53 protein-coding genes (2 of these 53 running past the window's edge) are annotated in these 57,671 nt (G+C 52.7%); 36 read left to right on the top strand and 17 right to left on the bottom strand.

Annotated features, from left to right (window positions below):
• The 5 genes from NXT09_RS11175 to NXT09_RS11155 all read right to left on the bottom strand — a co-directional run.
• Positions 1–605, bottom strand: partial view of a Csu type fimbrial protein gene (locus NXT09_RS11175; protein ID WP_240583405.1) — the 5' portion only. The gene continues 406 nt to the left of window position 1, outside the view; the window shows 605 of its 1,011 coding nt (coding positions 1–605); it begins with the start codon at positions 603–605; the stop codon falls past the left edge of the window.
• Positions 606–609: 4 nt separating this feature from the next.
• Entirely contained in the window at positions 610–2,976 is a 2,367-nt protein-coding gene (locus NXT09_RS11170; protein WP_268579710.1) for a fimbria/pilus outer membrane usher protein, read from the bottom strand.
• 58 nt (positions 2,977–3,034) lie between these two features.
• Positions 3,035–3,808 carry a fimbrial biogenesis chaperone gene (locus NXT09_RS11165; RefSeq protein WP_205549927.1) on the bottom strand — a complete coding sequence of 258 codons (774 nt, stop codon included), beginning with the start codon at positions 3,806–3,808 and terminating at the stop codon, positions 3,035–3,037.
• 35 nt (positions 3,809–3,843) lie between these two features.
• Entirely contained in the window at positions 3,844–4,380 is a 537-nt protein-coding gene (locus NXT09_RS11160) for a Csu type fimbrial protein (RefSeq protein WP_240583403.1), read from the bottom strand.
• 183 nt (positions 4,381–4,563) lie between these two features.
• On the bottom strand, positions 4,564–5,112 hold the full coding sequence (locus NXT09_RS11155; RefSeq protein ID WP_268579709.1) for a Csu type fimbrial protein: 549 nt from the start codon (positions 5,110–5,112) through the stop codon (positions 4,564–4,566).
• 1,172 nt (positions 5,113–6,284) lie between these two features.
• On the opposite strand from NXT09_RS11155, the gene sixA reads away from it, so the two are divergent.
• Positions 6,285–6,767 carry a phosphohistidine phosphatase SixA gene (gene sixA / locus NXT09_RS11150; protein ID WP_109411407.1) on the top strand — a complete coding sequence of 161 codons (483 nt, stop codon included), beginning with the start codon at positions 6,285–6,287 and terminating at the stop codon, positions 6,765–6,767.
• An 87-nt stretch (positions 6,768–6,854) separates the two neighbouring features.
• On the opposite strand, the gene smrB is transcribed toward sixA, so the two are convergent.
• On the bottom strand, positions 6,855–7,397 hold the full coding sequence (gene smrB, locus NXT09_RS11145; protein ID WP_010298564.1) for an endonuclease SmrB: 543 nt from the start codon (positions 7,395–7,397) through the stop codon (positions 6,855–6,857).
• Positions 7,398–7,568: 171 nt separating this feature from the next.
• Here smrB and prmB point away from each other — a divergent pair, with 171 nt between their 5' ends.
• From prmB to NXT09_RS11115, 6 genes are all read left to right on the top strand, one after another.
• Entirely contained in the window at positions 7,569–8,501 is a 933-nt protein-coding gene (prmB, locus tag NXT09_RS11140) for a 50S ribosomal protein L3 N(5)-glutamine methyltransferase (protein ID WP_268579708.1), read from the top strand.
• Between the two features lie 75 nt (positions 8,502–8,576).
• The gene (gene aroC, locus NXT09_RS11135) at positions 8,577–9,662 is read left to right on the top strand and encodes a chorismate synthase (protein ID WP_205549919.1); all 1,086 of its coding nucleotides are present in this window, start codon (positions 8,577–8,579) and stop codon (positions 9,660–9,662) included.
• Positions 9,663–9,669: 7 nt separating this feature from the next.
• Positions 9,670–10,515: a penicillin-insensitive murein endopeptidase gene (gene mepA / locus NXT09_RS11130; protein WP_268579707.1), complete on the top strand. Its 846-nt coding sequence runs from the start codon at positions 9,670–9,672 to the stop codon at positions 10,513–10,515.
• 52 nt (positions 10,516–10,567) lie between these two features.
• Positions 10,568–11,368, top strand: coding sequence for a sulfite exporter TauE/SafE family protein (locus tag NXT09_RS11125; protein ID WP_268579706.1), 801 nt, complete (start codon positions 10,568–10,570; stop codon positions 11,366–11,368).
• A gap of 27 nt (positions 11,369–11,395) precedes the next feature.
• On the top strand, positions 11,396–11,941 hold the full coding sequence (locus NXT09_RS11120; RefSeq protein ID WP_010285076.1) for an elongation factor P hydroxylase: 546 nt from the start codon (positions 11,396–11,398) through the stop codon (positions 11,939–11,941).
• 34 nt (positions 11,942–11,975) lie between these two features.
• Positions 11,976–12,260 carry a YfcL family protein gene (locus NXT09_RS11115; RefSeq protein WP_014916053.1) on the top strand — a complete coding sequence of 95 codons (285 nt, stop codon included), beginning with the start codon at positions 11,976–11,978 and terminating at the stop codon, positions 12,258–12,260.
• A 409-nt stretch (positions 12,261–12,669) separates the two neighbouring features.
• Here the strand turns inward: NXT09_RS11115 and mnmC are convergent, their stop codons facing one another.
• Positions 12,670–14,697 carry a bifunctional tRNA (5-methylaminomethyl-2-thiouridine)(34)-methyltransferase MnmC2/FAD-dependent 5-carboxymethylaminomethyl-2-thiouridine(34) oxidoreductase MnmC1 gene (gene mnmC / locus NXT09_RS11110; RefSeq protein ID WP_268579705.1) on the bottom strand — a complete coding sequence of 676 codons (2,028 nt, stop codon included), beginning with the start codon at positions 14,695–14,697 and terminating at the stop codon, positions 12,670–12,672.
• 173 nt (positions 14,698–14,870) lie between these two features.
• Here mnmC and fabB point away from each other — a divergent pair, with 173 nt between their 5' ends.
• Positions 14,871–16,088, top strand: coding sequence for a beta-ketoacyl-ACP synthase I (gene fabB / locus NXT09_RS11105; protein ID WP_039284831.1), 1,218 nt, complete (start codon positions 14,871–14,873; stop codon positions 16,086–16,088).
• 141 nt (positions 16,089–16,229) lie between these two features.
• On the opposite strand, the gene flk is transcribed toward fabB, so the two are convergent.
• Both flk and NXT09_RS11095 read right to left on the bottom strand, forming a co-directional pair.
• Positions 16,230–17,480, bottom strand: a complete 1,251-nt coding sequence (flk, locus tag NXT09_RS11100; protein ID WP_268579704.1) for a flagella biosynthesis regulator Flk — start codon at positions 17,478–17,480, stop codon at positions 16,230–16,232.
• Between the two features lie 103 nt (positions 17,481–17,583).
• Complete coding sequence (locus NXT09_RS11095) at positions 17,584–18,555, bottom strand: DMT family transporter (RefSeq protein ID WP_268579703.1); 972 nt, start codon at positions 18,553–18,555, stop codon at positions 17,584–17,586.
• Between the two features lie 190 nt (positions 18,556–18,745).
• Between NXT09_RS11095 and pdxB the strand changes: the two genes are divergently transcribed.
• The 14 genes from pdxB (at position 18,746) to hisP (ending at position 32,822) form a co-directional block, all read left to right on the top strand.
• Positions 18,746–19,882, top strand: coding sequence for a 4-phosphoerythronate dehydrogenase PdxB (gene pdxB, locus NXT09_RS11090; RefSeq protein WP_268579702.1), 1,137 nt, complete (start codon positions 18,746–18,748; stop codon positions 19,880–19,882).
• 157 nt (positions 19,883–20,039) lie between these two features.
• On the top strand, positions 20,040–21,050 hold the full coding sequence (locus NXT09_RS11085) for an aspartate-semialdehyde dehydrogenase (protein ID WP_014916047.1): 1,011 nt from the start codon (positions 20,040–20,042) through the stop codon (positions 21,048–21,050).
• Entirely contained in the window at positions 21,050–21,901 is an 852-nt protein-coding gene (gene truA, locus NXT09_RS11080; RefSeq protein ID WP_080753810.1) for a tRNA pseudouridine(38-40) synthase TruA, read from the top strand. The genes NXT09_RS11085 and truA overlap by 1 nt, the downstream gene beginning before the upstream one ends.
• A gap of 186 nt (positions 21,902–22,087) precedes the next feature.
• Positions 22,088–22,750, top strand: a complete 663-nt coding sequence (locus tag NXT09_RS11075) for a DedA family protein (protein ID WP_010285058.1) — start codon at positions 22,088–22,090, stop codon at positions 22,748–22,750.
• 224 nt (positions 22,751–22,974) lie between these two features.
• Positions 22,975–23,892, top strand: a complete 918-nt coding sequence (gene accD, locus NXT09_RS11070; protein WP_205549903.1) for an acetyl-CoA carboxylase, carboxyltransferase subunit beta — start codon at positions 22,975–22,977, stop codon at positions 23,890–23,892.
• Between the two features lie 103 nt (positions 23,893–23,995).
• Complete coding sequence (folC, locus tag NXT09_RS11065) at positions 23,996–25,264, top strand: bifunctional tetrahydrofolate synthase/dihydrofolate synthase (protein WP_268579701.1); 1,269 nt, start codon at positions 23,996–23,998, stop codon at positions 25,262–25,264.
• A complete protein-coding gene (gene dedD, locus NXT09_RS11060; RefSeq protein ID WP_268579700.1) occupies positions 25,254–26,018 on the top strand; it encodes a cell division protein DedD in 765 nt (254 codons plus the stop codon). The genes folC and dedD overlap by 11 nt, the downstream gene beginning before the upstream one ends.
• Positions 26,019–26,333: 315 nt before the next feature.
• Positions 26,334–26,834: a colicin V production protein gene (cvpA, locus tag NXT09_RS11055; RefSeq protein WP_010298532.1), complete on the top strand. Its 501-nt coding sequence runs from the start codon at positions 26,334–26,336 to the stop codon at positions 26,832–26,834.
• 21 nt (positions 26,835–26,855) lie between these two features.
• Positions 26,856–28,373 carry an amidophosphoribosyltransferase gene (gene purF, locus NXT09_RS11050; RefSeq protein ID WP_010285044.1) on the top strand — a complete coding sequence of 506 codons (1,518 nt, stop codon included), beginning with the start codon at positions 26,856–26,858 and terminating at the stop codon, positions 28,371–28,373.
• Positions 28,374–28,606: 233 nt separating this feature from the next.
• A complete protein-coding gene (locus NXT09_RS11045) occupies positions 28,607–29,179 on the top strand; it encodes a UbiX family flavin prenyltransferase (RefSeq protein WP_010285043.1) in 573 nt (190 codons plus the stop codon).
• A gap of 532 nt (positions 29,180–29,711) precedes the next feature.
• Positions 29,712–30,491 (top strand): lysine/arginine/ornithine ABC transporter substrate-binding protein, encoded by a 780-nt coding sequence (locus NXT09_RS11040; protein WP_010285040.1) that lies wholly within the window; start codon positions 29,712–29,714, stop codon positions 30,489–30,491.
• A gap of 140 nt (positions 30,492–30,631) precedes the next feature.
• Positions 30,632–31,321: a histidine ABC transporter permease HisQ gene (locus NXT09_RS11035; RefSeq protein WP_205549894.1), complete on the top strand. Its 690-nt coding sequence runs from the start codon at positions 30,632–30,634 to the stop codon at positions 31,319–31,321.
• Positions 31,314–32,030, top strand: a complete 717-nt coding sequence (locus NXT09_RS11030; RefSeq protein ID WP_119872911.1) for an ABC transporter permease — start codon at positions 31,314–31,316, stop codon at positions 32,028–32,030. Before NXT09_RS11035 ends, NXT09_RS11030 begins: the two co-directional genes overlap by 8 nt.
• An 18-nt stretch (positions 32,031–32,048) precedes the next feature.
• A complete protein-coding gene (gene hisP / locus NXT09_RS11025) occupies positions 32,049–32,822 on the top strand; it encodes a histidine ABC transporter ATP-binding protein HisP (RefSeq protein WP_010278951.1) in 774 nt (257 codons plus the stop codon).
• Between the two features lie 174 nt (positions 32,823–32,996).
• Here hisP and NXT09_RS11020 read toward each other — a convergent pair whose 3' ends face one another.
• The 3 genes from NXT09_RS11020 to yfcG all read right to left on the bottom strand — a co-directional run bounded on the left by NXT09_RS11020 (position 32,997) and on the right by yfcG (position 35,046).
• A complete protein-coding gene (locus NXT09_RS11020; protein WP_268579699.1) occupies positions 32,997–33,902 on the bottom strand; it encodes a TIGR01777 family oxidoreductase in 906 nt (301 codons plus the stop codon).
• A gap of 20 nt (positions 33,903–33,922) precedes the next feature.
• Entirely contained in the window at positions 33,923–34,294 is a 372-nt protein-coding gene (gene folX / locus NXT09_RS11015; protein ID WP_010278945.1) for a dihydroneopterin triphosphate 2'-epimerase, read from the bottom strand.
• A 125-nt stretch (positions 34,295–34,419) separates the two neighbouring features.
• Positions 34,420–35,046 (bottom strand): GSH-dependent disulfide bond oxidoreductase, encoded by a 627-nt coding sequence (yfcG, locus tag NXT09_RS11010; protein ID WP_039503743.1) that lies wholly within the window; start codon positions 35,044–35,046, stop codon positions 34,420–34,422.
• Between the two features lie 262 nt (positions 35,047–35,308).
• On the opposite strand from yfcG, the gene yfcE reads away from it, so the two are divergent.
• Together yfcE and yfcD are read left to right on the top strand one after the other, a co-directional pair.
• Positions 35,309–35,860 (top strand): phosphodiesterase, encoded by a 552-nt coding sequence (gene yfcE, locus NXT09_RS11005; protein WP_268579698.1) that lies wholly within the window; start codon positions 35,309–35,311, stop codon positions 35,858–35,860.
• Positions 35,861–35,983: 123 nt separating this feature from the next.
• Entirely contained in the window at positions 35,984–36,652 is a 669-nt protein-coding gene (gene yfcD, locus NXT09_RS11000; protein WP_226301472.1) for an NUDIX hydrolase YfcD, read from the top strand.
• 72 nt (positions 36,653–36,724) lie between these two features.
• Here the strand turns inward: yfcD and NXT09_RS10995 are convergent, their stop codons facing one another.
• The 3 genes from NXT09_RS10995 to ackA all read right to left on the bottom strand — a co-directional run bounded on the left by NXT09_RS10995 (position 36,725) and on the right by ackA (position 41,250).
• On the bottom strand, positions 36,725–37,585 hold the full coding sequence (locus NXT09_RS10995) for a DUF817 domain-containing protein (protein ID WP_240583383.1): 861 nt from the start codon (positions 37,583–37,585) through the stop codon (positions 36,725–36,727).
• A 244-nt stretch (positions 37,586–37,829) separates the two neighbouring features.
• Complete coding sequence (gene pta, locus NXT09_RS10990; RefSeq protein ID WP_240583382.1) at positions 37,830–39,968, bottom strand: phosphate acetyltransferase; 2,139 nt, start codon at positions 39,966–39,968, stop codon at positions 37,830–37,832.
• 79 nt (positions 39,969–40,047) lie between these two features.
• Positions 40,048–41,250 carry an acetate kinase gene (gene ackA, locus NXT09_RS10985; RefSeq protein WP_205549882.1) on the bottom strand — a complete coding sequence of 401 codons (1,203 nt, stop codon included), beginning with the start codon at positions 41,248–41,250 and terminating at the stop codon, positions 40,048–40,050.
• 442 nt (positions 41,251–41,692) lie between these two features.
• Between ackA and yfbV the strand changes: the two genes are divergently transcribed.
• The 4 genes from yfbV to NXT09_RS10965 all read left to right on the top strand — a co-directional run bounded on the left by yfbV (position 41,693) and on the right by NXT09_RS10965 (position 45,640).
• Positions 41,693–42,148, top strand: a complete 456-nt coding sequence (gene yfbV, locus NXT09_RS10980; protein WP_039515367.1) for a terminus macrodomain insulation protein YfbV — start codon at positions 41,693–41,695, stop codon at positions 42,146–42,148.
• 165 nt (positions 42,149–42,313) lie between these two features.
• The gene (locus tag NXT09_RS10975) at positions 42,314–42,808 is read left to right on the top strand and encodes a YfbU family protein (RefSeq protein ID WP_039464986.1); all 495 of its coding nucleotides are present in this window, start codon (positions 42,314–42,316) and stop codon (positions 42,806–42,808) included.
• Positions 42,809–42,829: 21 nt separating this feature from the next.
• Positions 42,830–43,486 carry a sugar phosphatase gene (locus tag NXT09_RS10970; protein WP_174869920.1) on the top strand — a complete coding sequence of 219 codons (657 nt, stop codon included), beginning with the start codon at positions 42,830–42,832 and terminating at the stop codon, positions 43,484–43,486.
• 321 nt (positions 43,487–43,807) lie between these two features.
• Positions 43,808–45,640 (top strand): SLC13 family permease, encoded by a 1,833-nt coding sequence (locus NXT09_RS10965; RefSeq protein WP_268579697.1) that lies wholly within the window; start codon positions 43,808–43,810, stop codon positions 45,638–45,640.
• A gap of 29 nt (positions 45,641–45,669) precedes the next feature.
• Here NXT09_RS10965 and yfbR read toward each other — a convergent pair whose 3' ends face one another.
• The gene (gene yfbR / locus NXT09_RS10960) at positions 45,670–46,269 is read right to left on the bottom strand and encodes a 5'-deoxynucleotidase (RefSeq protein ID WP_014916030.1); all 600 of its coding nucleotides are present in this window, start codon (positions 46,267–46,269) and stop codon (positions 45,670–45,672) included.
• 142 nt (positions 46,270–46,411) lie between these two features.
• The gene (locus NXT09_RS10955) at positions 46,412–47,626 is read right to left on the bottom strand and encodes a pyridoxal phosphate-dependent aminotransferase (protein WP_014916029.1); all 1,215 of its coding nucleotides are present in this window, start codon (positions 47,624–47,626) and stop codon (positions 46,412–46,414) included.
• A gap of 501 nt (positions 47,627–48,127) precedes the next feature.
• Between NXT09_RS10955 and lrhA the strand changes: the two genes are divergently transcribed.
• The 8 genes from lrhA to nuoH all read left to right on the top strand — a co-directional run.
• A complete protein-coding gene (gene lrhA / locus NXT09_RS10950) occupies positions 48,128–49,078 on the top strand; it encodes a transcriptional regulator LrhA (protein WP_039533880.1) in 951 nt (316 codons plus the stop codon).
• A gap of 677 nt (positions 49,079–49,755) precedes the next feature.
• Positions 49,756–50,196, top strand: coding sequence for an NADH-quinone oxidoreductase subunit A (locus tag NXT09_RS10945; RefSeq protein WP_010278904.1), 441 nt, complete (start codon positions 49,756–49,758; stop codon positions 50,194–50,196).
• Positions 50,197–50,213: 17 nt separating this feature from the next.
• The gene (locus NXT09_RS10940; protein WP_005969846.1) at positions 50,214–50,888 is read left to right on the top strand and encodes a NuoB/complex I 20 kDa subunit family protein; all 675 of its coding nucleotides are present in this window, start codon (positions 50,214–50,216) and stop codon (positions 50,886–50,888) included.
• 98 nt (positions 50,889–50,986) lie between these two features.
• Complete coding sequence (nuoC, locus tag NXT09_RS10935) at positions 50,987–52,786, top strand: NADH-quinone oxidoreductase subunit C/D (RefSeq protein ID WP_039533852.1); 1,800 nt, start codon at positions 50,987–50,989, stop codon at positions 52,784–52,786.
• Positions 52,787–52,788: 2 nt separating this feature from the next.
• The gene (nuoE, locus tag NXT09_RS10930; RefSeq protein ID WP_039538642.1) at positions 52,789–53,334 is read left to right on the top strand and encodes an NADH-quinone oxidoreductase subunit NuoE; all 546 of its coding nucleotides are present in this window, start codon (positions 52,789–52,791) and stop codon (positions 53,332–53,334) included.
• Positions 53,331–54,680 carry an NADH-quinone oxidoreductase subunit NuoF gene (gene nuoF / locus NXT09_RS10925; RefSeq protein ID WP_010278895.1) on the top strand — a complete coding sequence of 450 codons (1,350 nt, stop codon included), beginning with the start codon at positions 53,331–53,333 and terminating at the stop codon, positions 54,678–54,680. Before nuoE ends, nuoF begins: the two co-directional genes overlap by 4 nt.
• Positions 54,681–54,866: 186 nt before the next feature.
• Positions 54,867–57,593, top strand: coding sequence for an NADH-quinone oxidoreductase subunit NuoG (gene nuoG / locus NXT09_RS10920; RefSeq protein WP_268579696.1), 2,727 nt, complete (start codon positions 54,867–54,869; stop codon positions 57,591–57,593).
• Positions 57,590–57,671, top strand: partial view of an NADH-quinone oxidoreductase subunit NuoH gene (gene nuoH, locus NXT09_RS10915; protein ID WP_010278889.1) — the beginning only. Its footprint extends 893 nt past the window's final position; only the first 82 of its 975 coding nucleotides appear in the window; the start codon lies at positions 57,590–57,592; its stop codon lies beyond the right edge, outside the window. Before nuoG ends, nuoH begins: the two co-directional genes overlap by 4 nt.

Raw genomic sequence — 57,671 nt, 5'->3', positions numbered from 1 at the left:
GAAGTGGTTGAGCCCCTTTCGTAAACACAAAGACCTAACGCTCCCAGCGAACAAAGTTCATAATCCCATTTAATCGTCACTGTATCGGTATAGGTCCCGGCCGCTACGTTGTTGCCGATACTGGTGCGGATATAGATCGGTATGGAGCCATCTGCTGAATTGAACAGACCTAAGATGCCCAGAAACGTAGTCCGAGACCAGGTATAGGTTGAACCGATTTCATAAAGCGTACCGCAGCCAGAATCGATACACAGGCTGTAGGGAACGTAGTCTGTGCTCGTCCCTCTGCGCATCCGCATGGCGGTACCGCTGGGATTACTGTCATCCAGTATTGTGATTGTAATCGTATTGGTACCGGCTATACTCAGCAGGCTTCCCGTACAGCGGAATCCACTGCCTGATGTCACGATCTGGGGTGTTCCATTAACACCGACAACGGAAGAGGCATAAGGCCCCAGCGTAGTGGAACTCGGTGGCGTCGTGCAGGCGGCGTAGCTAAAGGGCGCGTAATACAGCGCCATCGACAGGAAGGCCAGACGCAGCCAACGAGCAACTCGCCGGTTGGTAGGGAAGAAGTGCTGGATTTTTGGTATCGGGGTCAGCATCGTTTTATCCTTTTGAGTCAGTCTGGCAGGTAAGCGGGCCGATGGTCGCCATCATGGTCTGTGATTCCGGCAGTGAGAATTCCACCCGGCAAAGCCGTCCGTCTTCTTGTTTAAAGCGTAAGCGGTTAGCGGTTCCCAGATTGGTGAAATAGACCAGGCCATCGTAGCCGCTGATGGTGGTGTCCCCGCTGACCTCGTTTGTTATCCAGGTGCCGATGGTGAGTGGGTTGCCATCCGTATTGCGCAGCTTAATGTTGGCGGATCGCACGGCATGAACGGGGAATGTGACGACAGTGCCGCTGCCTTCTTTGACCGACACACGCGATTCCACCTGTGGCGTGGTGACGTTGGCTGGCAGTTGTAGTGTGTCGATTTCCACTTTCGCGGGGTAATGGGACACCACCCACGGCACAAGTAAATGGCCGCGTTTGTTGGTTTTTCCTACCAGCTGGTTTTCATATTTTACCGGGACGTCAGGGTATTCCTCGGTATCAACCACAATAAAAGCATCGTTGATACGGTTACTGGCGAAAAGCCCCCCGTTCATGTAGATCAGCGAGCCGCTCAGTTCCCCCCATTGCGTGGTGTTTCCTTCATTGCCATACGTGCCACCAGCAACCATGGCATAAGGGCCGCGCCAGTTTAGCGAGCCTTGGTGATAAGGATTTTTCCCTGCGCCATACGCGGCGTTCCAGCCTAATCCACCTTCTGTCGGTGCGGTACGGTTCACTCCGACTCGCGGTGAATAATCGCCATTGTTGTCGCGCTGAACGCCGGCATTAATGCTGCCGTTTGTACCAAAAGGCATCACGAACTGGATCTGGGCGCTGTAGCCGTTTTCTCCCAGCGCTTTGTTAAAGGCGAGATAAATAGAGCTGTTTTGCCAGACTTGACGGCTGAAAGAGAAATTTAGCAGGCGAGTCCGGGTTGAATCGTACGCGCGGATATCGAAATAACCCACGCCGAATGAGCCGTTGCCTTCTCCGAACAGCTGGCTGCTGAGCGTTGCCTGATAGCTTTCTCTACTGAGGCGGCCTTCCGTCAGTACGGCGGTTAAATCGCGGTATTCCTCACTGCGTTTGGCATGTTGAACATTCAGGCCAAATGCGGAAGTGTAGTAAGAGTAGCCCGTGGTGTATTGGTGTCCGGTGGCTTCTTTTTCACTCTGACTGTAGGAGGAACTCAGCGTACCCCAGCGGCCAAGGGTAAAATCGGCTCCCGCACCGAGCAGATAGAGATCCTGTACGGCTTCGCCATGCGCTGACACGGTCAGCTTATTGGTCAACCCATAGCGATAGATGCCGCTGACAGCGGGATCGTCAGTGTAGGCATTATTCTTTATGCTATAGTCCTGACGTAACACGCCAACGGACAGATCGAAATCGCTTAATCCCTCTCTTAACAATGTGTTTGAGACGTAAAACGGGATCGTGGTAGAAATCTGCCGCCCCTGAGCGTCAGTGGTAATGACGGTGGCTTCCCCAGCGCCGTTCAGGTAAGGCGTGTTAGTGAGAGTGAAGGGACCAGCATTCAGGCTGGTGCTGTTCGCTTTATACCCGTTGATAAACAGGTCCAGCGTGCTGGGCACGGCAGCCGTACCGGTGTATTGCAGCATCGGATAAGTGACGATATCCGGGCGAAGGCCGAAATTGCGGGCGACGCGCAGGCCGCCCATACGCACCGAGTTGCTCCACGTCAGCGAGTTGCTAATCAGGTCACCAACCTGATAGGTGATCATGCGTTCGTTATCGTTATAGCGCCAATAGGTATCGAAACGCTGATAGCCATCTTGCTGCGCGGTATTGTTGCCCGAGGTGAAGTAGTAGATCCCTGTATTGGATAAGGTTCCATAAGGGCTAAAAAAACGCTGTTCCATCCAACTGCTGAGCGAATCTGAATTGGCACGAGGCGAGGTGTAATAAAGGTTATAGTTGAACAATAAGCCGGGACTGCTACGGGCGGGGAAACGCGCCATGTCCTGCCCGCCGCCTTCAACAGATTGCTCGGGTAGCCAGAATGTAGGCACGGTGATTTTTAGCTGCTGTATGGCCTGATCGTAATCGGTGGTGACCTCTGGCAGGGCGTTGATATTCACCAGCCCCACGCTTTGCTCTGGCAGACGGACGTGATTCGAACGCAGTGTTGCTGCATCTACATAATAATTCCCCGCACGATACGTGACGGGTACGACCAGATTATCGCTCAGCCCGTTGACGGAGATCGTTAAATAGTAAACGGACTCGCTGAGTGAGGGCATGGCGCTGGGGGGCGCGGGAAGATCGGTATAGTCTTCCGCGAGAATCGTCGCAGAATAAAACAGCGTAAACGGGGCATAGATGAGCAGGGGAAACCTGGCTGTTTTGCTCTTCATGCCTGGCCTCACCATGGCCGCGTGGTCAATAGACACGTCGCTGTCGTTAATCGCCCCATCATTCGCGTTTTATCAAGATAGGATCGGTGATATCGATCAAGCTGGTGAAGAGTTGCATGCCTGCACCCGGTGTGGATACGCCAGCAGGCAGCGGCCAGCGCATCTCTTGTCCCGGTAACACATAGCCTAAAAAGCCGTCGGTTACCTTTATCCGGCTTCCTTTTCCGCTTTGGTCGGCTGACCAATAGACGTTGCTCAGACGGGCATGGACGACGCCACGATTACGGACATAAAGATAGTTTTTCCCCCCAACCGGGCTAACTCGCCAACTGAGTACGGGCAGCGTAGGCTCGGTGGTGGCGCGTCGTTTGTCCGGGCGAATATGTGTCCAAATGCCTGCACCATCAAGGAACAGTGGCAGCAGATAGCGCATCTGGAATTGCAGCCCCATCTGCGGGGCATCCTGTTGGTAGGGCGCGGAGATTTCATCAACGATGATGCGGTAAGCCTGTTCGGTATTGGCGGGGGCAGGGTTGACGCGAATCAGGCGTATCATATTGCGCTTGCCCGGCTCCAGTGTCATGAACGGCGGTGTGGCAATCACATTACTTTGCTCGGCATAACGATCCTGAAAATCTATTTGCTTCCAGGACACTATACGAATTTGTAAGCCGACGGGCGCAGCACCTTTATTTTCCAACCATAGCGCCGAGCTGTTCTCATCGGACTCAATGACCTGATAAATCGGCCAAACGAGGATAGAACTGGCGGCAAAGCAAGACGAGCCGAAACCGCTTAATAAAAAAACCATTACCCGAATAAAAAGCGTCATTTTCCTTTTCATCCTGTGTTCACCCTGTTTTGTTTTTAATAAGTCAGGCTGACGGTCACGTTATCGGTATAAACCCCTGCGGGAGGCAGAGGCGTGCCGCCAAAATAGCGGGCGTAAACGGTGTAGGTCTGGGGTGTAGCGGGAAAAGAGACAATGCTGAGCGCCAGACTTCCCGTTCCCCATACCTGTGTGCGTGCAGCATCACGGTAAAGCTGGTAGGCCAACAGGCGCGTCCCGGCCGCATTCTTCAGATAGCGCTGTGCGCTGCTGCCGCCATTGGCACCGTAGCCCAGTTCGATGATGGCATTAGTGCCAGGTGTACAGGTCGCGATAATCGATCCCCCGCCGCTGGTGCTGGCGATATCCACGTTGGTCGCCGTGGCGCTGAGCGTCCCAAAATTAAGTGTTCCCATATTGGGCTGGCTGCTTGCTGTGCTGGTGCCAAACACACAGCCTTTTTGTATCGTTGCTGTGACATCGAATGTGCTGCTCACGGTAAGCGCCATCGCCACCGTGGGGACGATGGAACCAGACAGTAGGAGTGAGAAAATCAATGCCGATGGAAAACGCATCGCAATACCCGCGGCTATCGAGCCTGAATGGCGGCACGGGAAACGCCCAGAGTCAGGGGCGAAGGCTGGGCGTAGGCTGCAAACGCGGAATCGCGTATGAGATGTGGTGACATAACGGCTCCTTTTCTTGTGGATCAATGACCCTAAAAAGGCTGGCATGCGAACATGCCAGCCTGTAAAAAATCACCATTCGATCGTGGCAGTGACGGTATCGGTATAAGCCCCTGCGGTGGGCGATAGCACGGTCTGATCTGACGGCAGGATACGGGCATACACGGGAACCAGCTGTGGGTTACCCGTTGCAACAATGGCAATGCCCGTTGCACTACTGAGTGGGATTTCGGTCGTACGGGTTGAATCGCTGTATAAACGGTAAGGGACGTTGTAGGTTCCCGTGCCTGGCGCTAACCGGCGTAGCGAGGCGGTGGCGTTTGCACCTGCACCGATATACAACGCCGCCGGTGTGCCAACAGAGCAACTGACGGTAATCCCGTTGCCCCCAGTGCTGGTAACCTGGGCGTCAATACTGGCTGTCAGATCGGAATGAGAGCCAAAGTTGATTGTTCCCCATGTAGTGCCTGCGCCTCCCCCGTTGTTGACCGTGCAGGCAGAGGTAATCGTCAGTGATACAGGGATCTGACCATTAATCGTTACGCTGCTGGCAGTGGGGGAGAGGCCGAATGTGGTAAATAGTGTGGCCAGAATAGGTAATGTTATACGTTTAGAATTCATGATGATTCCTTTATATGCCTCTCACTTATTTTCATCGAAAGTGTTTTCACGACAGGGCATTGATTTTCGTGAAAACAGCTCGTCAAGAATGACTATTAAAAAAGTAATCATAACGAGTCGTTTTAATCAGTATGGATATTTATAGGGCATAGATTAACCGACCGGGAAAATACAGAGGGTTTATTCTCTTTCCTGGTTGGCAGAACCATTGACACTAAAATGTCGCATTACTGAAATATATCGCTACTACTTTCAGTACGTTCCGTATGGTGAAGATGACGCTATAAAGAACACGTATGGCTAATTTTATCTTCCGTGGCGTGAATAATGGCAGGCATATAAATAACAGATAGGTTCTTCGGGCTTTATCCTGAATTGCACATTCGTCCATAAATAGAAGAGCAATCTATTTTTATTATATGACGTTATATTCTGTGTAATGACCTTGTTTATATAAAACGAATAGTAAAAAAAAGAGCTACTTAAGATAAAGATAGAACCAGAGTGGTTGTTTAACAATGTCGCAAAAATTGATATGCGTTAAAAAAGTGCAAGAAATCGACATTTTTGATTTTATCAGTATTTTATGCTGATTTTTTGTTCATTGTTGAATTCTGTCTCTTATTTTTTGATTTTACTGTAAGTGATTATAATGACCATTGTAAAGATATGGTTATGTGTTTGGGTTGGGTAGATCCTACCGTATATCTATAAATTTTTTATTTATCATGCAATTAATGATGGGTGATAGGGGCAGGTAAGTCTGGTGACGTTGCTGATATATTACGATGATTGACTTGTTAGTGATGGGTGCGCTAAAACGCGCTTTCAGAATGGTTAATGTTATAACAGTATTGGGGCGCATTCACGGCAGACCTCAGTGGGTAACCTGTGGTCGGGAAGTGGATATGATGATTTTTTCTACCTAAACCTGACCTCAGGTGAGTTTACATAGCGAGAAACTCAGGTAACCTACAACAATTCAGGTAACCTACAACAATTCAGGTAACCTACAACAATAAAGCGGTTATACCCGTCATACTTGAATGATTTAGGGTATCTACCTTATATATGGCTACATTGCAGGTATGCCAAAGAGGCAGCAAAGCCAATGCTCATACAGCATTAAGTATGAGCATATATCATATATTTCATTAACATAGCGGTGTAATATGCAAGTGTTGATAATGCGTCATGGTGATGCGGTACTTGATGCAGCGAGTGATGCTGTTCGGCCATTGAGCGACGCAGGTCGTGATGAATCTCGCCAAATGGCGTGTTGGTTGAATGAGCAAAATATCGATATTGAGCGCGTTCTGGTGAGCCCTTATTTGCGCGCCCAGCAAACGCTCGAGGTGGTGAAAAAAGTGCTGCCGCTGCCGGAAGAAGCGGATTGCCTGAATGAGCTGACGCCCGGTGGTGATGCCCAGCTTGTGAGCTATTATCTGCAAACGCTGGCAAGAGAAGGCGTGGGTGCGGTTCTGGTTGTGTCGCATCTGCCGCTGGTGGGCTATCTGGTTGCCGAATTATGCCAGAATGAAACCGCACCGATGTTCGCCACATCCGCTATTGCCTGCGTGAAGGTGGAAGCGGAATCCGGTCATGGCGTTCTGCACTGGCAAGTTAGCCCGGCGCAGTTGAACGCGAAATCCTGATACAACTAACCCCAAGCTCCTGAATTCATACGGTATGAGGCGTGTAATGCACTTACACGCCTCATTGTTTTTTGAAGAAGAGCGAGCTTATTCAAGCGACGGTGCCTCTAGCGCCACCAACACCAGCAGCGCGGCATTCCCACCAAATTCTTTCGGAGCCTGATGAAAAGCCAGCACGTCAGGGTGCTGTGCCAGCCAGAGCGGCGTTTGTTGCTTCAATATATGTTTGCCGTGCCCGTGCATCACGCAGGCGCAGTAAACGTGCTCCCGCCGACAGGCCGCTAGCAGCGCGCCCAGTTCCTGCTTCGCCTGAAGCTGCGTCAGGCCATGTAAATCCAGAAACAGCTCCGGTGAATAATCTCCCCGTCGAAGCTTCTTCAATTCATAATGGCTGGCACCCGGGCGGACATAGCGCGTCGGGCCTTCTGCATCCAACTGTGGCTGAAATTCATCCGAAAAATAGAAACTGGCATCAACCTGCTCCTGCAATGCCCGTTTGGCGGGTAATTCACCCGGTTTTTTGCGCAGCGGTTTGTGGGTATAGGTATCCTGACGCAACTTTTTTGTGCCAGTGATTGACGTGCGAAAAAGCTGTAATTCGTCGTCATTCAGCGAATATTTATTACTCATGTTTTATTCATCTTGCGTCAACATTCGATCAGTTTACCTTGTCTCCCCGCTGTCGCTAAATAAAAGTCTGTATCGGGGCGCGTTCAGTCGGTTATATCTGCTGATTTGTCGCGGGCTTCATGGCAAACTAAGCGCCAATTTCCCATTCAGAACAGTCTGCGGAGGACACCCTTGGACAAAATTTTCGTCGATGAGGCCGTCAGTGAACTTCATACCATTCAGGATATGTTGCGCTGGGCTGTCAGCCGGTTTAACGCAGCCAACGTCTATTACGGTCACGGGACGGATAATCCCTGGGATGAATCCATACAGCTGGTATTACCTAGCCTGTATCTGCCGCTCGATATTCCTGAAGATATGTACACGTCCCGTCTGATCACCAGCGAACGGCAGCGGATTGTTGAGCGCGTAATCCGCCGCGTCAATGAGCGTATCCCGGTTGCCTATCTGACCAACAAGGCCTGGTTCTGCGGCCTGGAATTCTACGTAGACGAACGCGTGCTGGTGCCGCGCTCTCCCATCGGTGAGCTGATCAATAACTATTTTGATGAGCAACTGCCAAAAACGCCAAACCATATTCTGGATCTGTGTACGGGCAGCGGCTGTATTGCTATTGCCTGCGCTCAGGCGTTCCCAGAAGCGGAAGTCGATGCGGTCGATATTTCCAGCGATGCACTGGCGGTAACCGAACAAAATATTCAGCAGCACGGTCTGGAATACCGCGTGACGCCGATTCGCTCTGATCTGTTCCGCGATTTACCGGCGATTCGCTATGATTTGATCGTGACTAATCCACCGTATGTGGATGAAGAAGATATGTCCGATCTGCCACAGGAATTCCGTTTCGAGCCTGAACTGGGACTGGCGGCGGGTAACGACGGTCTGGATCTGGTGCGTCGTATTCTGGCCTGTGCGCCAGACTATCTGAGCGACGACGGCGTGCTGATTTGCGAAGTGGGCAACAGCATGGTGCACCTGATCGATCAATACCCAGACATCCCGTTCACCTGGCTGGAGTTTGATAACGGCGGTGACGGTGTGTTTATGCTAACGCAATCACAGCTGGTCGATTGCAAAGCGCATTTCAGCGCTTACCGTGATTAAACGGTCATAACGATATTTATTCGCCTTACCGTTTAGACGGTGAGGCAGAAACAGAACACATGCGAAGGAGTTGTGATGGCAGGCAACAGTATTGGGCAATTTTTCCGCGTCACTACATTTGGCGAGTCCCACGGTATTGCCCTGGGATGTATTGTTGACGGCGTACCGCCGGGGATCCCGCTAACGGAAGCGGATCTGCAACACGATTTGGATCGCCGCCGTCCGGGGACCTCCCGCTATACGACGCAGCGCCGCGAACCCGATCAGGTCAAAATTCTGTCCGGCGTTTTTGAAGGTGTGACAACAGGGACCAGCATTGGCCTGTTGATTGAAAACACCGATCAGCGTTCTCAGGATTACGGCGCGATTAAAGACGTCTTTCGCCCGGGCCACGCCGATTACACCTATGAGCAAAAATACGGCCTGCGCGATTACCGCGGCGGCGGTCGTTCTTCCGCGCGCGAAACCGCGATGCGCGTTGCTGCGGGCGCGATTGCGAAGAAATACCTGCAACAGCAATACGGCGTGAAGGTTCGTGGCTATCTGTCGCAGATTGGCGATGTCACCTGCGAGCTGAAAGATTGGGAACAGGTTGAGCAAAACCCGTTCTTCTGCCCGGATGTCGACAAGCTGGAAGCTCTGGATGAACTGATGCGGGCGCTGAAAAAAGAAGGCGACTCCATTGGCGCGAAGGTCAGCGTTGTGGCGGAATCGGTGCCTGTTGGATTAGGCGAGCCGGTCTTTGATCGTCTGGATGCTGACTTGGCTCATGCACTGATGAGCATCAACGCCGTGAAAGGCGTCGAAATTGGTGATGGCTTTGCGGTTGTCACCAAACGCGGCAGCGAAAACCGTGATGAAATCACGCCGGACGGTTTCCAAAGCAATCACGCCGGCGGCATTTTAGGCGGGATCAGCAGCGGTCAGAATATTGTTGCACATCTGGCGTTGAAGCCGACCTCCAGCATTATGGTGCCGGGGAAAACGATCAACCGTCAGGGCGAAGCGACTGAAATGGTCACGCGCGGGCGTCACGATCCCTGTGTGGGCATTCGTGCGGTGCCGATTGCCGAAGCCATGATGGCGATTGTGTTAATGGATCACCTGCTGCGCCAACGCGCACAGTGTGGGGATGTGAACAGTCAGGTTCCTCGCTGGTAAAAAAATAATGAAACAAGGGTTAATCGGGGTTCTCGCGCTGGCACTGAGCGCGCCGCTGTTATCGAACGTCGCGTGGGCAAAAACGCCCTGGCAGGAGATCGCGCATCCGGTTGCGGGTACGCCGCAGTCAATTGGTAGTTTTTCCAATGGCTGTATCATCGGTGCCCAGCCGCTGCCATTGCAGTCGCTGGATTATCAGGTGATGCGCGTCGATCAGCGCCGCTATTTCGGTCACCCCGAGCTTCTGGCGTTTATCCACCGCCTGAGCAACGAGGTTAAGCGTACGACCTCCGGTAATGTGCTGGTGGGGGATATGGGCATGCCAGTTGGTGGACGTTTCAGCAGCGGCCACGCTAGTCACCAATCCGGGCTGGATGTCGACATCTGGCTGCAATTGCCCAGACAGCGTTGGAGCGAGCAGCAGTTGCTGAAACCGCAGCCTATCGACTTGGTTAACGCCAGCGGGCTGAACGTTAACCCACGCGTTTGGCGACCGGAAGTCACCACCCTGATCAAAACCGCTGCGTTGGATAGCGACGTCACGCGCATCTTCGTCAATCCGGCGATTAAAAAACAGCTCTGTGTTGAAGCGGGCCACGATCGTGACTGGCTGCGCAAAGTTCGCCCTTGGTTTGCACACCGTGCGCATATGCATGTGCGCCTGCGCTGCCCGGCTGACAGCCTTGAGTGTCAGGATCAGGACGAACCACCTGTCGGTGACGGATGCGGTGCCGAGTTAACCAGCTGGTTCCAGCCAAAACAGCCGAGTACCGAAGCCCCGGAAAAAACCACGCCGCCGCCGTTGCCTCCATCTTGTCAGGCGCTGCTCGACAGACATTTTGCTGCGAGATAACGAGTCACTATGCGAGATAACAGATAACTATGTCGCGAGATAAAAAATAATTATGGACTGGTTAGTTCTTGGGCCAGAAATGCTGGCCGTGCTGTTTTTTGTCGGAGCGCTGGCAGGGTTTATTGATTCGATTGCGGGCGGGGGCGGTTTATTGACGATCCCAGCCTTGCTGGCAGCGGGTTTATCCCCGGCGCAGGCGCTGGCAACGAATAAACTTCAGGCCGTCGGTGGATCTTTTTCCGCCAGCCTGTATTTCATCCGCCGTCGCGCGGTGAATTTGGGCGAGCAGAAGCTGGCGATTGCGCTGACGTTTGTCGGCTCGACCTTTGGTGCCTGGCTGATCCAGCAGATCAATGCCGATTTTCTGCGTCAGCTATTGCCGGTGCTGATTATTGGCATCGGTCTCTACTTTTTATTAACGCCTAAAATCGGTGATGAAGATCGGCAGCGTCGCCTGTCGCCACTTCCGTTTGCGATTGTGGCAGGCTGTTGTGTCGGCTTTTATGACGGTTTCTTCGGCCCCGGTGCCGGATCGTTTTACGCGCTGGCTTTTGTCACCCTGTATGGCTTCAATCTGGCAAAAGCGACGGCGCATGCCAAAATCCTGAACTTTACCTCCAACTTCGGCGGGCTGCTGTTTTTCATGCTCAGCGGAAAAGTGGTCTGGGTGGTTGGGGGCGTCATGCTGATCGGGCAGATCCTCGGTGCACGGCTTGGGGCCAAAATGGTGATGACGAAAGGGCAAAAGCTGATTCGTCCGATGCTGGTGCTGGTTTCCGCCATCATGAGCGGCAAGCTGATTTATGACAGCCACGGGCACGAGATTGCCGTTTGGCTGGGACAGTTTTTATAACAACAAATTATGATAACAACAGATAACATGACTACGACGCACCACTATCAACAACTGATTGATATTTTTAATGATTGCTTTGGCGATGAATACAATACCCGTCTGGTAAAAGGCGACGATGAGCCGATTTATCTGCCAGCGGATGATGACATTCCGTATCACCGGATTGTGTTTGCCCACGGTTTTTATGCCAGCGCGCTACACGAGATTTCTCACTGGTGCATTGCCGGTGCCCAGCGGCGCTTGCAGGTCGATTTCGGCTACTGGTACTGCCCGGATGGCCGCGACGCCTCGACGCAAAGCCAGTTTGAGGTGGTGGAAATCAAACCGCAGGCCTTCGATTGGCTGTTCTGTGTCGCCGCAGGCTTTCCGTTTAACGTCAGCTGCGACAACCTGAACGGCGACTGTGAGCCGGACCGTATTGATTTCCAGCGGCGCGTGCATGCACAGGTGATGCAGTATCTGGAAGAAGGGATTCCCGCGCGTCCGGCCAGCTTTATTCGTGCATTACAATCGTTTTACAATACGCCACCGCTGACGGCGGCGAGCTTCCCGTATCCAGCCGATCTATGATACGCGGGAACCGCAAAAAATTTGAGGATAAGAAATGATCGCAGAATTTGAAACGCGCATTCTGGCGCTGATTGATGACATGGTAGAGCATGCCAGCGACGATGAGCTGTTTGCCGGCGGCTATTTGCGTGGTCATCTGACGGTGTCGGTGGCAGAAGCGGAAGAGCATGGGGAACACACGCTTGAAGCACTGCATCTGCGCGTTAGCGACAGCATTAATAACGCCATCAAAAACGGTGAGCTGTCACCGCCAGATCAGGTACTGGTTAACGGGATGTGGGAACGTCTGTTCCAGCAGGCGCAGAATAGTACGCACTAGCTTGAATTGTTTAGAATGAGTTGATCCAAACTCGTTATGACCGTTCCCTACCCACTGTCTCTCAGTCACATTCCTATGCAGACTCAGAGACAGTTTCGTGCGCCACACCGCTGCTATTCATATGCGATACCGTATACGCGCCCGACGCAGGGCGCTCAGTCGCCGCCGCCCTGCGAACCCAGGCTCCCGGCTAAATTATGCCGCTTCGCGGTGCCATCGGTGTTCGTGACCGCTAATCGAGCCGCCAGTGACGCGTTCCCGACGCGGCACTGGTTTTCGCGACGTCCTGTCGCTCACTCGGCGGTCAAGCTCACCGCTGCATAATTTTTTAAGCCGGATTCTGGCAAAAACCATTACAAGTCGTGGCATTTGTGCACAAGAGGCCGTTTGTCTGTGAAGAGATAGTTTATTAATCCTGAACTACAGGTTTGCCTTTCAGTAGTTTTCTTATCCAGAAACGATTTGGGTTGAGTGCGGCGAGCGTATCGCGGTCCAGCGGTAGCGGTTCACCATACATCTGTGAGGCCAAAATTTCTGCTGCGAGTGGCGCTGAGCAAAGCCCGCGTGAGCCTAACGCGCCGATAATAAACAGATCCTGCCAATAGGGAGCGCTGGGCACTGTGTCGGCACGGTGTTGAGGGTGCAGTCGATCTTCATACTCGGCCAGCGTTTGTTCATAGTTCGGTACCGCGCCTAATAGCGGCAGATGATCGCGTAGCGCGCAGCGGACGCCCTGACGTGCCTGCGCATCGCTGACATCGATCGTTTTCGCCCAGTCTGCGTCAGGCAAACAGTTCAGCAGCCGTTGGCGGTTGTCTTGCTGCTCGTCTTCCCGGTAATCACAGTGTGTTTCACCTCGTAAATAGCTCGCCCCAATGCAGTGCGTCTGATGCTGCGGACTCACTGGTGTCAGATAGCCGTCGTAGCACAAAACCTGTTTGAGCTGCCCCAGTACAGGGTTGGTCGGAATATGGCTGACCTGCCCGCGCACGGCGTAAGCGGGTAAATGGGAGGTCTGTGGCCAGTCGGTAATGTGATGACCATTTGCCAGCACCACGACGGCATGATTTACCCGTTGGCCGGTGCTCAGAGTGAGTGACCAGCCGCCGTCCGTTTTCTCCAGTGCGAAAACGGCGGTACTCATCTGTACCGACAAACCGTTCTGCTCTGCCAGCTTCAGCGCAGAAGCCGTCAGTTCTGCCGGACACAGCCAGCCGCCGTCAGGATAAGTGATGCCGTTTACGCCGGGATTCAGGCCGCTTTGCGTTTCCAACTGCTGTGCATCCACGCTGACGACCAGCGCTTCCGGCCATTCGCCTTGCAGAATATGTTCGATTTTACGCGCACTTTTTTCATCCCAGGCGAGCTGGCTGACGCCGCACCACTGATGCTCAAACGCCAAACCCTGCTGCGCCAGCGCGGTGTAATTGCGGTGAGCAAAATCAAACGCGAGAGAGAAAAAGCGGGACACGGCATCGTGCCGATTATTCAGCAGAGGATACAGAGCCCCCTGACGATTGCCGGATGCGCCTGTGGCAGGCTGTGCCTCCGCGCAGTAGAGCGTGACGTTTGCGCCGCGTCGTTGCAGCGCAAGGGCAGTAAGCACGCTGGCGATGCCGCCGCCGATAATCGCAATATCGTCAGTCGTGCTGGCGGCGGGACGTGCATACCACGGTGTTGGCGAGGTAACGTGAAGCGCGTCGGGAAGAATGCCGCTCAACATTTCCCGCTTCTGTCCAAATCCTTTGATTTTACTGACCTGAAACCCGGCCTGTTGCAGACCTCGACGCACAAAGCCTGCGGCGGTAAAGGTGGCAAACGTGCCTTCTTTACGGCACAGACGAGCCATTGCCTGAAACAGATTATCCGTCCACATATCCGGGTTCTTGGAAGGCGCGAAGCCGTCCAAAAACCAGGCGTCGACCTGATGATTCTGGGTGTCATCCAGTTCAGGCAGTAAGACGTTAACGTCACCGAACCACAGATCGAGCGTGATAGTGCCTTGCGCCAGAATCAGTCGATGGCAGCCCGGCAGCGGTAGCGGCCATTGCTCTCGCAGTTCATCCGCGAAGGCGGCCAGCTCCGGCCACTGTGCGTGCGCGGCAGCCAAATCAGGCCGACGCAGAGGGAATTTCTCGAAGCTAATGAAATGCAGGTGGCGCAATGTCGCCTGTGGCTGCTGTTGACGAAAGTCGGCAAACGCTTGCCACAGCGTCAGAAAATTCAGACCCGTGCCAAAGCCGGTTTCTGCTATCACGCAGGCTGCGCGCGGATGCGTGGCGAAACGCTCAGGAAACTGATTGCCCTTTAGAAACACATAACGGGTTTCTGCCAACCCATCCTGATTCGAAAAATAGACGTCATCAAACTGTTGCGATACAGGTGTACCCTGAGCGTTCCAACTTAACGACGCGTGTTGGATGGGGAGGTTGGTCACGACAAAAAGCTCATTATTCAAGTGATGATGAGATTCTATCGGGCTGAATATTGTGGCGCAAATTTAGCAATGATTTCGCGATAGTTTGGCTGATCGGACTTGTTCAGCTTACAACTGTACGCTAAAGTGCGAAGCGAAATCCCAAACTCTATAAGTGGAAGAAGAGGTATTAAATGAAACGTGCAGTGATTACTGGCCTGGGGATCGTATCAAGCATCGGTAATAACCAGCAGGAAGTTCTGGCATCATTGCGGGAAGGCCGCTCGGGTATTACTTTCTCTCAAGAGCTGAAAGATTCCGGCATGCGTAGTCACGTCTGGGGGAATGTCAAACTGGACACCACCGGCCTCATCGATCGCAAAATTGTGCGTTTTATGAGTGATGCATCGATTTATGCCTACTTATCCATGGAGCAGGCGATTCAAGATTCCGGGCTGTCTGATGAGGTTTATCAGAATAACCCACGCGTTGGCCTGATTGCCGGTTCCGGCGGTTCTGCACGCTATCAGGTGTTCGGTGCTGACGCGATGCGTAGCCCGCGCGGCCTGAAAGCCGTTGGCCCTTATGTGGTAACCAAATCCATGGGTTCTGCGGTATCCGCGTGTCTGGCAACGCCATTCAAAATTCACGGCGTGAACTACTCTATCAGCTCTGCCTGTGCGACTTCTGCACACTGCATCGGTAACGCGGTTGAGCAAATCCAGATGGGCAAACAGGACATCGTGTTCGCTGGCGGCGCGGAAGAGTTGTGCTGGGAACTGGCCTGTGAATTTGACGCGATGGGCGCACTGTCGACCAAATACAATGAGACACCAGAAAAAGCGTCCCGTACCTATGACGCCGGCCGCGATGGTTTCGTCATTGCAGGCGGTGGCGGTATGGTCGTTGTAGAAGAATTGGAACACGCACTGGCGCGTGGCGCACATATCTACGCGGAAGTGGTCGGCTACGGCGCGACGTCTGACGGCGCGGATATGGTTGCTCCATCAGGTGAAGGTGCTGTTCGTTGTATGAAGATGGCGATGCACGGTGTGGATACGCCGATCGATTACCTGAACTCTCACGGTACTTCTACGCCAGTTGGCGATGTGAAGGAACTGGGTGCGATTCGTGAAGTGTTTGGCGACAACTCGCCAGCTATTTCCGCGACCAAAGCGATGACCGGTCACTCTCTGGGCGCAGCTGGCGTGCAGGAAGCGATTTACTCACTGCTGATGCTGGAGCACAGTTTCGTTGCACCGAGCATCAACGTGGAAAATCTGGACGAGCAGGCTGCTGGCCTGAACATCGTGACTGAACCGACGGAACGTAAACTGACTACGGTGATGTCTAACAGCTTCGGTTTCGGTGGTACGAATGCGACGCTGGTAATGAGAAAACTCGATAAATAATCGGTTTATCAGTCAAACGTTCTCATTGAAATGTTCTTATTGAAATAAAGAAAACCCCGCTGGCGCAAGCCGCGGGGTTTTTTGTTGGCGCGGATTTGCTTGATGATAGTCAGTCAGCGATAGTCATGAGCGGTATTGATGCTAGATCAATACCCAAAGCAGAAAGGCAGCCACGCAGGTGCTGACAATCACCAGAAACATCGGCTTATGGAACAGGGATTGCCAACTGAGCGGTAATGACGCAATCAGCGGGTTAAACAGCGGATGTAGCAACTGTGAGGTTGTGGTCCAGTCCGTTTCCTGTGAACGCTGAATGCGCTGCGTAAACAGGAACGTCAGCAGATCGCTGACCTGCATTGGCGTTAGCGGAGTTTGTAATCCGATATTGAAGCGGTTCTGCGTGTAATCCATCAATAAGTGCTGTTCCTGCGCGGTCATGGGCTGTTGTAGCAGAGCCTGTAACGGCGCGAGATTCGGGGAAAGCAGCGTGTTCTGTGGCGATAGCGACTGTGATGATAGGTTCGCTGTGGACGACGGATTCGCGTTAGCCGTATTGGTGGTATTGGCTGTCAGCGGTTCTGACGCTGCGCCTGCATTTGTTGATGTTCCCTGCTGCGCCGGCGGGGTGGCGCGCAGCAGCGTCTGCGTCTGTTGCAGCTCAACCTGCGCTTGCAGGAACTGCGTGATCAGCGGCAGATGTTTTAGCGGGATAGCGTCGCCCGGGCTAAGATTCTGCATCATCATCAGATTGTTCAGTATTCTTGCTGGCTGTTCCCCAGTCATGGTCGCTAAGCGGGTGACTAACTGATTCAAGCCGCGCTGTTCAGCAGGAGAGAGCGGACGATCGGGCGAGTTGGCGGCCTGAGCGGTTTGCGATGCTGTGGCTGATGCCGTTGACTGCGGAATTTGCCCGTTTTGCAGTAGCGTAACAACCTGCTGTAGCTGCGTTTTAGTCAGCGCGCTTAGCGTGGTGCTACCGAACTGTTGCTGGATGAAATTGCTGACCGCCTGACGGTTATTTCCCTGAGACAGCATATCTGTCAGACGCTGAAGCAGCTGCTGACGTCCACCGCTATCTTGTGCCTGCGTTAAACGCGTCTGAAGTATCTGCTCGGCAGGCTGGTAATGGCGGGACAGCAGTTCATTATTTTCTGCCAGCCCTAATCCCTGTTTTACCGTTGTCCAGACTTCCGCTGCCTTTGACGTTGTCAGTGCGGCAACTCTAAGCACCAGATTTTCTAGCGTCGTACGCTGCGCCAGCGTCAGCGGACGATCGCCGTTGGCGGAACCACCTGCGGCATTAGCGGATGATGTAGAGGTTGACGATGTGGTGGTCGGCGTCACCGAACGTTCGCCGGGCAGCGGGGCACCTGGGCCGCTTACAGGTTGCATATCGGTTATCCTCACTGCCGTCATGATTGAGATGAATCATAGCAATCTCCCGTGACGGCCGATAGTCAGACGTCGCCTAAAACGGCACTAATCTTATGGGGGATTATGAGCTACGTCCTAGTGGGATGCGCAAGCGCTGGGCGAGGATCACGCCGAGTAGCGTAATGCCACCGCCAACCAGATGATAATGATGTAACGGCTCATGCAAAAAGCCAATGGCGATCATCGCCGTGAAGATCGGCGTCAGGTTCATAAAGATGGAGGCTTTGCTGGCTCCGAGGCGCATAACCCCCTGAATCCACAGAAAAGGCGCAAGGATTGAGGCCATGATACCAGCGAAAATTACCAGCGGCAGATTTTCGGCATTGAGCTGCACATTGTCCGTCAGCAGAAAGTTTGGAATTAGCACGACTACGCCAAAGGCAATTTGCACATAGAGCGACACCCAGTTGGGCAACGGAATGCTCCAGCGTTTGGTCAGCACGCCATAGAGCGCATAGGACAACGACGCACAAAACATCATGAGTTCACCAGGGCCGATGCCCTGCGCCAGAATCTGTTCGGGATGCCCCTCACCGATCAGCCAGACAATCCCGACCAGCGACAGCAGGCTACCGAGTAGCACGCCCAGCGTGGGAGCCAGGCGCAGCAGCGGAATGCTGAGCAGAACGGTGAGCAGCGGTACAAGTGACCCCATGATCCCCATCATCACGGCGCTGATAGAGTGCGCCGCGTAGTAGGCAAGACTTTGGTACAACACCATGCCAAGCAGACCCAACACCAGCAGTTTCCAGGCGTGTTGACGAATGGTCACCGCGTGCTGACGAAGCGTTGGCAGCATGAACGGCGTCATGACGAGGAACGCCAGCAGCCAGCGATAAAACGATATAGCGGCTGGGTCAATAACGCTTGCAGAAAGCTTGTTGACGATGACGTTAATTGACCAGATCAGGACGGCAATGGTGGGAAAAAGGGCGTTCAACGTTGGGATTCTCTTAGCAGACCAGACGAAAAACGCACCAATTGCCAGTCTGGTCGATAAAAATGGGGCAAGTGCGGCAATGGCAAACAACATAACAGAGCCATGTGACGACTATCAACCTTGTATGGCGTCGGCTTTCTATGACGACCATCTTGTCAGATCCTCATGGGTGCGAACCGATAACGGAAAGACATCGCGTCGTAATTGCCTTGGGTTTCTGCCCCATTCGGTGGCAAAATATCTCCCCGCTTTTTTTGGCTGGCTACCGATGTCGGAGAAGACAATGAAGATTCTGGTTGATGAGAATATGCCGTATGCCCGCGAGCTATTTAGCCGTCTGGGTGAGGTTCAGGCCGTGCCGGGACGTCCTTTGCCGCGCGATCTGCTGGCAGACGCGGATGCGTTGATGGTGCGCTCGGTCACGAAGGTGAACGCGGATCTGCTGTCTGGTTCGGCGGTAAAATTTGTCGGCAGCGCGACGGCAGGCACCGACCATGTCGATGACACCTGGCTTAACGCCAACGGGATCGCGTTTTCTGCTGCCCCCGGCTGCAATGCCATTGCGGTAGTGGAGTACGTCTTTTCTTCTTTGCTGATGCTGGCCGAGCGTGATGGTTTCCAACTGCGTGATAAAACCGTAGGGATTGTCGGCGTGGGCAACGTTGGCAGACGTCTGGATGCGCGTCTGAAAGCCTGGGGCGTTAACACGCTGCTGTGCGATCCGCCGCGTGCCGATCGCGGTGATACGGGCGATTTTCTGCCGCTCGACGCACTGGTGCGTGATGCCGACATTCTGACGTTGCATACGCCGCTGTATCTCGACGGCCCGTACCGTACTCACCATCTGGTTGATGCCGCCGTACTGAACGCGTTTGCGGACGGACGTATTCTGATTAACGCCTGTCGTGGCCCGGTGGTGGACAACGCTGCGCTGCTTGAGGCGCTACAACAGGGTAAAAAACTCAGCGTCATTCTTGACGTATGGGAGCCAGAACCTGCGTTATCGACCGATCTGCTGGCGCGAGTAGACATTGGCACGGCGCATATCGCTGGCTATACGCTGGAAGGGAAAGCGCGCGGCACCACGCAGGTGTTTGAGGCATGGAGCGAGTTTATCGGAACCCCGCAGCAGGTGGCGCTTTCGTCGCTTTTGCCTGCACCAGAGTATGCCGACGTGACATTGACCGTGCCGCTGGATGAGGCGTTGCTAAAACGTCTGGTGCATCTGGTGTATGATGTGCGCCGGGACGATGCACTGTTGCGCCACGTTGCGCATCAGGAAGGCGAATTCGATCGCCTGCGCAAACATTATCAGGAACGACGCGAATGGTCGTCACTCCATGTTATCTGCGCTGATGCTGATAGCGCAGATTGCCTGAACGCGCTGGGATTCACGGCGTCAGTGCGGGATGCACGTTAACGGAGCACCGCTGAGGTTCTTCGCTGGTGGATGCATCGCATAAGCATACTATTCATTAATAGACAGTTATTTATTCATGAACTGACAGACGGTGTCGCTATCGTCTGCCGGTTTCATTCATGATTTGTGTTTCATTCAAAATTTGGGAGAGAACCAAATGTCTGACGGCTGGAATATTGCTCTGCTGGGCGCAACGGGCGCAGTAGGCACGGCGTTACTGGAATTATTGCAGGAACGCGAATTCCCGGTGGGTGAATTCTATCCGCTGGCCAGTGAACGTAGCGCGGGTGAAACCATACGTTTTAACGGCAAATCTTGCCTGGTCACCGATGTGGCGGATTTTGACTGGTCACAGGCGCAGCTGGCGTTTTTTGTTGCCGGTCAGGATGTCAGCGCCCGCTATGCGGAAGAAGCGGGGGACGCCGGCTGTCTGGTTATCGACAGCAGCGGTCTGTTTGCGCTGGAGCCAGATGTCCCGCTGGTGGTGCCCGGCGTGAATACGCATACGCTGGCCGATTATCGTAACCGCAATATTGTCGCGGTGGCCGACAGCCTGACCAGCCAACTGCTGACGGCGATTAAGCCGTTGACCGATGCGGCAGGGCTCTCGCGCCTGCATGTCGTCAATATGCTGTCCGTTTCCGCACTCGGTAAAGCAGCGATAGACGATCTGGCGGGACAAAGCGCGCGTCTGCTGAATGGTGTTCCGCCTGAGGCTGGGCTTTTCCCGAAACAGCTGGCATTCAATCTATTGCCTTTACTGCCCGATGATGCGGGCAGCGTGCGCGAAGAACGCGGTCTGGTCGATCAGGTGCGTAAAGTCTTGCAGGATGACGGATTGCCGATTTCAGTGACCTGCATTCAATCCCCTGTGTTCTATGGTCACGCGCAGGTTGTTCATCTTGAATCACTGCGTCCGCTGTCTGCGGAAGAAGCACGCGATGAACTGCTCAATGCGGGGAATATTGAGGTAAGCGACGAGCAGGATTATCCGACGCAGGTTGGTGATGCGTCCGGTAATGGGCAACTGAGCGTCGGCTGTCTGCGTAATGATTACGGTATTCCTGAGCTGCTGCAATTCTGGTCGGTCGCCGATAACGCTCGCTTTGGCGGCGCGCTGATGGCGGTGGAAACGGCAGAATGTCTGGTGCAGGAGTATCTCGGGTAATGTCGGAAACCACTCAGGCAGAGGCTATTCAGGCCGATGCCGCTGCGGAAAACGAACGCGCCCCGCTGAAAATCGCGCTAGGTATTGAGTACGACGGCAGCCTCTATTATGGCTGGCAGCGTCAGATTGATGTCGCTAGCGTGCAGGCCTGTCTTGAAAAGGCGCTGAGCAAAGTCGCGGATGAACCAATAGAGGTGTTTTGCGCCGGGCGAACCGATGCTGGTGTTCACGGCACTGGGCAGGTTGTGCATTTCACCACGCACGCGATCCGAAAAGACGCCGCCTGGACGATGGGCGTGAATGCAAATTTACCGCCGGATATCGCGGTGCGTTGGGTGAAAACGGTGGATGAGGATTTCCATGCGCGCTTCAGCGCCACGGCACGTCGCTACCGCTATGTCATCTACAATCACCGCTATCGTCCTGCGGTACTTTCGCGCGGTATGACGCACTTTTATCACCCGTTAGACGTGGAACGCATGGAGCGAGCCGGGCAATGCCTGTTGGGGGAGAATGATTTCACCTCTTTTCGTGCAGTGCAGTGCCAGTCGCGCACGCCGTGGCGCTATGTAAATCATTTAAAGGTTACACGTCACGGTGACTATATCGTGGTAGATATTAAGGCCAATGCGTTCGTGCATCATATGGTGCGTAACATCGTTGGCAGCCTGATGGACGTCGGCTGTGGCAATCGCCCTGAGTCGTGGATTGCCGAGCTGCTGGCAGCCAAAGATCGTACGCTGGCTGGCGCAACGGCCAGAGCCGAAGGGCTGTATTTGGTGGCGGTAGATTATCCTGCGCGTTTTGCCTTGCCGCAGCCTACGATGGGGCCGCTCTTTTTAGCCGATTGACGTTGTTGATTGTAGCGAGTGCGTCTTTTACCTGTTGCACGCTGCCAGATGGCCGTAGGCCAAAAGGCAGGGTGCGATGCGTATTAAGTATTCAGCGTGCTATACGCAAGGTAACACAGGTAGCGCGGCTGCCTTGCGTATATCGACCGCGTGCGTTCGATAGACACTTCGGGAGAAGAAGTTGTGATGGAATTTATACAGTTTATTATTGATTTTATTCTGCACATTGACGTTCACCTGGCGGAACTGGTAGCGCAATATGGTGTCTGGGTTTATGCCATTTTGTTCCTGATTCTGTTCTGTGAGACCGGGCTGGTGGTGACGCCGTTTCTGCCGGGGGACTCGCTGCTGTTTGTCGCCGGGGCGCTGGCGGCGTTGCCGTCGAACGATCTGAATGTGCACACGATGGTGTTCCTGATGATCGTTGCTGCGATTACGGGCGATGCAGTGAACTACACTATTGGACGACTGTTCGGTGAGAAGCTGTTTAGCAACCCGAACTCAAAGATTTTCCGCCGCAGCTATCTGGATAAAACGCATGCGTTTTACGCACGTCACGGTGGCAAGACGATAATTCTGGCGCGCTTTGTCCCGATTGTGAGAACATTTGCGCCGTTTGTCGCCGGGATGGGGCACATGAGCTATCGGCATTTTGCGGCCTATAATGTCATTGGTGCGCTGCTGTGGGTGTTGTCATTCACCTATGCGGGCTACCTGTTTGGCGATTTGCCGGTAGTGCAGGAAAATCTGAAATTACTGATTGTTGCGATTATTTTCCTCTCTATCCTGCCGGGCATTATTGAGATTGCCCGCCATCGTAGAGCGGCCTCGCGCGGCAATGTAAAATAAGTGAAGTATTTTAACATCCGGTTTGACCAGTTTTTTATCCACAGTACCGGAACGTTATGGTTTAATGGGCAGCATTTATGGTCTGTTCTTGGGAACACCCTTGGTGCCGATGCCTTTGTACCGCGATTGTCGTGCGTCTCAGGCATTTTTTCATTGGCAATGTTGTCAGGGAATAACATGAACAGCGGACTGGCATTTGCCAGGTTCAAGCAGAAAGGTTATCAATGAGCTGGATTGAACGAATTCTTAACAAAAGCAACATCACACCGACCCGTAAAGCGAACATCCCTGAAGGGGTCTGGACAAAATGTGATAGCTGCGGTCAGGTTCTTTATCGTGCCGAGCTGGAACGTAACCTGGGGGTCTGCCCGAAGTGCGATCACCATATGCGTCTTTCCGCACGTAACCGTCTACAGGCGTTTCTGGATAAAGAAAGTACTGTTGAGCTGGGAAGCGAACTGGAGCCGAAGGATGTCCTGAAATTCCGGGACTCCAAAAAATATAAAGATCGTCTGGTTTCTGCGCAGAAACAGTCCGATGAGAAAGATGCGCTGATCGTCATGAAAGGCACGCTGTACGGCATGCCGGTTGTGGCGGCATCGTTTGAGTTCTCTTTCATGGGCGGCTCAATGGCGTCTGTTGTGGGCGCGCGCTTTGTGCGTGCTGTTGAGCAGGCATTGGAAGACGGCTGCCCGCTGGTCTGCTTCTCTGCCAGTGGCGGTGCGCGTATGCAGGAAGCGCTGATGTCGCTGATGCAAATGGCGAAAACCAGTGCGGCGTTGGCAAAAATGCGTGAGCGCGGCTTGCCTTATATCTCCGTGCTGACTGACCCGACGATGGGTGGTGTTTCCGCGAGTCTGGCGATGCTGGGCGACCTGAACATTGCCGAGCCGAAAGCGCTGATCGGTTTTGCCGGCCCACGCGTTATCGAACAAACCGTGCGTGAAAAACTGCCGCCGGGCTTCCAGCGCAGTGAATTCCTGATTGAGAAAGGGGCGATCGATATGATCGTTCGTCGTCCGGAAATGCGCTACAAGCTGGCCACGATTCTTGCCAAGCTGACGAACCATCCAGAACCGGGCAACGATGACGTGGAAATCCGCAGCGATGCGCCGTCTGAATCATCACAGGATGACGCATAATTGACATGATGGGCAGGACGTGTGGTGCTCGACCACGTCGTTCTCGACCGAGTAGCAATGCACGCTCTGCCCGCAATGAACCGTAAGCTAGTGAACGGGACTCATGGATACTCTTCAAATACCTCAAGCCACGTCACCTTTGGTCACGTGGCTTCATTATCTTGAGCACCTGCACGCTCAGGCCATTGATTTAGGCTTGGAGCGCGTTAAGCAGGTTGCCGAACATCTCCAACTGCTCCAGCCTGCCGCCACAATCTTCACCGTCGCGGGGACGAACGGCAAAGGAACGACCTGCTGTACGCTGGAATCCATTCTGCTAGCCGCCGGGCTACGGGTAGGCGTGTACAGTTCTCCCCACCTTGTTCGCTATACCGAGCGAGTGCGTATTCAAGGCAAAGAATTACCTGAAGCGCTGCATACGCAGGCGTTTGCGGATATCGAAGCAGGGAGAAGGGCGGTATCGCTCACCTATTTTGAATTCGGTACGCTGTCGGCGCTGCAACTCTTCAAGCAGGCGAATCTGGATGTCGTCATTCTGGAAGTCGGGCTAGGTGGGCGTCTGGATGCCACCAATATTGTGGATGCGGATGTCTCCGTGGTAACCAGCATTGCTATCGACCATACCGACTGGTTAGGCAACGATCGGGAAAGCATTGGCCGCGAGAAAGCCGGGATCTTCCGACAGGGTCGACCTGCCGTTGTTGGTGAACCGGATATGCCGGGAACGATTGCTGACGTTGCCGCTGAGAAAGGCGCGCAGCTTCGCCGTCGTGGTCGCGACTGGGAGTATTCCATGCAGCGTGAGACGTGGAGCTGGCAGGATAAACAGCGCGAACTGTCACGGCTGCCGTTACCCAACGTCCCATTAGCCAATGCCGCCACGGCGCTAGCTGCATTGCACTATTCTTCACTCAACGTGAGTGAAGAGGCCATTCGACAAGGTTTGCAGCACGCCGCATTACCCGGCCGTTTTCAGACCGTGCAGGAGTCACCGCGGTTGATTCTTGATGTGGCGCACAACCCGCATGCGGCGGCATATCTGGCAAACCGTTTGGCTGCTCTGCCTAAGCGCGGAAAAGTGCGTGCCGTCGTCGGCATGCTGTCGGATAAAGACATTGCTGGTACGTTGGCTCACTTAACGCCGTTGGTGGATGCGTGGTATTGCGCACCGCTGGAGGGGCCGCGTGGTGCCACGGCGCAGCAGGTTGCCGAGCACCTGACGCACAGCCAATCGTTCTCCGATGTTGTTGCCGCCTGGCAGCAAGCAATGTCCGAGGCGACGGAGCAGGATATCGTCATTGTGTGTGGATCTTTTCATACGGTAGCGCATGTGATGGAAGCGCTGGATGAGGAGAAGGCGAATGGCGAGTAAATTTCAGAATCGACTGGTCGGTACGGTTATTCTGGTCGCGCTGGGCGTGATCGTTTTACCCGGCCTGCTAGACGGCAAGAAAAAGCACTACGAAGACGAGTTTGCATCGATTCCACTGATCCCTAAACCGGGTGACAGCAATGAGATGGAAGCGCTGCCTGCGCTGAACCCGTCGCTGCCGAGTCAACCGCCGGAAGGGGCGGAAGCGGCGATGCAAAACAGCGCAGAAGCCGAAGCTGCTGAAGCGAGATCGTCTGCATCATCTACAACGACAGCACCTGAAACCACGACGCAGACGCCGCCATCGTCCCATTCTGGCACGAATACGCCAGCCATGACGGCACCGCCAGTGGTGGTTGAGCGTCCGCCAGTTCAGACGCCAGCGCCGGTGACGCCGAAGCCTCAGCCAAAGCCTGAGGTGAAGCCAGAAGTGAAACCGAAGCCAGAGCCTAAACCGGAACCCAAACCGGAAGTGAAGCCTGAAACGCAGCCGACGCAGCAAGCGCCTGTCGGACAAGCCTATATTGTGCAGCTTGGTGCGCTGAAAAACGCGGATAAGGTGAACGAGATTGTCGCCAAGCTTCGTCTTTCTGGCTACCGCGCGTATACCGTGCCATCAACGCCGGTTTCAGGTGAAATCACCCGTATTTACGTGGGGCCGGATGCATCGAAGCAGAAGCTGGAGTCTTCACTGGGCGAGTTGAAACAGCTCAGCGGGCTAAGCGGACAGGTGCGAGCACATTCCGTTCGTTAAGATCGTCGAGCGTGATGATTACTCGATGGACGGTTCGCAGCCGGTCATGTAAGTAAGCAAAAGCAGGCAGCGGGGATGAGGTTCACATCAGTGATACGTCGCCCCGCAGCCGTTTTAAGATGCCTGCTGTGAGTTTTGAGATGCCGAGAGTTAATAGAATCAGGCATGACGTCTTGTTCGTTTTTTCGCCTGATTATCTATCGATGAAATCGGCGGAAATACGCTACGCAAACGTTTTCTTTTTCTGTTAGAATGCGCCGCGAACAGGATGACGTAGCGGCTTATCGGTAGCATCGTTCATTATTAGGATAGTTCATGGTTTGGGTTGATTACGTCATTATTGGCATCATCGGATTTTCGGCTCTGGTTAGCCTGATCCGGGGGTTTGTTCGCGAAGCGCTGTCGTTAGTAACCTGGGGATGTGCTTTTTTTGTTGCCAGTCATTACTACGCTTACCTCGCGGTCTACTTCACCCGTTTTGATGATGAGCTGGTGCGTAACGGCATTGCGATTGCCATTCTGTTTATTGCAACGTTGATTGTGGGAGCTATCGTCAACTATGTGATTAGTTCACTGGTTGAACGTACCGGATTATCCGGCACCGATCGCGTTCTGGGCATCTGTTTTGGTGCGCTGCGCGGGGTGCTGATCGTTTCCGCACTGCTATTCTTTCTGGATACGTTCACCGGTTTTTCACAAAGTGATGACTGGAAGCAGTCCCAGTTAATCCCGCAGTTCAGTTATATTATCAGGTGGTTTTTTGACTACCTGCAAAGCACGTCAAGTTTCTTGCCGCAGCATTTACCGCTGCGGTAGCGCTGATGAGGAAAAGACACCATGTGCGGTATTGTCGGTATCGCCGGTTTTACACCGGTCAACCAGTCGATTTATGACGCGTTAACGGTGTTGCAACACCGTGGGCAGGATGCTGCGGGTATTGTGACCATCGATGCCTTTAATTGTTTTCGCCTGCGTAAGGCCAATGGCCTGGTGAAAGATGTGTTTGAAGCGCGGCACATGCAACGCTTACAGGGCAACATGGGGCTTGGTCATGTGCGTTATCCGACCGCGGGCAGTTCCAGCGCCTCGGAAGCACAGCCTTTCTATGTTAACTCGCCGTTCGGTATCACGTTGGCTCACAACGGTAACCTGACTAACGCCCACGAACTGCGTAAAAAGCTGTTCGAGCAGGAGCGTCGTCACGTTAACACCACGTCTGATTCTGAAATTCTGCTGAATATTTTCGCCAGAGAGCTGGACCGTTTCCAACATTACCCGCTGGAAGCCGATAATATTTTTGCGGCCGTTGCCGCAACGCACCAGCAAATTCGCGGTGCCTATGCCTGTGTTGGCATGATTATCGGTCACGGTATGGTCGCTTTCCGCGATCCAAACGGGATTCGTCCTCTGGTGATTGGTAAGCGCGATCTGGAAGATGGCCGCAGCGAGTATATGGTGGCGTCAGAAAGCGTTGCGCTGGATACGCTGGGCTTTGAATTTTTACGCGATGTGGCGCCGGGAGAAGCGATCTACATTACGGAAAAAGGGCAGCTGTTTACCCGCCAGTGTGCAGAGAATCCAAAGAGCAATCCGTGCCTGTTCGAATATGTCTACTTCGCGCGCCCGGACTCTTTCATCGATAAAATCTCTGTCTACAGCGCACGTGTCCGCATGGGCCAGAAGCTCGGTGAAAAAATTGCGCGCCAGTGGGAAGATCTCGATATTGATGTCGTGATCCCGATTCCTGAAACCTCTTGTGATATCGCGCTGGAAATCGCGCGCATCATCAACAAGCCGTATCGTCAGGGATTTGTGAAAAATCGCTATGTTGGCCGCACGTTTATCATGCCGGGGCAGCAGGCGCGTAAGAAATCGGTACGCCGTAAGCTGAACGCCAACCGTGCTGAGTTCCGTGACAAGAACGTGCTGCTGGTGGATGACTCCATCGTGCGTGGTACAACGTCAGAACAGATTGTAGAGATGGCGCGTGAAGCAGGAGCGAAGCGTGTTTATCTGGCCTCAGCGGCACCGGAAATTCGCTTCCCTAACGTGTACGGCATCGATATGCCAAGCGTCAATGAGCTGATTGCCCACGGTCGTGAAGTGGATGAAATCTGTAAGATTATTGGTGCCGATGAGCTGATATTCCAGGATCTCGACGATCTGATTGAAGCCGCGCGTGAAGATAACCCGGATATCGCTCAGTTTGAATGCTCGGTGTTCAACGGGATTTACGTGACGAAGGACGTCGATCAAGGTTATCTGGATTATCTGGAAGTCTTGCGTAACGACGATGCCAAAGCGCTGCGTAGCCAGAATGAAGTTGAAGATCTGGAATTGCACAACGAAGGTTAACGGCTAGCTGCATGTTAAAGCTGTATTGAAGGGGGGAGGACGCGAAAGTGTCCTCCCCTTTGTTGTATGTAGAGAAAAGTTGTATGTAGAGAAAATTTTGTATGTAGAGAAAAATTGCATAGAGAAAACAGGGTTTCGGTGCTTATCCTTGCTTATCGCTAATCAATGCGGCAAAGTTTGCGCAGATGATTTTTCCGCGTTTCTGCTTACGCGGCCAGCCAGAGGCAGTATGAATGAAGCGACTCATTGTAGGAATTTCCGGTGCCAGCGGCGTCATTTACGGCATCCGGCTGCTACAGGTTTTACAGACGCTGGAAGGTATCGAAACGCATCTGATCATGAGTCAGGCCGCCCGGCAGACGCTGGCGTTAGAAACGGATTTTAGCCTGCGTGACGTGCAGGCGCTGGCCGATGTGGTACACGACACGCGTGATATTGCTGCCAGCGTCTCTTCGGGGTCGTTTAAAACGGCAGGGATGGTGATTTTACCCTGCTCGATAAAAACCCTTTCCGGCATTGTGCACAGCTACAGCGACAATCTATTGACCCGCGCGGCTGATGTGGTGCTGAAGGAGCGTCGTCCTCTGGTGCTGGGGGTGCGTGAAACGCCGCTGCATTTAGGGCATTTACGGCTGATGACCACCGCCGTTGAGCTGGGCGCGATAATCATGCCTCCCGTTCCTGCGTTTTATCATCGCCCAGAAAGTGTGCAGGATATTGTCGATCAGACGGTGAATCGTATTCTGGACCAGTTTGACATCGACCTGCCAAAAGATCTCTTTATCCGCTGGCAAGGTGCGTCGTAGCAGGATAGCGGCTCAGACACGCTATTTTTTTCTCTTGGGGCGGTAAACGTTTACTGCCCTTTTTTTGTGCCTTTTTATCACATTGCACTAATTTTGTGCGCAAAAGCACCAAAATGGTGCGTTTAAGTTTTTGTATTCATGCCAATGTTATCTATCCTTATTGTTACGCGCTAAAAAATATCCTCTGAAAATATTGCAGAATCAAATGGTTAACCCTTACTTTCTGCGCGCTTCGCTCATGGGGTTTTTACGACATCCCTACGTTCATTGTGGCATGAAAACTGCTACAAAAACGGTAATAGTCGGCGTAGAAAACAAATAGCACTCATATCGTTCATTTTTAAAGCAATCCACCCTAAATAATTCGAGTTTCAGGAAGGCGGCAAGAGAAGGAATCCCGATGAGCTTACTTAGGTAAGTGATTCGGGTGAGTGAACGCAGCCAACGCACATGCAACTTGAAGTATGACGGGTATAAATCGTTCCGACATTGACGACACATGACATCAATCACTCATGATAAGGGTAGCAATATGAAGAAACTGATCAAAGTCTTACCGTTGGCACTCATTCTGGCTGCGGGTAGCGCGATGGCGGAGATTCCTAAGAATATTAAAATTGGTACCGATCCTACCTATGCTCCCTTTGAATCCAAAAACGCCAGCGGCGAACTGGTTGGGTTTGATATCGATCTGGCGAAAGAGTTGTGCAAGCGTATTCAGGCTAACTGTACGTTTGTAGAAAGTGACTTTGATGCGTTAATTCCGTCCCTGAAAGCTAAAAAAATCGATGCCATCATCTCTTCTCTGTCTATCACCGAAAAACGTCAGCAGGAAATTGCTTTCACCGAGAAGCTGTATGCGGCCAATTCACGCCTGATTGCGAAGAAAGGGACGAGCATTGAACCCACGTTGGCTTCTCTGGGCGGCAAACGTGTTGGCGTACTGCAGGCATCAACACAGGAAGCCTTTGCTAATGCTAACTGGCAGCCTAAAGGCGTTGACGTTGTCGCTTACCAAAATCAGGATCTGATTTATGCCGATCTGGCCGCAGGTCGTATTGATGCCGCTTTTCAGGATGAAGTTGCAGCAAGTGAAGGTTTCCTGAAGTTGGACGCGGGTAAAGACTATGAGTTTGCCGGCCCAGCGGTAAAAGATGACAAATTCTTCGGTGTGGGTACCGGTATGGGTCTGCGCAAAGCGGATACCGAGCTGAAAGCCGCGCTGGATAAAGCTTTTGAAGAAATGCGTAAAGACGGTACCTACGATACCTTCGCGAAAAAATACTTCGATTTTGACGTCTACGGCGGCTAATGTCGCCAAAGTGATGCTCATTTCTTTATCACATATGTAGCGGGATCGTAGGGCATGCGGCACGGGATCGTTCCTCCCGTGTCGTGTTCCTGACTGATGACGCAGCGTGCCATTAACCGCTATTTCAACGGATATCATTGATGCTCTATGGCTATTCCCAGCTAATTCTGGATGGTGCCATCATGACGCTGGAGCTGGCAGCGAGTTCGTTACTGCTGGCGCTGGCTATCGGCCTGATTGGCGCATCGGCGAAGTTGTCTTCCAACCGTCTGCTGGCGGGGTGTTTTTCCTGCTATACCACGCTGATTCGCGGCATTCCCGATCTGGTACTGATGCTGCTGATTTTCTATGGTCTGCAAATTGTCTTAAACAGCGTGACAGAATCGATCGGTCTGGAGCAGATTGACATCGATCCGTTGACCGCCGGGATTATTACATTGGGCTTTATTTACGGCGCGTATTTCACGGAAACCTTTCGTGGGGCCTATCTTGCCGTGCCGCGCGGGCAAATCGAAGCTGCCGTCGCGTTCGGCTTCTCTCCGATGAAGGTGTTCCGCCGTATTCTGTTTCCTTCCATGATGCGTTTCGCGTTACCGGGCATCGGCAATAACTGGCAGGTGATCCTGAAAGCGACGGCGCTGGTGTCATTGCTTGGCCTGAACGATGTCATTAAGGCGACGCAGCTGGCCGGCAAAGGCACACACGAACCGTTTTATTTTGCGCTGGTTGCTGGGGCGATGTACCTGATTTTTACCACCGTTTCTAACGGCGTGTTGTGGTGGCTGGAAAGGCACTATTCGCAGGGAGTCAAAAAAGTAAACTATGAGTGAGATCCTGCAACAATATTGGCAGCCGCTACTGTGGAGCGATGGTTACCGCCTGACTGGGCTGGCGATGACGCTCTGGCTGCTCATTTCTTCGGTGGTTATCGGTGGATTGATGGCACTGCCGCTGGCGATTGCCCGCGTGTCGCCGCGACGCCGGTTCAGCTTTCCGGTTTGGCTATTTACCTATGTGTTCCGCGGCACGCCGCTCTACGTACAGCTTCTGGTGTTCTATTCTGGTGTGTATAGCCTGGAGATTGTGCGCGGCACCGACATGCTGAATGCCTTTTTTCGCAGCGGACTAAACTGTGCCATTTTGGCACTGGCGCTGAATACCTGTGCGTACACGACAGAGATTTTTGCGGGGGCAATCCGCTCGGTACCTCATGGGGAAATTGAAGCGGCCAGAGCATACGGCTTCTCCCGCTTTAAGCAGTATCGCTGCATTATTTTACCGAGTGCGCTGCGTATTGCGCTGCCCGCCTACAGTAATGAAGTGATTCTGATGCTGCATTCAACGGCGCTGGCCTTTACCGTAACGGTGCCGGATATTCTGAAAATCGCCCGTGATATCAACGCGGCAACCTACCAGCCGTTTTATGCATTTGGCATCGCAGCGGTCATCTATCTGGCGATCTCTTTTGTGTTAATTGGGCTGTTCAGAAAGGCGGAACGGCGCTGGTTACGTCATCTTTATACCCGTTCATCTCATTAAACGCAGGAAAAAAAGAGTATGTCGAATAACAAACTGATGGTGACGGAACTGCGTAAACGTTATGGCCAGCATGAGGTACTGAAAGGGATCTCATTACAGGCGAAAGCGGGTGACGTTATTTCGATTATTGGATCGTCCGGTTCGGGGAAAAGTACCTTACTGCGCTGCATTAATTTTCTGGAAAAACCCTGTGAAGGGGCGATTTACGTCAGCGATCAGGAAATTCGCATGGTGCGCGATACTGACGGGCAACTGAAGGTATTTGATAAAAAGCAGCTTCAGATGTTGCGGACGCGTCTGACGATGGTGTTTCAGCACTTCAACCTGTGGAGCTTCATGACGGCGTTGGAAAACGTGATGGAAGCGCCGGTTCAGGTATTAGGACTCAGTAAAGCGGAAGCGCGCGAGCGGGCAGTGTTCTATCTGAACAAGGTTGGGATCACGGATGCGGCCCAACAGAAATATCCATCGGATCTCTCCGGTGGTCAGCAGCAGCGTGTTTCCATTGCACGGGCGTTGGCGATGGAGCCGGAAGTTTTGTTGTTTGATGAACCTACGTCAGCGCTCGATCCCGAACTGGTCGGCGAGGTGTTGCGCATCATGCAGCAGCTTGCGGAGGAAGGGAAAACGATGGTGGTGGTGACGCATGAAATGGAATTTGCCCGCCATGTTTCCAGCCACGTTATTTTCTTGCATCAGGGCGTGATTGAAGAAGAAGGGCCACCGGATCAGCTGTTCGGTAGCCCGAAAAGTGCGCGTTTACAGCAGTTTTTGTCAGGTGCGTTGAAGTAGGTTTTGGGGCTGATGATGTGCATTGAGCGATGATAATGGGTAGATCGTAAAGATGCTGTGAATACATCCCTGTACGCTCGAGCCGCGCCATCCCTGGCGCGGACGCTTTACTCTTCTATCCCATTATCATCCCGTTCTGCGAAAAGGCTACCAGCAACCTGAGATAAATAGTTATCAGCTCGGTTTCTTGATGACGTCCTGTAGGGCTTCTTCCAGCTCAAGGAAGCGGAAATTAAAGCCTGCGGCCTCTAACCGTTGCGGAATGGCGCGCTGTCCGCCCAGTACCAGCGTCGACGCTTCTCCCATCAGTAGTTTGATCGCAAAAGCAGGAGCCCGTAGAAAACCAGGGCGATCCAAGACGTGTGCCAGCGTGGCGGAAAATTGTTCATTATGAACAGGGTAGGGCGAAACCATATTGAAAGGGCCGTTTAGTATCGGCTGGTTCAGCAGATAAATAATGCCATTCACCATGTCATCAATATGAATCCACGGCATATATTGCCTGCCGGACCCCATCGGTCCGCCAAGCCCGAGGCGGAAAATCGGCAGCATTTTTGCCAGCGCGCCGCCTTGTGCTGAGAGAACAATGCCAGTGCGCAGCAGGCAGACGCGGGTTTTATCGCTTTCGGCGGACTGTGCCAGTGCTTCCCAGCGGGCGCACAGATGGTGTGTGAATTCATCGACAGGGGATTCATCTTCCGTGACCAGCGCTTCCCCCTGATCGCCATAATATCCGACAGCGGAACCCGAGATAAAAACGGCTGGCGGCTCACTGCTGGCTTTTATCAGCGTGGCAAGCTGCTCGGTGATATTCCAACGGCTCTTTGCCAGACGCTGCTTTTGCTGTGGCGTCCACCGTTTGTCGGCGATAGGTTCGCCCGCCAGATTGATGACGCCGTCAAAGCCGTTCAGTGAGGTGATATTACTCAACGTGGACCAATATTCCACCTGATTGCCGAGAACGCCTCGGGCGCGCTCTGGATCGCGTGTCAGTACCGTGATGTGATGGGAAAGCAGCTGTAATTGTTGGATAAGATGGCGGCCAATAAGGCCGGTTCCGCCTGTTATGAGTAGTTGCATCGCTCCCCCTCTCCCTATCTTTATGCCTTGTGATAACGCAGGGTCATGGAAACCGAATCGGCGTATCGCAGGGCAAACGGTTTATCGACTTCTACTTCAGCATAGGTGATCCATTCGTGATCGCTGGCGATGTTGAGCACATCTTGCGTTAATTTTTCCAGCAAAGCGAAGCGGTTATCTTCCACGTGGCGAATAATGCTTTTGGTGATGGTGCGGTAGTTCAGCGCATCAGCGATATTCTCGCTGTTGCGTGCCTGTTCTGCTGGGTAGTGAATCACAACGTTGATGATCACATCCTGCTTATTCGTGATTTCTTCATCTTTGATACCGATGAAGGTGCGCAGCCGCAGATTTTTTATACGAATAATGGCGTCAGAATAGTGATGTGGCATTGCTCGGCCCTCGGTTGCTTCTGTTACTGCGACTAAACCGCAGCGTCAGGGGGTATCGTTAACGACAATATGTTGATTACCATAGCAGAAGATACCCAAAGGCCGAATGAGATGATGCCAGAATTTTATTGCTCGGCGAGCTGGTAAGCCCGTTGCGTTGCCGGACGCTCACTGATACGCGTATACCACGCCTTCACCGCTGGGTAATCATCAAGATCGACGCGTTGACGGGCATAAGAAACCACCCACGGGTAGGTTGCGATATCAGCGATGCTGTAATTTTCTCCTGCCAGCCAAGGGCTGTCTTGCAGATGTTTATCCAGCACGCGGTACAGGCGCTGCGTCTCTTGCTGATAGCGTTCAATGGCGTAAGGCACGGGCTGAGGCGCATAGTGGTTAAAATGATGATTCTGCCCTAGCATCGGCCCGAAACCGGCGACCTGCCAGAACAGCCATTGCAGTGTGGCTGTACGCTCACGTAATGAGGTGCTCAGCAGCACGCCGTGTTTTTCCGCCAGATAGAGCAGGATAGCGCCGGATTCAAACAGGCTAATCGGCGTGTCACCTTCCGCAGGCTGCGTATCGACAATTGCGGGAATCTTGTTGTTAGGCGAGATAGCCAGAAACTCTGGTCGAAACTGTTCGCCTTTGCTGATATTCACGCGGTGGAGCTGGTAGGGGAGATTAGCTTCTTCCAGAAACAGGGTGATCTTGTGCCCGTTAGGGGTTGGTGCGTAATACAGGTCAATCATGAATCAAGTCTCCGTTTTAATTCAGAAAAACATCATGGACTGTATGGCAGTTGATCGCTTCAGAGAGCGATGCGCTGTCAGAATAGCGTATTGAGGAACGGGCTCTTACCCTACCACTTCTGCGAGTGAAAAATAAGCGATGACGCACCTCGTTGCACGATCTTTACCGGAAGCACGCTGCCAACTTTGGTAGACTACGTCCGATAAAGGATGCGGGTATTGTCGATGTAACCTTGTTGATATAAACGTTGTGGAGATAACGATGAAGTTGATGTTTGCGTCCGATATACATGGTTCTCTCAGCGCGACAGAACGCGTGCTGGCGATCTTTGAGCAGAGTCATGCCGACTGGCTTATTTTATTGGGTGATTTTCTCAATCATGGCCCGCGCAACCCGCTGCCGGAGAACTATCAGCCTGCGGAAGTGGCTGCCCGGCTGAACGCTTATGCATCACGCATCATTGCCGTACGAGGGAACTGCGACAGCGAGGTTGATCAGATGCTGTTGACCTTTCCGATAACGGCACCCTGGCAACATGTGCTATTGCCGCAGAATCGCCTTTTCCTGACGCACGGTCATCTTTATCATCCAGAGAATATGCCGCCGCTACACGCGGGGGATGTTCTGGTATATGGTCATACCCATATCCCGGTTGCTGAGCAACGCGGTGAATATTATTTTTTCAATCCCGGCTCTGTGAGCTTGCCGAAAGGGGGATACCCCGCGAGCTACGGTTTACTTGAAAAAGACGAGCTGCGGGTTCTGCCGTTACACGGCGGCGAGCCTATTGCACAGGTCGCGATTAGGCACTAATTTAGCGTATACCCTGTTTTTGCCCTTGAATAACGGCAAGGCAGCAGGGAATATTCACAGCAAAGTTCGATCATTTAAAACAGACGCGCGTAGCAACGTGCCAATACTAAAGGGTTTCAGAGGATGGCGGAACAAAGTCAGGCAGCAGGCACAGAGTGGGTTGATATCGTCAATGAAAACAACGAGGTAATTGCTCAGTCAAGTCGTCAGCAGATGCGTGCGCAGAGTCTTCGTCATCGTGCCACTTACATTGTTGTGCATGATGGAATGGGTAAAATTCTGGTGCAGCGCCGGACGAAAATCAAAGATTTCTATCCAGGCTGGCTGGACGCGACCGCTGGCGGCGTAGTGCAAAGCGGTGAGCAAATGCTGGAATCCGCACGTCGTGAAGCTGAAGAGGAGCTTGGCATTGCGGGCGTGCCGTTTGCAGAACACGGCTTGTTCTATTACGAAGGAGAGAATTGCCGGGTGTGGGGCGGGCTGTTTAGCTGCGTCACCCACGGGCCGTTTGCGCTACAGGAAGAAGAGGTCGATGAGGTCAGCTGGCTGACGCCGCAAGAGATCACCGCACGCTGTGATGAGTTTACGCCAGATTCGCTGAAAGCCCTGTCACTGTGGCTGACGCGCCATAGCGATCAAGAATATGGCAAGCCGATTTCACGTAAGCTGAACGAAGCGGTAGAAGCCGCTGCAGCACCCGTTGTGAATGATAAAAACAGTCATGATCAAAATGCTCATGATGAAAACGACAGCAACGTCATCACTTCATCTGACGCTGATTCACAGAAATAATACCGCTTCTATCTCGCCGCTGCGTTTCCCCGCAGCGGCATCTATTTTTTCCGAGTGATGAACTGCGGGTCATCACTCGGGAACATGAATACTCTTCTTGATGTCCTTCAGGTAAATCACGATGGTGAACGTCATGATCACCAGCAAAGCCCACGAGCTCCATTTCCCTACGTGAACCATCGACCAGGCTCCGAGCTGTTCCGGATAGCTCCAGATACTGAAAAACGTACTGATATTTTCAGCCAGCCAGATGAAAAAACCGATCAGAATAAAGGCCAAGGACAGCGGCATTCGTCGTTCCCGATCGTAAGGCGTGAAGATGACGGTAGTGCGCGCATAGAGTCCGACGGCGAGTGCAGCAATGTACCAGCGGTAGTCGCCGATGTAGTGGTGGGTGAAGAAATTGGCATAAATGAGTAGCGCGACCAGCGTTGCCAGCCAGTAGGGCGGGTGATGGCGAATTTTAAGATCGAATAGCCGCCAGGACTGAATGATATAGCTACCAACAGAGGCGTACATGAATCCGGCAAACAGCGGCACACCTAGTACCTTGGTGTAGGCGAAATCAGGGTAAGACCAGGAACGAATACCTGATGAGGTTTTAAACACCTCAAGCGCAAAACCCACGAGGTGAAACAGCGTAACGGCTTTTAACTCATCCCAGGTTTCCAGCTTGCTGGCGATCATCCATCCCTGAATCACAATGGCAAAGATCAATAGCAAATCATAGCGCGGGATGCCGAACCAGCCGGCTTTTGGCACGCTAAAAACGGCAAGAAAGAACAGACCAACGAAGAGGCACGCGCGGGCTTCTTTGATGCCGAAATAGAGAAATTCAATCAAAAAACGGGTTAACCCTGTTGGCGATGAAGGCGTGATCCCTTTTTCCAACTGCTGCTGAAAGTGTTGATCCAATAGTCGTATTACAGTCATCCATAGACCCTGTTTATGGTTATTCTTGAGCCTGCTCGGTATGGTTTTTTGTGCGGAGAACAATAAAAAATGCCAGCGCTGAGGCTGGCATAGAAGATAACAGAATTAATCTGAATATATCCGTCATACTTCAAGCTGATTGTGCGTTGGCTGCCTTTACTCACCCCAGTCACTTACTTTAGTAAGCTCCTGGGGATTCGTGCAGTTGCCGCCTGCAAGCAACTCGAATTATTTAGGGTATAGATTAGAGCTGTGTAGCCTGAATTGCGGTCAGGGCAACGGTGTAAACGATGTCGTCTACCAGTGCGCCACGAGACAGGTCGTTAACCGGTTTGCGCATGCCTTGCAGCATTGGCCCGATGGAGATCAGGTCGGCAGAACGCTGTACCGCTTTGTACGTGGTGTTACCGGTGTTCAGGTCAGGGAAGATGAACACGGTGGCTTTACCTGCAACTGGCGAGTTCGGCGCTTTGGACTGTGCAACGTCAGCCATGATAGCGGCATCGTACTGCAGCGGACCATCGATGACCAGATCAGGGCGTTTTTCCTGCGCCAGACGGGTTGCTTCACGTACTTTCTCAACATCGCTACCCGCGCCGGAGTTACCGGTAGAGTAAGAGATCATCGCAACGCGTGGGTCGATACCGAAGGCGGTAGCGGAGTCCGCAGACTGGATAGCGATTTCAGCCAATTGCTCAGCTGTTGGATCTGGGTTGATGGCGCAGTCGCCGTACACCAGAACCTGCTCAGGCAGCAGCATGAAGAACACAGAAGACACCAGCGAGCTGCCTGGTGCAGTTTTGATCAGCTGCAACGGCGGACGGATGGTATTAGCGGTGGTATGAACGGCACCAGAAACCAGACCGTCAACTTCGCCCTGTTCCAGCATCAGCGTACCCAGAACCACGTTGTCTTCGAGCTGTTCGCGCGCAACCACTTCGGTCATGCCCTTGCTCTTACGCAGCTCAACCAGACGCGCAACATAGCGCTCACGCACGACAATCGGATCGACGATTTCGATGCCTTTGCCCAGTTCTACGCCCTGAGCGGCAGCAACACGTTGAATCTCTTCTGGGTTACCGATCAGCACACAGTGAGCAATACCGCGTTCAGCACAGATAGCAGCGGCTTTAACGGTACGTGGTTCATCACCTTCTGGCAGAACGATGCGTTTGCCTGCTTTACGCGCCAGCTCGGTCAGCTGATAGCGGAACGCCGGTGGAGACAGACGACGTGAACGCTCAGATTCTGCGCTCAGGGAATCGATCCACTGAGTATCGATGTGGCGTGCAACGTATTCCTGCACTTTCTCAACACGTTGACGGTCATCAGCCGGTACTTCAAGGTTGAAGCTTTGCAGGCTGAGTGAGGTCTGCCAGGTGTTGGTGTTGACCATAAATACAGGCAGGCCGGTCTGGAAGGCGCGCTCGCACAGCTTGGCAATGTTCGGATCCATTTCGTAGCCGCCAGTCAGCAGCAGAGCACCGATTTCCACGCCATTCATGGCAGCCAGACAGGCAGCAACCAGAACATCAGGACGGTCAGCAGACGTCACTAGCAGTGAGCCCGGACGGAAATGCTCCAGCATGTGAGGAATGCTGCGTGCGCAGAAGGTCACAGACTTAACGCGACGCGTCTGAATGTCACCTTCGTTGACGATACGAGCATTCAGGTGCTTCGCCATATCGATAGCGCGCGTGGCGATCAGGTCAAAGCTCCACGGGATGCAGCCCAGAACCGGCAGCGGGCTGTTAGCAAACAGCTGCTTCGGATCGATGTTGGCAACGCTGGCTTTCGTTGAGTCATCAAAGATTTCAGACAGGTCAGGGCGAGTACGTCCCTGTTCGTCTACCGGCGCATTCAGTTTGTTGATGATCACGCCAGTGATGTTTTTGTTTTTGCTGCCGCCGAAGCTGGAACGCGCCAGTTCGATACGGTCTTTCAGCTGTGCCGGGGAATCGTTACCCAGCGCCAGTACGAAGACGATTTCTGCGTTCAGCGTTTTGGCGATTTCGTAGTTCAATGCGTTAGCAAACTGGTGCTTACGGGTAGGAACCAGACCTTCAACCAGAACGACTTCAGCGTCTTTGGTATTTTCGTGGTAGCGCGCGATGATTTCTTCCATCAGCACGTCTTGCTGGTTAGAGCTCAGCAGGGCTTCAACGCGGCTCATCGCCAGCGGCTCGGCGGCGCTGATGGCGGAATTCGCACGAATGATGGTAGTCGTTTGATCTGGCGTATTGTCGCCACTGCGCGGCTGGGCGATAGGTTTGAACACGCTCAGGCGAACGCCTTTCTGTTCCATGGAGCGGATGACACCCAGGCTGACGCTTGTCAGACCAACGCTGGTGCCAGTTGGGATCAACATGATTATACGGGACACGGCCGAACCTCTTTACGGTTGCTCGTTAGTCAAAAACAACACCGTCAGCCTTGGCTGACGGTGTTGGGAGTTACGTGTTTTACGCGGTCAGACGGTAAGCGTCTTCGGCGATGACCAACTCTTCATTGGTCGGGATAACCAGCGCAGGGCGGGTGCCATCTTTAGCGATGTTGCCACCTTTACCGAAGCGTGCGGCCAGGTTGCGTTCGTGATCGATGTCAAAGCCCAGCAGGCCCAGTTTTTTCAGCGACAGTTCACGAACCATTGCGGCGTTTTCACCGATACCACCGGTGAAGATGACGGCATCCAGACGGCCTTCCATCAGTGCAGCGTAAGAACCGATATATTTCGCCAGACGGTGGCAGTAAACGTCCATTGCACGTTTAGCGTCAGCTTTCGTTTCGTAGTTATCTTCAACGTAGCGGCAGTCGCTGGTCACTTCAGTCAGACCCAGCAGACCAGATTCTTTGGTCATCAGGGTGTTGATGCTATCAATGTCCATGCCCAGTGCGTCGTGCAGGTGGAAAATCACAGCTGGGTCGATATCGCCGCAGCGCGTACCCATGACCAGACCTTCCAGCGGCGTCAGACCCATAGAGGTGTCAACGCATTCGCCATTACGGATTGCAGTAACGGAACCACCGTTGCCCAGATGGCAAGTGATCACGTTCAGCTCTTCTACTGGTTTGTTCAGCACTTTAGCGGCTTCACGAGAAACAAAGTAGTGGCTGGTGCCGTGGAAGCCGTAGCGACGGATGTGGTTTTCTTTATACAGCTTGTACGGCAGTGCATAAAGGTAGGATTCTTCCGGCATGGTCTGGTGGAACGCGGTGTCGAAAACAGCGACGTTCTTATCAGCCAGGTGCGGGAAAGATTTCAGTGCTTCGTCGATGCCGATCAGGTGCGCCGGGTTGTGTAGAGGTGCAAAAGGTACGGAATCTTTGATACCCTGAAGAACATCATCAGTGATGATCGCGGATTGGGTGAACTTCTCACCGCCGTGAACGATACGGTGACCAATAGCAACTAGTTGAGCTGACAGCTCCGGTTTCTGAGACAGAATGGTATTGACGATGAAGTTCAGCGCTTCGCTGTGAGCTGCACCGGCACCCAGTTCGGCGTCTTGTTTACTGCCGTCCATTTTCCATTTGATGCGGGCTTCAGGCAGGTTGAAACACTCGGCTAAACCAGACAGGTACTCTTCTCCGTTAATCGCATCGATGATCGCGAATTTCAGGGATGAACTACCGCAGTTAAGAACCAGTACTAACTTACTCGACATGGAAGTACCTACTTGTTATACATGGTTAAAAAAATGTCATACAGGGCATAGCGTATCGCATGCCGCCGCTGGCATTTATGATTAACATCATACCTTGGTGTGATACACCAGACACGATGATGAAATAGGGTCGATACTATGATGTAGGTTATATCGGATAATCGATACAACTAATCTCTATAACAACGTGACATCGACCTGATGTAAACCGCAGCTTTTAAAGCGATGGATAACCGCGTTATGGCCGTTGGCTGCGCTTATGTCGCGAAGGGAATTATACTCCTTGCGTGTAGTCATACTACTTTAGGTATACAGCGGCCAAAAGGCCGATCTAGGATACCGATAGCGTAGGCTAAACACAAAATATATTTTAACCTTATCAACTCGAGTTGTTGATTTGTGCAAAAGTTTTATTTTTTATCTGTAAAGTTGAGGTGTGGCTATGGCGACGAAACCAGACAGTAGAATCAGTTGGCTACAGCTACTCCAACGTGGGCAGCATTACATGAAAACGTGGCCAGCAGAAAAGCGGCTGGCGCCCGTATTTCCTGAAAACCGTGTGGCGCAAGCGACGCGGTTCGGTATCCGCATCATGCCGCCGCTGGCGGTGTTTACCTTAACGTGGCAGATTGCGCTCGGTGGCCAGCTCGGCCCGGCCATCGCCACCGCGCTGTTTGCCTGTAGCCTGCCGTTGCAGGGGCTCTGGTGGCTTGGCCGCCGTTCTGTGACGCCTTTACCGCCGACGCTCGCGCAATGGTTCCATGAGATTCGCCATAAGCTAGTGGAGTCAGGGCAGGCATTAGCACCATTGGAAGAAGCGCCAACTTACCAAGCGTTGGCGGATGTGCTGAAGCGTGCGTTTAACCAGCTTGATAAAACCTTCCTGGATGATTTGTGATCGGCGTCAGGCTGTGTGCGGGTTGATGGCTATTTTGTTCTTTCCCCTGTTTCAAATCAAAGAAGCGGTAGCTACCGCTACCGTGACACGATTCAGTATGCGATTCTGAGGCCAATACCTATTTAGCGATATTGGCTTACCCCAAAAAGGGTTCAGGAGAGCAACATGGAAATGACAAATGCCCAGAGATTGATCCTTTCAAATCAATATAAAATGATGACGATGCTCGATCCCGACAACGCCGAGCGCTATCGCCGGTTACAAACGATTATCGAGCGTGGTTATGGTTTGCAGATGCGCGAACTGGACCGTGAGTTTGGTGAGCTGACCGAAGAGGTTTGCCGCGCGATTATTAACATCATGGAAATGCATCATGCCTTGCAGGTGTCGTGGACCAATCTGAAAGATAAGCAGGATTTGGATGAACGCCGCCTGACCTTCCTGGGCTTTGATGCCGCAACGGAAGCGCGTTACCTCGGCTTTGTACGCTTTATGGTACATGTCGAAGGTCGCTATCCCCATTTTGATGCGGGTACGCATGGGTTTAACGCTCAGACAAAAATGTGGGATAAATACAACAGAATGCTGGCTGTCTGGCAATCCTGCCCACGCCAGTATCACTTGAGTGCGGTTGAGATCGCACAGATCATCAACGCCTGATTAATGAAAAAGGGGCTTTCTGTGGAGTGTAAAGGTTTTCTGTTCGACCTCGATGGTACGCTGGTTGATTCACTGCCTGCGGTAGAACGTGCGTGGATCAACTGGGCAAAGGATCACGATATTGAACCACAGGAAGTGCTGGATTTTATTCATGGCAAGCAGGCCATTACGTCCCTGCGTCACTTTCTTCAAGGGCAGAGCGAAGAAACGATTCAACAAGAGTTTGATGCGTTAGAGAAAACAGAAGCGTCTGATACGCAAGGCATTGTTGCCATGCCAGGAGCGAAGGCGCTGTTGGAACGTTTGGATGCACTGGATATTCCCTGGGCGATAGTGACATCCGGCACGGTGCCGATTGCCAGCGCCCGTCATCATCGTGGAGAACTGCCTGCTCCCCGCGCCTTTATTACGGCGGAGCAGGTTGCCAAAGGTAAACCTCACCCTGATGCCTATTTACTTGGCGCGCAGCAGCTAGGGCTGAAGCCGGAAGAGTGTGTCGTCGTTGAGGATGCGCCAGCGGGTGTGTTATCGGGCCTGGCGGCTGGCTGCAAGGTCATTGCGGTGAAGGCGCCTGCGGATACGCCGAAGCTGGATCAGGTCGATCTGATCCTCGATTCGCTGGAGCAGATAGAAATAGAACAATTACCGAACGGCGCTAAGGTGCTTCTGCGCCAGTAGGTCGTCTGTAACATAATGACAAAACTGTGACTAAATATGATCAAACCTCGCATCTGCGAGGTTTTTTTATGGCAGACTATACCCGTCATACTTCAAGCTGCATGTGCGTTGGCTTCCCTTACTCACCCCAGTCACTTACTTGTGTAAGCTCCCGGGGATTCGTGCGATTGCCGCCTTCCTGCAACTCGAATTATTTAGGGTATACCAATGTCTGCCACCCTTTGGGTCACCGCTGTGCGGTGTTGAAAAATGCGCCTGCATTTTTTATGGCATGCTAAACCTCCACCTCTCAATATGCATTTTTCCGTCAGGGGAACCGTTTTGAATAGCGAACTTCTCTGGGTTTTATCCCTGTTGCTGATCGCCATTGTGTTGTTTACCACCAATAAATTACGCATGGACGTCGTAGCGCTGTTGGTCATTATCGCGTTTGTACTGAGCGGCACGCTGACGCTATCTGAAGCGTTGGTGGGGTTCAGCGATCCTAACGTGATATTGATTGCTGCCCTGTTTGTGATTGGTGAGGGGTTGGTTCGTACCGGCGTTGCTTATCAGGTCGGTGATTGGCTGGTTCGCGTGGCGGGCAGCAGTGAGATGAAGATGTTGATCTTACTGATGGTCACCGTTGCGCTGCTGGGGGCTTTCATGAGCTCCACTGGCGTTGTCGCGATTTTTATTCCCGTGGTGCTGAGTGTCTCCGCGCGGATGAAAATTTCCCCCGGAAGGCTGATGATGCCGCTGAGTTTTGCCGGGTTGATTAGCGGCATGATGACGCTGGTCGCGACGCCGCCAAATATGGTGGTGAGCAGCGAGCTGATGCGCGAAGGCGTTGCGGGTTTTGGTTTTTTCAGCGTGACGCCGATAGGGATGGTGGTATTGCTGCTGGGCGTAGCGTATATGATGGTCGCGCGTTACTGGCTTGGCGACGCCGAGACGGCAACAGCAAAAGAGATGTGGAAGAGAAGAACGTTTCGCGATCTGATTCGTGATTACCGACTGACGGGTAGGGCGCGCCGGTTAGCGATTCGCCCAGGATCGCCTTTTATCGGTCACCGTCTTGATGATTTACGCCTGCGCCAGCGCTTTGGTGCGAACGTGGTCGGGATTGAGCGCTGGCGTAAGTTTCGTCGCGTGATGATCAGCGTGGCGGGCAATACAGAACTTCGTCTGAATGATGTTTTACTGATCGACATGTCGGCCTCTGAGGTGGATTTACGCGAATTTTGCACCGCGCAGCGGCTTGAACCGATGGTGTTGCGCGGTGAGTATTTCTCCGAGCAGGCGCGTGATGTGGGAATGGCGGAAGTCTCGTTGATCCCTGATTCCGAGCTGCTGGGGAAAACGCTGTACGACGTCGGATTTCGTAGCCGCTATGGCCTGAGCGTCGTGGGGATTCGCCGGTCAGGCGAGGCGATGGAAGGTATCCTCGCCGATGAGCCGCTCCAGCTCGGTGATATTCTGCTGGTAATGGGCGACTGGCGCATGATTCGACAGCTACACACGCAGAAAAACGACTTCCTTTTACTTAATCTCCCTGCCGAAGTAGATGACGTTGCGCCTGCGGTGAGTCAGGCACCTCACGCGCTGTTTTGTCTGGCGCTGATGGTAGCGATGATGCTGACGGATGAAATACCGAATGCGATCGCTGCGCTGATCGCCTGTTTGCTGATGGGTAAATTCCGCTGTATCGACATGGAAAGTGCTTACCGGGCTATTCACTGGCCGAGTATTATTCTTATCGTCGGGATGATGCCGTTTGCGCTGGCGTTGCAGCAAACCGGTGGTGTGACGCTGATCGTTAAAGGGCTGATGGACGTTGCCGGGAACGCCGGGCCGCATGTGATGCTGGTGTGTTTGTTCGTGCTGTGTGCTGTTATCGGTCTGTTTATTTCCAACACGGCGACGGCGGTGCTGATGGCGCCCATTGCGATTGCTGCCGCGAAGCAGATGGGCGTGTCGCCTTATCCCTTTGCGATGATTATCGCGATTGCCGCTTCTGCCGCCTTTATGACCCCGGTGTCGTCACCGGTGAATACGTTGGTACTGGGACCAGGTGGTTATAAATTCGGGGACTTTGTACGCATTGGCGTCCCCTTTACCGTGCTGGTGATGTTGGTCAGCGTAGTGATGGTGCCGTGGCTGTATCCGTTCTGACGGTGCTTTTCCGTTATAGCGGACGCTCGTTATAACGGAGAATCCTGACTGATTTCGTCAAGAGACAGGCTAAAGCTGGGCACGAAGACCGTCATGAAATAGTCCATTTCCGGGCTGTGGCGCAGCTGCAATGTTTTTTCCAGCCGTGCTTTGGCAAGTGTGAATTCCGCATTGCCTGCGGATAATTCTTCCAGACATTTCAGGTAGGCGCACAGTGCGTCTGCCTGTTTAACGATGGCGCGTTCTTCTTCGCTGGTGTAGTTATCATCCAGCAGCATTCGATAATCCTGCTGGAGTTCTTCCGGCAACATCTCAACCAGTTTCTGCTGTGCAATCTTCTCTATCTTCTTGTACTCATGCGCAATCTGCGCGTTGTAGTACTTGATCGGCGTCGGCATGTCACCGGTCAGCACCTCGCTTGCATCATGATACATCGCCAGTAGCGCGATGCGTTCTGCGTTCAGGTTACCGTCGAATTTGCGATTTTTGATGACGGCCAGCGCGTGGGCGACAAAGGCGACCTGAAGGCTGTGCTCGGAGACGTTTTCCGTACGCACGTTGCGCATGAGCGGCCAACGGCTGATGAGTTTTAGACGAGATAAATGGGCGAAAAAGTGGCTCTGATTCATGGCGATCTCTCAGACAACAGCGCGGTGAAATAGCAATATCGTGGGCATCTATTGTGGGCACATGCCGGAGATTATGCAAACGGAGGTGAGGGATTCGCCGAGCAGTGATTGCCCGGCGAGGATAGGCTCGATGACTGCTGGGTTATTGGTGATAGTGTCCCAGGAAACGCCCTAATTTGTGGATCGCCATATCCAGCTCATCAATACGCGGCAGCGTGACGATGCGAACGTGGTCCGGGTAAGGCCAGTTAAATGCCGTTCCCTGCACCAGCAACACTTTCTCCTGCAACAGGAGATCCAATACCAGTTTTTGGTCGTCGTGGATATTAAAGCGCTTGGCATCAATGCGTGGGAACATATAGAGCGCGCCGCGTGGTTTTACGCACGATACGCCGGGGATCTGATTGATCAGTTCCCATGAGCGGTTGCGCTGCTCGTACAGGCGTCCGCCGGGCTGAATAAATTCGCTGATGCTCTGATAGCCGCCCAGCGCGGTCTGAATCGCATGCTGCATCGGCACATTCGCGCACAAACGCATAGAGGCCAGCATTTCCAGCCCTTCAATGTACCCTTTGGCGTGTTTTTTCGGGCCATTCAGTACCATCCAGCCTTGACGGAAACCCGCCACGCGGTAGGTCTTGGAAAGTCCGTTGAACGTAACAGTCAGCAGGTCCGGCGCGAGTGCAGCAATCGAGTGATGCTGCGCATCGTCATACAGAATTTTGTCGTAAATTTCGTCGGCAAAAATGATCAGGTTATGTTCGCGCGCAATCGCCACGATATCCAACAGCAGCTCTTTGCTGTAGACCGCGCCCGTTGGGTTATTCGGGTTAATGATGACAATACCGCGAGTATTGGACGTGATCTTTTTGCGGATATCATCCAGATCGGGGAACCAATCGGAGGATTCATCGCAGAGATAGTGAACGGCGTTGCCGTTAGACAAAGAAACTGCGGCGGTCCAAAGCGGGTAGTCCGGCGCAGGAACCAGCATTTCATCGCCTGGGTTAAGCAGCGCCTGCATGGATTGCACGATGAGTTCGGAAACACCGTTACCAATATAGACGTCTTCAACCGTAATATCGCGCATATCCCGCGCCTGATAGTGCTGCACGATGGCTTTACGGGCGGAATAGAGGCCTTTGGAATCACAGTAGCCCTGTGCGGTAGGCAGGTTACGGATGACATCGACCAGAATTTCGTCTGGTGCCTCGAAGCCGAAAGGGGCAGGGTTGCCAATGTTCAGTTTAAGGACTTTATTACCTTCTTCTTCAAGCCGTTTGGCTTCCTTTAAGACTGGGCCACGGATGTCATAGCATACGTTCTCCAGTTTCTTGGATTTTTCAATCGGAGACATAAATAGTACGAGCCTTCTGCAGAGAGCGCATATTCCCAGACGGAATAGCATAACCTGCTTAATGTACTCTTCCTGCAGTACCTTTTGAAGAATGATTATCGCTTTTGCTGCAAATGGTTGCGCATCTGCACTATATGGTTGTGTACTCGTTGGATGGTGCGATATGGTAGGGGGCGGACAACTGTTCATGCCGCACTTTTTTAGCGCCAGAATAGGGTGACAGGGAGATCTCGTTTATTTAAGTGTGGAGCGTATTTATTTCGCAAGATGAAATAAAGGGAAGGTGCCGTTGTTATTGAATTAAGGATTAAGGCTGGTGAGTCATTTAATTACATGATGTCTTACCAATGGAAAGGCGATAGTGGTAACGAAATATAAGTATTTTTTTGCCCTTATCGTGCGTCTGCGATAGTGTCTTTAAATGTATCGGTCATTACCTGTACATGTAATAAAACACCAGGAATATTTTGTTAAAATTAAAATAGATAAGTGAAAAATCGTATGACCAGTGCAAATCGACCAGTACTTAATCTCGATCTTGATTTACTGAGGACGTTTGTTGCCGTTGCAGATTTAAATACATTTGCAGCGGCGGCGACCGCAGTCAATAGAACCCAATCGGCTGTCAGCCAACAGATGCAGCGGCTGGAGCAACTCATCGGAAAGGAGCTTTTTGCCCGACACGGGCGTAATAAATTGCTGACCGAACATGGTATCCAGTTTCTGGGTTATGCCAGAAAAATATTACAATTCAATGATGAAGCTTGTATTTCATTAATGTACAGCGATATTCAGGGTACGCTGACCATCGGGGCGTCTGACGATACTGCAGACACCATCCTTCCTTATATTTTGCATCGGGTGACATCCGTATTTCCTAAGCTCTCCGTCAATGTCAGCGTAAAACGTAGCGCTGAAATGATGGAAATGTTGAATCAGGGGAAAATAGATCTGGTTATTACCACAATGAACGGTGTGGTGTTTCCTCATGTGTTATTACGCAGCTCTCCGACGCTATGGTATTGCGCGGCGGATTATCAGTTCCGATCGCAAGAGCCTGTACCTCTGGTGGTTCTGGATGAGCCGAGTCCTTTCCGGACGTTGGCGACACAACAACTGACGGCCGCTGGGATCCCCTGGAGAATTGCGTATGTGGCTTCAACGCTCTCTGCTGTGCGCGCTGCGGTGAAGGCTGGCATGGGGATTACCGTGCGGTCAGTGGAAATGATGAGTCCGGAGTTGCGGGTGTTAGGCGAAGAGGAAGGGTTACCGAGATTGCCTGAAACACGTTATTTCCTCTGCCAGAATCCTAATCAGGAGAATGAGCTGGCAACGGCAATTTTCAATGTGATTGAATCAGGGAAGCCCTCTCACATTACGCCTGTCAGCATGTTAGCAAACAGCACGAATGAAAAATTGTCTTCCGACCCGTCGCTGAAGGATGCGATCTAATCGTAATGGGTAGTTAACTATCATTCGGGGAGGGTAGGGATGCACCCCGAATGATGATGATTTATGACTAAGGTGTTAAACCCACATCGGCAGCGCCTTTCTGGCCTGATTTCTTCACGCCGATCCCACTTTGCGTTTTCCATTTCACATCAATAGGCTAGGCGCGGCGAAATTAATGCTCTCATTTATTTTATAAAACGCCGGTTCTATTTTTTTAAAATAATGTTATGGAAAATAGCATCAAACCTTGTCCAGTATCATCTTGATTTTTTTACTAACTAAATTGGTAAAAATGTGTGCTGGATCAAAAAATACCCCTAATAACCACATGGGGGAACAGGCATTTTCTGTGGAAATGGTATAGTGACGCGGTGAACTTGCTTCCTGCGCTGCTGCACACTGGTTAACGGACAAAAGTACTGACTCGATTTAGCTGCGGGTGAGAACACAAAATGTTAACAAAACAGCGTGCATGTAAAGTAATGTACTGTTATTTTTAGTAAGGTTGAAAAAAAGGTTACAAATTTAGGGGCTCAACCATACCAAGCAAGGCTTACCTGATACGTTTCCATGCTTTTTTGTGGTTATTAATCCTTCCTTTTAATCGATGTGGCGCATTAACTGCCGATAATAGAGCAGAGATGTTACCCGCCACTTTTGATGAGTAAGCAAAGAGAATGTCAACAACTACTGAAATCCTCGCCCATCATTGGGCATTTGGGCTATTCCTTATCATTGCCGTAGGCCTTTGCGTCTTCATGCTGACCGGTGGATTCTTGCTGGGGGGGAGAGCAAAAGGCAGGGCCAAAAACGTACCTTATGAATCCGGTATCGACTCCGTAGGTTCAGCGCGGTTACGTCTGTCTGCTAAATTTTATCTTGTCGCTATGTTCTTCGTTATCTTCGACGTTGAAGCCCTCTATCTCTACGCTTGGGCTGTGTCTATCAAAGAAAGCGGCTGGATTGGCTTCATTGAAGCAACCATTTTCATTTTGGTGCTGTTGGCTGGTTTGATTTATCTGGTACGCGTTGGGGCACTTGACTGGACCCCGGTACGTTCCAAGAGACAAGTCGTTAAATCAGACATCATCAACACTACCAACAATCATCCGCAGTAACAGCGAGGCATTTTAAGATGGACTATACGCTCACCCGCATAGAGCCGGACGGTGAGAATGACCGTTATCCCCTGCAACGTCAGGAGATCGTTTCCGACCCTCTGGAGCAACATGTTCACCGCAGTGTCTATATGGGCAAACTGGAACATGCATTACACGATACGGTGAACTGGGGGCGTCAGAACTCCCTGTGGCCGTACAACTTCGGCCTGTCTTGTTGCTACGTAGAAATGGTGACGTCATTTACCGCCGTTCATGACGTGGCGCGTTTTGGTGCTGAGGTTCTGCGTGCGTCGCCACGTCAGGCCGATTTCATGGTAGTAGCGGGAACCTGTTTTACCAAAATGGCACCCGTTATTCAGCGTCTGTACGAGCAAATGCTGGAGCCTAAATGGGTTATTTCCATGGGCGCATGTGCTAACTCCGGCGGTATGTACGATATCTATTCCGTTGTTCAGGGCGTAGATAAATTCCTGCCTGTTGATGTGTACATTCCGGGCTGCCCGCCGCGTCCTGAAGCCTACATGCAAGCGCTGTTGCTGCTGAAAGAATCCATCGGTAAAGAACGCCGCCCTCTGTCATGGGTGGTGGGTGAACAGGGCGTTTACCGCGCCAACATGCAATCTGAGCGTGAGCGCAAACGCGGCGAACGAATCGCTGTGACGAACCTGCGTTCGCCTGATGAGATTTGACCTGTAGATGATAAACCCGGTGACCGTGTAATACCTCGATAATAGTGTGCGGTCATTATCAGCTACAGAAATAGCACATTTAATGTGGTGACATATTTATGACAGATTTAACGACACACGATCTCGCTCAGCCAGGCTGGCAAACCCGCGATCACCTTAACGATCCGGTCGTTGGCGAACTGTGTAACCGTTTTGGACCAGATGCATTTACTGTACAGGCAACCCGCACAGGGATCCCTGTTGTGTGGGTCAAGCGTGAGCAATTACTGGATGTTGTCGCATTCCTGAAAAAACAGCCGAAGCCTTATGTGATGCTGTTTGACCTGCACGGTATGGATGAGCGCCTGCGCACCCACCGTGAAGGTTTACCTGCCGCCGACTACTCCGTCTTTTATCACATCATTTCCATCGAGCGTAACCGCGACATCATGCTGAAAGTCGCGTTGGCTGAAAATGATATGCATTTGCCGACCGTGACCAAGCTGTTCCCGAATGCCAACTGGTATGAGCGTGAAACGTGGGAGATGTTCGGTATGACCTTTGATGGTCACCCGCACCTGACGCGCATCATGATGCCGCAGACGTGGGAAGGGCATCCGTTACGTAAAGATTATCCGGCGCGTGCGACCGAATTCGATCCTTTCGAGCTGACCAAGCAGAAAGAAGATCTGGAAATGGAATCGCTGACGTTCAAACCGGAAGAGTGGGGAATGAAGCGCGGTACTGAAAACGAGGACTTCATGTTCCTCAACCTCGGTCCGAACCACCCGTCTTCACACGGTGCCTTCCGTATTATCCTGCAATTGGACGGTGAAGAAATCGTCGACTGCGTGCCAGATGTGGGTTACCACCATCGCGGCGCGGAGAAAATGGGCGAGCGCCAGTCCTGGCACAGCTACATTCCTTATACCGACCGTATTGAATACCTCGGCGGCTGCGTTAACGAAATGCCGTACGTATTGGCCGTGGAAAAACTGGCTGGCATTGAGGTGCCGGATCGCGTTAAGACGATTCGCGTCATGCTGTCTGAGCTGTTCCGTATTAACAGCCATCTGCTGTATATCAGTACTTATATTCAGGACGTCGGTGCGATGACACCGGTGTTCTTTGCGTTTACTGACCGCCAGAAAATTTACGATTTGGTTGAAGCGATTACCGGTTTCCGTATGCACCCGGCGTGGTTCCGTATTGGTGGTGTGGCGCACGATCTGCCACGCGGCTGGGAACGTCTGCTGCGTGAATTCCTTGACTGGATGCCGGCTCGTTTGGACACCTATGTCAAATCCGCGCTGCAGAACACCATTCTGAAAGGCCGTACTCAGGGCGTCGCCGCCTACAACGCGAAAGAAGCGCTGGATTGGGGCGTAACGGGTGCGGGTCTGCGTGCCACGGGTATTGGTTTTGACGTGCGTAAATGGCGTCCGTATTCCGGTTATGAAAACTTTGACTTTGAAGTGCCAGTCGGCGACGGCATCAGCGATTGCTATAGCCGCGTTATGCTGAAAGTCGAAGAACTGCGTCAGAGCTTACGTATTCTGGATCAGTGCCTCAAGAACATGCCGGAAGGCCCGTTCAAAGCGGATCACCCGCTGACGACGCCGCCGCCAAAAGAGCGCACGTTGCAGCATATCGATACGCTGATCAACCACTTCCTTCAGGTTTCCTGGGGACCGGTGATGCCTGCTAATGAATCATTCCAGATGGTTGAGGCAACGAAAGGTATCAACAGCTATTACCTGACCAGCGACGGCGGCACGATGAGCTACCGTACCCGTATTCGCACGCCGAGCTATGCGCATCTGCAACAGATTCCTTCTGTAATTCGCGGGTGTCTGGTATCCGACTTGATCGTTTACCTCGGCAGTATTGATTTCGTAATGTCAGATGTGGACCGCTAATTATGCATGATCATAACAATCACGATCATATTGACGCTCAGGGACAACCTGCTGCCGATTCGCTGACAAAAGACACTGCTTTTGTATTGAGTGACGCCGAACGTGACGCCATTGAGCACGAAAAACATCACTACGAAGATGCACGCGCTGCGTCGATCGAAGCACTGAAAATTGTGCAGAAAGAACGCGGTTGGGTACCGGATGGGGCTATCCACGCGATTGCCGATCTGCTGGGTATCCCTGCCAGTGACGTGGAAGGTGTGGCAACGTTCTACAGCCAGATTTTCCGTCAGCCTGTCGGGCGTCATGTTATTCGCTATTGCGATAGCGTCGTGTGCCACATCAATGGCTATCAGGGCGTTCAGGCTGCGCTGGAGCGTAAGCTCAGCATCAAACCGGGACAGACAACGTTCGATGGACGTTTCACGCTGTTGCCGACCTGCTGCCTGGGGAACTGTGACAAGGGGCCGTCAATGATGATTGACGAAGATACCCATACCCATGTGACGCCGGAAGGAATTGAATCGTTATTGGAGCAGTATCAATGAGTAAAGACATTGTTCTGACTGCTGAGCAGCATCCTCTGACCTGGCGTTTACGTGCAGACAAACAGCCGGTATGGCTGGATGAATATCGCAGCAAAAACGGCTATGCCGCCGCGCAAAAAGCGTTAACCGGCATGGCGCAGGATGAAGTGGTCTCACTGGTTAAAGACGCTGGCCTGAAAGGGCGTGGCGGCGCGGGCTTTTCGACGGGCTTGAAGTGGAGCCTGATGCCGAAAGACGAAAGCATGAATATCCGCTACCTGCTGTGTAACGCGGATGAGATGGAGCCGGGCACTTATAAAGACCGCCTACTGATGGAGCAAGAGCCTCATCTGCTGGTTGAAGGCATGCTGATCAGCGCCTTTGCGCTGAAAGCCTACCGTGGCTACATCTTCCTGCGCGGCGAATATATCGAAGCTGCCGTTCACCTGCGTCGTGCAATTGAAGAAGCGAAAGCGGCTGGCCTGCTGGGTAAAAATATTCTGGGCAGCGGATTTGATTTCGAGTTGTTCGTGCATACGGGCGCCGGGCGTTATATCTGCGGTGAAGAAACTGCACTGATTAACTCGCTGGAAGGCCGTCGTGCTAACCCTCGCTCTAAGCCGCCGTTCCCAGCGTCTGCGGGTGTGTGGGGCAAACCGACCTGCGTCAACAACGTGGAAACGCTGTGTAACGTACCGGCGATTATCGAACACGGTGCGGCGTGGTATCAGGGGCTGTCTGCGGGCAAGAGTAAAGATGCAGGCACGAAACTGATGGGCTTCTCCGGCCGCGTCAAGAATCCGGGCCTGTGGGAACTGCCGTTCGGTACGACTGCGCGTGAAATTCTGGAAGACTACGCGGGCGGTATGCGCGATGGTCTGAAGCTGAAAGCCTGGCAGCCGGGTGGTGCCGGTACGGATTTCCTGACGGAAAGCCATCTCGATCTGCCGATGGATTTTGAGCACATTGCGAAAGCCGGTAGCCGTATGGGGACCGCGCTGGCGATGGCTGTCGATCACGAAATCAATATGGTTTCGCTGACGCGCAATCTCGAAGAATTCTTCTCCCGTGAATCCTGTGGCTGGTGTACGCCGTGCCGCGATGGTCTGCCGTGGAGCGTGAAGATTCTGCGTGCACTGGAGAAGGGTGAAGGCCAGCCTGGCGATATCGAAACGCTGGAGCAACTTTGCCGTTTCCTCGGTCCGGGTAACACCTTCTGTGCGCATGCGCCGGGTGCGGTCGAGCCGCTGCAAAGTGCCATCAAGTATTTCCGGGAAGAATTCGAAGCGGGTATCTCTAAACAGTATTTAGGCAATGTCAAAGCGATTGGCGGTATTCAGCCTAACCTGTTGAAAGAGCGCTGGTAAGCTATCGCTCAACACGTGCGAGATGCAGTGAATGTATCCGCAGGGTGGCGCAAATAAGCCACCCTCATAAACCCAATAGATTTCAAGGCGCAGGTAGTCAACGCATTTGCGATTTGAAAGTGAGGGTATACAGAATTTTTGATTAGCGCTCGTGGTAACACGGGCCATTATGGAAGCATGCTGACTATGGCTACTATTCATGTAGACGGCAAAGAGTATGAAGTAAACGGAGCAGACAACCTTCTGGAAGCTTGCCTGACTCTGGGACTTGATATTCCTTACTTTTGCTGGCACCCCGCGCTCGGGAGCGTCGGATCCTGCCGCCTCTGTGCGGTAAAACAGTACCAAAACGCGGAAGACACCCGCGGTCGTCTGGTGATGTCTTGTATGACACCGGCAACCGAAGGAACGTTCATCGCGATTGAAGATGAAGAAGCGAAGCTATTCCGTAAGACGATAGTTGAGTTTCTGATGACCAACCACCCGCACGATTGTCCGGTGTGTGAGGAAGGCGGTAACTGTCATTTGCAGGATATGACGGTAATGACGGGGCAGAACTTCCGTCGCTATCGCTTCACCAAACGTACCCACCGCAATCAGGATCTCGGGCCGTTCATTTCTCATGAGATGAACCGCTGTATCGCATGCTATCGCTGCGTGCGTTACTACAAAGATTACGCGGATGGCAAAGATCTCGGCGTTTACGGCGCACACGACAACGTCTACTTCGGTCGCCCGGAAGATGGCACGCTGGAAAGCGAGTTCTCCGGTAACCTGGTTGAAGTGTGTCCTACCGGTGTATTCACCGATAAAACGCACTCTGAGCGCTATAACCGTAAATGGGATATGCAGTTTGCACCGAGCGTCTGCCAACAGTGCAGCATCGGCTGTAATACCAGCCCCGGTGAACGCTATGGCGAACTACGCCGTATCGAAAACCGTTTCAACGGTAGCGTAAACCACTATTTCCTGTGTGACCGCGGCCGTTTTGGTTACGGCTATGTCAACCAGAAAGACCGTCCGAACCAGCCGCTGCAACGTCGTGGTGATGACTGGATCGCGCTGAATGCCGATCAGGCATTGCAAGGTGCGGCGGATGTGTTGCGTCAGGCGAAGAAAACGATCGGTATCGGTTCACCGCGCGCCAGCATTGAAAGCAACTTCGCGTTGCGTGAGCTGGTGGGTGCCGAGAACTTCTACACCGGTATCGCGCAGGAAGAACAAAATCGTCTGCAACTGATCCTGAAAGTGCTACGTGAAAGCGGTGTGAGAACACCAGCGCTGCGTGAGATCGAAGGCTACGATGCGGTTCTGATTCTGGGTGAAGACTTGACGCAGACGGGAGCGCGTATCGCACTGGCCGTTCGTCAGGCGGTTAAAGGTAAAGCTCGCGAAATGGCAGCCGCGCAGAAAGTGGCTGACTGGCAGATCGCGGCGATCATGAACATTGGTCAGCATGCCAAGCACCCGCTGTTTGTCACCAACGTCGACAACACTCGTCTGGACGACATCGCTGCATGGAACTACCGTGCGCCGGTTGCCGATCAGGCTCGTCTTGGCTTCGCTGTTGCACATGGTCTGGATAGCAGTGCTCCGGCAGTTACCGATCTAGCGGCGGGTCTCGACCAGAAAGTCGATATCATCGTACAGGCGTTGGCCGGTGCGAAAAAGCCACTCATCATTTCCGGCACCAATTCAGGTAGCGAGGAAGTGATCTCTGCGGCGGCAAACGTTGCCAAGGCGCTGAAAAATCGCGGCTCTGACGTCGGCATTACCTTTGTTGCTCCTGCTGCTAACAGCATTGGGTTGTCAATCATGGGTGGTGGTTCGCTGGATGACGCGCTGGCGCAGTTGGAAAACGGTGACGCTGACAGCGTGGTGGTTCTGGAGAACGATCTCTACCGTCATGCTCCAATCGCTCGCGTTGACGCGGCGCTGGAAAAAGCTGAGAACCTGATTGTGGTTGACCATCAGCGTACTCGCATCATGGATAAGGCCAGCATCATTCTGTCTGCCGCCAGCTTTGCTGAAAGCGACGGTACGTTGGTGAATCAGGAAGGCCGCGCTCAGCGTTTCTTCCAGGTTTATGACCCAACGTACTACAACGACAAGATTGTGATGCTGGAAAGCTGGCGCTGGCTGCACTCGCTGTATATCACCTATAACAGCCGTCAGGTTGACTGGACGCAGCTGGATAACGTGATTGATGCGTGTGTTGCTGAATTGCCGCAGTTGGCTGCGATTAAAGATGCCGCGCCTGATGCCTCGTTCCGTATTCGTGGTCAGAAACTGTCGCGTTCACCGATTCGCTCCAGCGGCCGTACAGCGATGCGTGCCAATATCAGCGTGCATGAACCGCGTCAACCCGTCGATAAAGACACCATGTTTGCCTTCTCAATGGAAGGGAACAACAGCCCGACAGCTAATCGTCAGCAGATCCCGTTTGCCTGGGCACCAGGCTGGAACTCACCGCAAGCCTGGAACAAATTCCAGGACGAAGTGGGCGGACATTTGCGTCATGGCGATCCGGGTGTGCGTATGATCGAAGCCGGAGAAGGTTCGCTGGCGTATTTCGATAACATTCCTGCGGCTTTCGTCCCACAAGCGGGTCAATGGCGCGTTGCGCCGTATTATCACCTGTTTGGTAGTGATGAAATGTCACAGCGTTCTGACGTGATTCAGCAGCGTATGCCAGAGCCTTACGTGATGGTGAACCCGGCTGATGCGGCAACGCTAGGGGTGAACGCCGGTGCGTTGCTGGAGTTGACCTGTGCAGGACAAACGCTACGTCTGCCACTGCGCTTAAGTGCGGCATTGAGTCAGGGACAGGTTGGTTTACCGCTGGGCTTACCGGGTATTGCACCGGTGCTGGCGGGTGCAACCGTTGAAAATCTGCGGGAGGCCGCACAATGAGTTGGTTAACGCCGGAATTAATCGAGATTCTGATCTCCGTCGGAAAAGCGATCGTGATTCTGCTGGTTGTGGTGACCT

The organism is Pectobacterium jejuense, from assembly GCF_026800125.1.
Classification (GTDB): domain Bacteria; phylum Pseudomonadota; class Gammaproteobacteria; order Enterobacterales; family Enterobacteriaceae; genus Pectobacterium; species Pectobacterium jejuense.
This window is presented reverse-complemented; position numbering and strand designations above follow the sequence as displayed.

Bases quoted from the DNA above. Each gene is read 5' to 3' on its own strand.
- purF (WP_010285044.1), top strand. From the start codon at position 26,856: ATGTGCGGTATTGTCGGTATCGCCGGTTTTACACCGGTCAACCAGTCG.
- nuoF (WP_010278895.1), top strand. From the start codon at position 53,331: ATGAGTAAAGACATTGTTCTGACTGCTGAGCAGCATCCTCTGACCTGG.
- NXT09_RS11155 (WP_268579709.1), bottom strand. From the start codon at position 5,112: ATGAATTCTAAACGTATAACATTACCTATTCTGGCCACACTATTTACC.
- dedD (WP_268579700.1), top strand. From the start codon at position 25,254: ATGGCGAGTAAATTTCAGAATCGACTGGTCGGTACGGTTATTCTGGTC.
- hisP (WP_010278951.1), top strand. From the start codon at position 32,049: ATGTCGAATAACAAACTGATGGTGACGGAACTGCGTAAACGTTATGGC.
- yfcG (WP_039503743.1), bottom strand. From the start codon at position 35,046: ATGATTGACCTGTATTACGCACCAACCCCTAACGGGCACAAGATCACC.
- sixA (WP_109411407.1), top strand. From the start codon at position 6,285: ATGCAAGTGTTGATAATGCGTCATGGTGATGCGGTACTTGATGCAGCG.
- NXT09_RS10995 (WP_240583383.1), bottom strand. From the start codon at position 37,585: ATGACTGTAATACGACTATTGGATCAACACTTTCAGCAGCAGTTGGAA.
- folX (WP_010278945.1), bottom strand. From the start codon at position 34,294: ATGCCACATCACTATTCTGACGCCATTATTCGTATAAAAAATCTGCGG.
- NXT09_RS11095 (WP_268579703.1), bottom strand. From the start codon at position 18,555: ATGTTGTTTGCCATTGCCGCACTTGCCCCATTTTTATCGACCAGACTG.
- yfbV (WP_039515367.1), top strand. From the start codon at position 41,693: ATGGCGACGAAACCAGACAGTAGAATCAGTTGGCTACAGCTACTCCAA.
- NXT09_RS11030 (WP_119872911.1), top strand. From the start codon at position 31,314: ATGAGTGAGATCCTGCAACAATATTGGCAGCCGCTACTGTGGAGCGAT.
- smrB (WP_010298564.1), bottom strand. From the start codon at position 7,397: ATGAGTAATAAATATTCGCTGAATGACGACGAATTACAGCTTTTTCGC.
- aroC (WP_205549919.1), top strand. From the start codon at position 8,577: ATGGCAGGCAACAGTATTGGGCAATTTTTCCGCGTCACTACATTTGGC.
- NXT09_RS11075 (WP_010285058.1), top strand. From the start codon at position 22,088: ATGGAATTTATACAGTTTATTATTGATTTTATTCTGCACATTGACGTT.
- lrhA (WP_039533880.1), top strand. From the start codon at position 48,128: ATGACCAGTGCAAATCGACCAGTACTTAATCTCGATCTTGATTTACTG.
- nuoC (WP_039533852.1), top strand. From the start codon at position 50,987: ATGACAGATTTAACGACACACGATCTCGCTCAGCCAGGCTGGCAAACC.
- yfcE (WP_268579698.1), top strand. From the start codon at position 35,309: ATGAAGTTGATGTTTGCGTCCGATATACATGGTTCTCTCAGCGCGACA.
- NXT09_RS11045 (WP_010285043.1), top strand. From the start codon at position 28,607: ATGAAGCGACTCATTGTAGGAATTTCCGGTGCCAGCGGCGTCATTTAC.
- NXT09_RS11125 (WP_268579706.1), top strand. From the start codon at position 10,568: ATGGACTGGTTAGTTCTTGGGCCAGAAATGCTGGCCGTGCTGTTTTTT.
- NXT09_RS11040 (WP_010285040.1), top strand. From the start codon at position 29,712: ATGAAGAAACTGATCAAAGTCTTACCGTTGGCACTCATTCTGGCTGCG.
- fabB (WP_039284831.1), top strand. From the start codon at position 14,871: ATGAAACGTGCAGTGATTACTGGCCTGGGGATCGTATCAAGCATCGGT.
- yfcD (WP_226301472.1), top strand. From the start codon at position 35,984: ATGGCGGAACAAAGTCAGGCAGCAGGCACAGAGTGGGTTGATATCGTC.
- NXT09_RS11115 (WP_014916053.1), top strand. From the start codon at position 11,976: ATGATCGCAGAATTTGAAACGCGCATTCTGGCGCTGATTGATGACATG.
- accD (WP_205549903.1), top strand. From the start codon at position 22,975: ATGAGCTGGATTGAACGAATTCTTAACAAAAGCAACATCACACCGACC.
- mepA (WP_268579707.1), top strand. From the start codon at position 9,670: ATGAAACAAGGGTTAATCGGGGTTCTCGCGCTGGCACTGAGCGCGCCG.
- NXT09_RS10975 (WP_039464986.1), top strand. From the start codon at position 42,314: ATGGAAATGACAAATGCCCAGAGATTGATCCTTTCAAATCAATATAAA.
- NXT09_RS10945 (WP_010278904.1), top strand. From the start codon at position 49,756: ATGTCAACAACTACTGAAATCCTCGCCCATCATTGGGCATTTGGGCTA.
- NXT09_RS11020 (WP_268579699.1), bottom strand. From the start codon at position 33,902: ATGCAACTACTCATAACAGGCGGAACCGGCCTTATTGGCCGCCATCTT.
- NXT09_RS11035 (WP_205549894.1), top strand. From the start codon at position 30,632: ATGCTCTATGGCTATTCCCAGCTAATTCTGGATGGTGCCATCATGACG.
- pdxB (WP_268579702.1), top strand. From the start codon at position 18,746: ATGAAGATTCTGGTTGATGAGAATATGCCGTATGCCCGCGAGCTATTT.
- NXT09_RS11165 (WP_205549927.1), bottom strand. From the start codon at position 3,808: ATGACGCTTTTTATTCGGGTAATGGTTTTTTTATTAAGCGGTTTCGGC.
- nuoG (WP_268579696.1), top strand. From the start codon at position 54,867: ATGGCTACTATTCATGTAGACGGCAAAGAGTATGAAGTAAACGGAGCA.
- NXT09_RS11160 (WP_240583403.1), bottom strand. From the start codon at position 4,380: ATGCGTTTTCCATCGGCATTGATTTTCTCACTCCTACTGTCTGGTTCC.
- folC (WP_268579701.1), top strand. From the start codon at position 23,996: ATGGATACTCTTCAAATACCTCAAGCCACGTCACCTTTGGTCACGTGG.
- yfbR (WP_014916030.1), bottom strand. From the start codon at position 46,269: ATGAATCAGAGCCACTTTTTCGCCCATTTATCTCGTCTAAAACTCATC.
- NXT09_RS11120 (WP_010285076.1), top strand. From the start codon at position 11,396: ATGACTACGACGCACCACTATCAACAACTGATTGATATTTTTAATGAT.
- NXT09_RS10955 (WP_014916029.1), bottom strand. From the start codon at position 47,626: ATGTCTCCGATTGAAAAATCCAAGAAACTGGAGAACGTATGCTATGAC.
- NXT09_RS11085 (WP_014916047.1), top strand. From the start codon at position 20,040: ATGTCTGACGGCTGGAATATTGCTCTGCTGGGCGCAACGGGCGCAGTA.
- nuoE (WP_039538642.1), top strand. From the start codon at position 52,789: ATGCATGATCATAACAATCACGATCATATTGACGCTCAGGGACAACCT.
- NXT09_RS11170 (WP_268579710.1), bottom strand. From the start codon at position 2,976: ATGAAGAGCAAAACAGCCAGGTTTCCCCTGCTCATCTATGCCCCGTTT.
- NXT09_RS10940 (WP_005969846.1), top strand. From the start codon at position 50,214: ATGGACTATACGCTCACCCGCATAGAGCCGGACGGTGAGAATGACCGT.
- flk (WP_268579704.1), bottom strand. From the start codon at position 17,480: ATGCAACCTGTAAGCGGCCCAGGTGCCCCGCTGCCCGGCGAACGTTCG.
- truA (WP_080753810.1), top strand. From the start codon at position 21,050: ATGTCGGAAACCACTCAGGCAGAGGCTATTCAGGCCGATGCCGCTGCG.
- ackA (WP_205549882.1), bottom strand. From the start codon at position 41,250: ATGTCGAGTAAGTTAGTACTGGTTCTTAACTGCGGTAGTTCATCCCTG.
- cvpA (WP_010298532.1), top strand. From the start codon at position 26,334: ATGGTTTGGGTTGATTACGTCATTATTGGCATCATCGGATTTTCGGCT.